The sequence below is a fragment of the Trichocoleus sp. ST-U2 genome (genome assembly GCF_039961875.1).
GTDB lineage: Bacteria > Cyanobacteriota > Cyanobacteriia > Cyanobacteriales > FACHB-T130 > FACHB-T130.
Genome location: NZ_JAMPJY010000049.1, coordinates 1 through 44,644 on the forward strand (window position 1 = coordinate 1; position 44,644 = coordinate 44,644).

Sequence of the window (44,644 nt, forward strand, 5' to 3'; positions counted from 1 at the left end):
CTCAAATTCTTCTACTTTGAGTCCAGTCAAGCTTTGAAACACATGAGGTTTATTGTGGATAGCGCCGTAGCTCAACATCGTAAACACCTCGGTCTTCGAGCAACAACCCTTCACTTCTAAACTACTCTATTTCCGATTAAGTCTATTATTGTAAATTAATCGCGATGCCAGATTGCGATCGCAATCTTCAGCAGTCTCTAAAATTAGCTTTCCTCGCCCTCAACCGATGAATACTGCCGTTCCCATGCTGGGTTAAATGCGATCGCACTCATCAGGCAAAAAGCGATCGCGCCCTTACCTGATGCAAAACGCGATCGCATCGTTTTTGTAAGCTGGCGCTGGGTGGATGTAACTCTTAAGAAGAAATCACGATGGCGATACAACAATCTGCATAATCTACTTGAGGCTATATCTCTCGGCGGAATGCTCTAATTGCTTCTCCGGCGTCAGTTTCTGCCATCAAAATACAGCGTCTGAGCAAATCAGGATCGAGTTCGCTGAGTCCGGGTAGCTGGCTGCTCTCAATGGATTCATAGCTGCTGTCTCGAAGATGATAAAGCTTCAGCAATCCATCTTCCCAAAACCAAACCTCTGGAACGCCCAAAGCTTTATAACGTTCTAATTTGCTGATGCCTCCACTGGTAAAGACAACTTCAATCGACAAATCTGGAATCGATTTTACGCTCTCAATGCAGTATGACTCGTCTGCTTGAGCGGAGACAACTCCTTCTTTTTCCTGAGTCATCGACCGAGTTGGCTGAAAGAAAATGCCCTTTTCTGCAAGAAAGGTAGTCACCAAGTAACCAATGATACTGGCAAAAATTTCATGTTCGCGTCCCGGCATAAGAATCTCGATCGTCCCGTCATAGTAAAACAGCCGCACCCCAGGAGAACCCTCAAAGCCCTTTTGGATGAACTTGAACTGTTCCCAAGTTCCCTGATGGATAATGCGTTGGTCGGTTGTTTTGTCGAGTAGTGGGGGCATCACGTTCACCTCCAGCGATCAAGATTTTATTGTATCTTCTGGTTGGAGAGGTCGTCGTATCAGGTGCTAGATCGCACTCTCTCATCCTGCTAGAGGCGCTCGCCCGAACAGCAATTACACCAGCAGATTGAGGCGTGGCAAGCGATGCGGTCGAAGTTGGGAGTGAATGAGCGATCGCCAAGAATGTAGAGACTTTTATGTTACCTTCTCACGGAAGCCGGAATATCTGAGTCAGGGAAGTTCCGAAAAATAGCTCCACGCGCATGTAGATCGGCTTTGTCTTGTTCTGTTAAGCCACGGTTGTCCCCAAAGATAGCGTTTTCTACAACAATGCTGGTGAATTCAGCCTCGCTAAGGTTAGTCCCGATAAGGTTAGCGTAGCTAAGGATAGTCTTCAGCAGATTACTTCCACAGAGATCAGCCCTATAAAGGTTGGCTCCGCTAAGGTTAGTCTCATGAAGATTAGCTCCGCTGAGATCAGCCCCAAGAAAGTTGGCTCCGCTGAAGTCTGCTCCACTGAGGTCAGCCCCACTGAGGTCAGCCCCAATAAAATTAGACTCATTGAGATGGGATCTGCTGAAGTTAACCTCGCTGAGGTGAGATCTGCTGAAGTTGACTTCATTAAGGTTTGCTTCGCTAAAATTAGCTCCGCCGAGATGCGCTCTGCTGAAGTTTGCTTCGCTAAGGTTTGCTTCGCTAAAGTTTGCTTCACTCAAGTTAGCTCTACTAAAGTTGGCTCCAGTGAGGTTGGCTCCGTGAAAGTTTGTTCTGCTAAGCTGGGCGTCTCGAAAGTCAGCATCTTGGAGGTCAGCCTCACCAAGATTAGCCCCACGAAGGTTGGCTCCGCGAAAGTCAGCCCCAGCGAGGTCAGCCCCAACGAGGTCAGTTGCACGAAGATTAGCTCCGCTGAGGTGAATCTCTATCGGTGCTTCTTGCCTCCAGGCATTCCATTCACGGATACTTCGCCGGAGTATTGCCAGTTGAAAATCTTTAGTTATTAAACGTTGTGACTGCTGATTTGATTCTTCTTCAGCTAGCTCAACAAGCTTTTCACTTGGTTCTGAATAGTGAAAATTACGTCTGTACTCATCCCAGGCAACAAAAAGAACTCCAATGACAATATATGTAACTAACCAAGAGAATGGTAGATTACCTCCGGTTACTAGCAGCAAAACTACGAACCCTAGAAAAATGAAGGACACCTGCCTGAGTAGTGATTTCAAGCTAGCTTGAAGTTCTGCAAGCATCGATGAATTAGGGTTTGCCGACACGTTGACCTCCCTTCTTTGCAAGAAGTTGATTAAGGTCTGACAGAAAACGGCTTATGACCCGACCTGCCAGAACAATCCAAAGGCAAAGGTCGGAAGTAACAATAATGAAACAGGCGTAGCGGTTAACCCCAAATGGACTTTCCCGCATACATACATCAAACCCTGAGAACTCTTTACCCAAAATCCATTTTCCAATCAAACTCGGAATCTGGAGTAACAGACTAAGCGCGATCGCATCCTGTACCGACTCGTAAAAAGTCTTCCACAGGTCGCCCATCACAGCCTTGCCGATGACATCTACCGGGTCAAAGACTGCTGCTAGGACTTTCTCTGCCTTTTCGCGTGGTGTCAGTTGTATCTTGGATGCAGGAGACTTAGATGGAGTCTGTGGGGAAGACATGAGGACGACCGAAAATTCTTTTTCAGTTTAGCCTGCCTGCGCTCATTACTTTTGAGTCCATAACGGTAATCAGTATTGTATCATATAATACTACACATTTTCAGCAATAGAGCGCTACTAAGATTTGTTTTAAGGAGACTGTGAATTTTGGCTGGAGCAATTAAAGTATCTGATATTAAATGGGCTTATAGCATAAAGATAGACTCTAATCCCCTGAAAGGATTCATTCATCACCTGTCTTTATTCATTGGTGAAATACTCAGAAGCGATGAAATAGGACTTATTGTGTGGCAAGGTCAACCTATTCTAATGTTTCGTATCTACAAAGTCGATTTTAATACTAATAAAACCTATGTTGAGGTAATCGGATTTGAGGATTCAAAATTTGAAGAAATGCTGATAGAACTAAATCTTCATAATAGATCTTCAGCTGTAATTTGTTCCGGCTTTGAGGTGTTTTGTTACCGTCCGAAACCAGACAAACCTTATCATCCCAAAATTCATCCCACATATATCAGGGCTAGAGAACGAGCATCAAGGATATTGAACGGAGTATGGGCAATGGCAATAAATCCAGATGAGGGAGTGCATGTTTCGTTTGCCCAAGTTGATGCTAAGATATCTACAAATTTTTTCAAAAGAATGTCTAAGCAAAAGGAAATTCAGAATGATGAGATACTAAATTTAGTAGTCACAGTAAATAATTGGGTAGCAGAATTTTACACTGACCAAATTGGCTCTAAACACTACAAAACTAAAAACCGATACCCTCTTGCTCCTAAGCCTCTCAATGGCTCTGTGTTATTGGTCTTAACCTCAGATGATGATGGTAATCTTATAAGCTATCAATCTGAAGTTTAAGAGATGAACCCTTCCTTATGTTTGGATAGAAATATCGACTCATTTACCGCTCAAAGATTCTGAGGTTCTCCCGCAAAAGTTGATAAATGCGATCGCGCTTCGCGCACACTTCGCGATCGCTCGAAGATAGCACAACAGGCGACCCCAATCGTTCGGCTCCATAATGTGCTATTGTGGTTCCGAGATGCTCGCATACCTTCCCTTCTCCAAATGAATCTGGATGAAGCTGAATTCGGCTAAATGACATTAATCTGTCGCCAATGACAGAGAGTTAGTCACTATACAATTTTTAATGGGCAGTACTGGACTCGAACCAGTGACATCCTGCTTGTAAGGCAGGCGCTCTACCAACTGAGCTAACCGCCCAAATTCAGACACTTTTTAGATAATAGCAGATTACGCTGCTGCTGCTACTATTCAAACAGAATAAATTTTAAAAAATCTCAAATTTTAACGGATGCCCTCTGGTCGGACGCACGATCGCATTACTTTATGGTGCCTGCCTTGGGTGGCGGGCATGACGTTCGGGCTGACTCGCAGTGGCGATCTGACGTTAATTGTTTCCGGAGGATTTTTATTCAGCGGGCTGATGTTTAGCCCAGACTTGGATCTAAACTCCCGTCCTTATCAGCGCTGGGGTTGGTTGCGGTGGATTTGGATACCCTACCAGAAGAGTTTACGTCACCGCTCGGTTTTTTCCCACGGGTTGGCAATTGGGACAATCGTGCGATCGCTTTATCTCTCCTGCTGGCTCTTTCTCGTGGGATTGTTGATATTGGGGATGCTACAACTAGTCTGGGGTGTCGGGTGGACTTGGCAGGTGATAGCGAATCAAGTAGAGAGATCGCTGACTCAATACCCGGCTGAATGGATGGCGCTGTTTGTCGGTTTGGAATTGGGTGCAATGAGTCACTCGTTCAGTGACTGGGGGGGTTCTGCCTACAAGCGGTTTAAAAAAAGTGGATTGAAGGCGGTGATGCCTAAGCGAGTGAAGACTCGGAAGCGAACCGGCAAAGTGAGTCGGCGTAGAGTCAAGAAACCAACCGCCAAGACGCAGAGGACGCAAAGGTAAGATCGAAAGGCAAACTGAATTTTCGTTTATGTCAAATTTCCCAGAATCTGCTCATCCCATGCCTCAAACTGCACTAGAAGCGCTGCAACAGTTAATTGAGGTTGTTGCCCAGTTGCGATCGCCGAATGGGGGTTGCCCTTGGGATTTAGCGCAGACTCCCCAAACGCTTACCCCGTATGTAATCGAAGAAGCTTATGAAGTCGTAGATGCGATTCGCACTGGGGATAAAGATGCGATCGCTGAAGAACTGGGGGACTTATTGCTACAAGTGGTGCTGCAAGCGCAGATTGCCAGCGAATCCGGGCAATTTAGCTTAACCGATGTCGTTCAGGGGCTTACTCAAAAGCTGATCCGCCGTCATCCTCACGTCTTTGGAGAGGTTGAAGTCGAAAGTGCGGAGGAAGTCCACGAAAATTGGCAGAAGATCAAAGCCGCAGAAAAAGGAGAAACGACTCAAGACGCGCAACAGCTAAGTCGCAAACTGACTCGTTATTCCCGCACATTGCCGCCACTGATGGCGGGGATGAAGATATCTCAAAAGGCGGCGGCGGCTGGGTTTGAGTGGGAAAATATTGAGGGCGTGTGGGCGAAGTTTCACGAAGAGTTAGCAGAATTTGAAGAGGCCCTGCAACAGGAAGACGAAGCCCATCAGCAAGCGGAACTGGGAGATTTATTATTTACGGTGATTAATCTTGCCCGTTGGTACGATCTCGATCCTTCAGAAGCTTTACAGGGAACAAATCAGCGATTTATTCAGCGTCTGAAAAAAATGGAGGCTTTTGCCGACCGTCCCCTCTCTGATTACACATTAGATGAGTTGGAAACGCTTTGGCAACAAGCGAAAGCTCAGTTAGCAGCTTCGGGCGAATTAAACCAGGAACGCTAAATTTTTAAGCTGCGATTTGGGAATCCTGAATCAGGATGCGATACAGTTCTTCTTCCAGCCAGCACTCATCTTCTTCTGCTAGCACCAACCGTGCCTGCCGCCATATCCCAGCCATCTCTGAATCTGTGTACTTTGAAGTCAGTTTCTCCGATAGCTGTTCCAATGCTCTTGAATTCCGAGCGATCGCGATTGATGCCATTCTCCAGGAATCCCACCCATTTTTTGAAACTGCACTCATTTTCTGAAGCCCACTTCCTGACTGTTCTTTACTTAACTTAGAGGTCATTGGATTCGATTATCTTCCGTCAAAATACTGAATCTATGTAACTTCATATACTCTTCATAGGAAAACAATACTTATATAAATTTGCGATGAAATTTTCTAGCACCTGGTTTGCCGGTTTGAGTTCCTCAGCACCAAGAAGAAGGCGAACCGTGCGCTTGCAGTGTTCGGCCTTTTTGAAACTACAGGTTGGATGAAGAAAATTTCCGAAATTTAGAACAGGGATGGGAAGACAAAACCAAGCGCGATCGCTTTTTGGGTCTCTCCGCTACCTTGATAGGCTTTCGCTAGCCCCATCAAACCTCTCAGGTAGTCTTGGCGTGAGCATCGGAACAATGGCAGTATTGCTTGAGCAACCGAACTGCCTCTTGATATCGTCCTTGTTTGAGCGCGTCAAATCCGGCTTCGAGTGACATAATGCATCTCCCTGAAGAAGGAGCAGCGGTATTGGTTGACCAAATACTCGCTAGATACACGGTTTGTCACAGTAGTTTCGGAAAATTTCAGAAATTCATCTACCAAAAGATAGAACCATTGAAATGAAAAACCCGCTTTCTCGAAGAAACCGGGTTTATGGGGATGAAACTAAATAAAAAATTTAATCGCCGCCAGCGATACTCTTTGAGTATCGCTGGCGGTAGATTCATCATCTTCTGAGTAATCTCCGCTTAAATATTGAGCAAGAAATTTGTCAATAACTTTTACAATTTCTCCGCACTCAGGGCTATCGGAAGACTCTTGGAGGATATCTCTATCTAAGACATCTAGCTGCTGATTTTCTATCAACAGCTCTTCTTTCAGCAGAGATTTACCTAAATCAAGTGGAAATTGCTGAAGGGAGTCCTCAAGCGATCGCAAACTTTCTACTAAGTCTAACTGCAATCGATCTACCATTTGCAGACGAGTCTCTACGTCAGACTGCGATTGCACAAGCGCGTCGAAATACTCTAATGAATCTAAGGGCAAGTCTATCGCGGGGAGGCGTTCATCTAAATCAATGTCTAAATCAATGTCTAACAGCTCGACCGGAACACTTCTAGTTGAACTAGCCCGTAACTGCTGCGACTTTTGGCACTCTTCAGCACTATTAGCCAACAATTGCTGTAATTTTTGACAGGTTTTAGGCAAATTAGCTAGCAACTGCTGGGATTTTTGGCGCTTTTTAACGCCATCAGCTCGTAACTGCTGGGATTTTTGGCACTCTTGAGCCAAATCAATCCGTAACTGTTGTCTAGATTGCAACTGTTTATCTGCGGGTGGGCTAGCAGAAACTAACAGTTTTTTTTGATGTATACTCATTTAAGTTATATTTTGTAATTTTTCTGAAAATTTTATTTTCATACTACTTATATATTTTACAAACAACAATTAAGAATTTATTAAAATGAGCTAAAATCGAGCTAATAAATTTAATTTATAAATCAATTAAAAAGTAGTAAACCTATCTCTAGCCTTAGGTTCATCCGATTTAAACTCAGGCATCCCATCTATTAGAATTTAAACAGAAGCCACATTTTGCTAAACTTTGGCTTGAACGTAGGCGTTTGATTCAGAGCCATGACTTCCCAGATTGCTTCCATGTCCTTAAGTGCGATCGCTCAAAAAACTCGTCAAGCAGCGCGAAGCTTGGCAGTGTTGTCCACAGAGGCGAAAAACCAAGCGATTGAAGCGATCGCGCGATCGCTAGAAGCCGCAACACCAGAGATTGTGGCGGCGAATGCGGCGGATTGCAAGGCAGCGGAGACGGCAGGAATCCCTAAACCGCTTTACGCCCGCTTGAAGTTAGATGAAACAAAGCTAAAAGCAGCGATCGCGGGGGTGCGAGATGTGGGGCGTCTGCCCGATCCCGTGGGCGCAGTGCAGGTTCACCGGGAACTGGATGAGGGATTAATTCTCAAGCGCGTTACCTGTCCTCTAGGCGTTCTGGGAGTGATTTTTGAAGCGCGTCCCGATGCAGTGATGCAAATTTCCACTCTTGCCATCAAATCTGGCAACGGTGTTATCCTCAAATGCGGACAGGAAGCGGTGCGTTCTTGTGAAGCGCTGGTGAAAGCGATTCGCCAGGGATTAGCGAAGACTGAAGTAAATCCAGATGTAGTGCAATTGCTGACAACGAGAGAGGAAACCTTAGAACTGCTGAAATTAGATCAATTTGTAGATTTAATTATTCCTAGAGGTTCTAACTCTTTTGTCCGTTTTGTGCAAGAAAATACTCGGATTCCTGTTTTGGGTCATGCGGAAGGGATTTGTCACGTCTATGTGGACAAAGCGGCGGATCTGCAAAAAGCTATCTCGATTACCGTAGATGCCAAAACCCATTACCCAGCCGCCTGCAACGCTGTGGAGACTCTGCTAGTGCATCAAGCGATCGCATCGGAATTTTTACCCCAAGTTGCGAATACTTTGCAATCAAAAAATGTAGAATTGCGCGGAGATGAAAGCACCTGCGAAATTCTGAACATTACACAGGCGACTGAAGCCGACTGGGCGACAGAATACAGCGATTTAATTCTCTCAATCAAAATTGTGGATTCTCTCTCAGAAGCGATTGACCATATTAATACCTACGGTTCTCGGCATACTGATGCCATCGTGACAGAAGATACTGCTGCTGCCACTAATTTTCTGGCACAAGTCAATGCTGCTGGAGTCTTTCATAACTGTTCAACTCGCTTTGCCGATGGCTTCCGTTACGGATTAGGCGCAGAAGTGGGAATCAGTACTCAAATGATGCCTCCTCGCGGCCCTGTAGGCTTAGAAGGACTGGTGACATACAAATATCAAATCGCAGGCGATGGGCATATTGCTGCCACCTACAGCGGTGCAGATGCCAAACTCTTTACTCATCGAGATTTGTAGACACCGAATCTAGGTGTAGTAGAAATACTCGGCGGAGAATCTCCCTAAATTTTCTCACCCCCGAAAGCAGCCCAGTGAAGGTCGAAGATAAATTTTTCCAACAGAAGCCCAGGAAAAATTTTATTCGCGAGTGCTGGGGTGTACTTTAAAGTAGGATTGAGGTTTTTTAAAACCTTAAAATGCTTACCGAGCGATCGCTAACTTTGCCAGTTGCCAAGGAGAATTCAGGAATTATTTAATTCAAGAAGAAGCCATTATGAACTCACAACTATCACTTTATGAACGCCTGGGCGGTGTTTACAATATTGCAGCCGTAGTCGATGATTTCATTGACAGAATCATGGTTGACCCGAAATTGAATGCAAATCCTCTCGTAGATGAAGCACATCACCGAGTGTCAAAAGCAGGTTTCAAGTATCTGGTTACAGAAATGGTTTGCTGGGCGACAGGTGGCCCGCAACAATATACGGGTCGTTCAATGCACGATTCTCATGTTCATCTGAAAATTTCTCCTGAAGAGTGGGAAGTATTTCTGGCGGATTTTCAACAAAGTTTAGATAAGTTTGAAGTTCCTCAGACAGAGCAGAAAGAGCTATTTGATATCGTTGCCAGCACTCGGCAAGATATTGTTGAATGAAGGCGATAACGATGATTTAATCTTTTTCTGCTTCAGTGAATAAACAGCAGCATGACGATTGAGAATAAAAACTGGTTTGCAATGGCTTTACAGTTGAGGGGATCGGTCGCACCGACTATTTTTCCCCGCGTTCTTTTGTGTGGAGGGTTTGGTTTTTTCGTTTCTATTCTCGATTATTTTAAATTACCGATTGCTGGAAACCTTTTAGATAATCTGGTTACTAATGTTGTTTATAATCTGGTTTTAGGCTTATTATTGGTTTTCCGGACAAATACGGCTTACGAGCGGTTTTGGGAAGGGCGCAAATCCTGGGGGCTTTTGGTGGTGAACGTCCGCAATTTAGCGCGGCAAATTCAAGTATCGGTTGCGGAACGAGAATCAACAGATAGAGAGGATAAAGCAACAGCGATGCGGTTATTAGGAGCTTTTGCGATCGCAACTAAATTACAGTTGCGACAAGAGGCTTTAAACAACGAGTTAGAAGAGATAGTAACTCCATCGCAATTTCTTCAGCTCAAAAGCGTTAAAAACCCTCCGCTAAAGATAGCATTTTGGATTGGGGATTACCTACAGCAGCAACACGAGCGGAACTCCTTAAATAATAATCAGTTAGCTGCAATGAATGGATTGCTAGATCAAATGGTAGAAGCTTTAACTGGCTGCGAACGCATTTTAAAAACCCCCATTCCTTTAGCTTATGCGATTTACCTAAAGCGACTGTTGCTAATCTATGGCTTTGCGCTACCTTTTCAACTTGTCGATACTTCCGGCTGGTGGACAGGGCTAGTTGTCGGTATAATTAGTTTTATTTTATTTGGGATTGAAGAAATCGGTAATGAAATTGAAAATCCTTTTGGACGAGATCCGAATGATTTACCATTAGATGATATTTGCACCACAATCATTGAGAATCTTGAAGATTTAACGAAGATACCAGAGCAAAGTTTAGGAGAAATTTTGGCTCCTCAGGTTTGAAGTAGCAAGGAAATTAAAGTTTTTGACAAAATGGATAGCATTCAGCTAACAGGAATTCGCTGCTACGGCTACACTGGTTACTTACCAGAAGAACAGGTATTGGGGCAATGGTTTGAAGTAGACGTAACTTTGTGGCTAGATTTGGCACCAGCAGGCATCAGCGACGCCATAGAAGACACTCTGGATTACCGTGCGGTGATTTCGACAGTGAAGGATTTGGTAAAAACAGCTAAGTTCGCCCTCGTAGAAAAGTTAATCAGCGCGATCGCAGATGCCATCTTAGAATTCAAGCAAGTGTCACAAGTCCAAGTGCGGTTAACGAAACCGGGCGCACCGATTCCAGACTTTGGCGGCAAAATTACAATTGACATCACGAGGACGAATCAAAAGGGCAATGGATAGAAGACCCGTAAACAAGGAAGGATGAGCAATTAGCGATTAGATTTGACAGCAATTTTTTGTGGGGAAACAAGCGTGACTTTTCGCATTTTGAGCTTTGACGGGGGCGGTATCCGGGGTGTCATTTCGGCAACGATGCTGACAGAGATTGAGAAAATTATCGGTCAGCCCTTAAGCCAATACTTCCACTTAATTGCAGGAACCTCTACCGGGTCAATTTTGGCGGCGTCGATTGCTAGCGATCGCACAGCCCAGGACATTGTGGATGTGTACCAGAACAAAGGAACTCGAATCTTTCCCTACCGAAATCTTTGGTCGGCGCAACGGGTCGGGTTGCTTCTTCAGTACGGCCCTTCTGCCCCCAAATACTCAAATAAAGGTTTGATTGAGTCTCTCAAAGAAGAATTTAAATACAAAAAACTGTCGGATATTACTTCAACAAAGCTCTTAATTACTGCCTACGACACAATTAAGCGAGAACCGATTATTTTTAAAAGCTGGCGCAAAATATTTGCTGAACTTCCCTTATGGGAAGCCTGTCTCTGTTCTGCTTCTGCCCCAACTTTTTTTCCTGCCTATAGACTGGATAAAAAAGAAGAAGGGATTGCCCAAGGCGGAGATACAAACTCGATTACGTTAGGGCAAGAAGCCGCAGAAGATAATGGTGATTACAATCAAATGCAAATTGAAATCATCGGCGGGGCGGGACGCGGTCAGATTCGTAGCATCATTGGTTACAGAGGCGGGACTCGGATGGCACTTGTGGATGAGCCGTGGAACGTAGTGCCTAATAATACCTCGGCTTACCGAATTACTAACGTATACTCGGTGATTGACGGCGGTGTTGGGGCAAATAATCCTACCGCTTGCGCGATCGCTGAAGCCCTGCGGTTAGGTTATAAACCCCACGAAATTTCAGTTTTATCCCTCGGTACGGGAAGTCTTACCCGCGCAATTCCGCTTGAAAGTGCCCAACAATGGGGTGCGATTCAGTGGGCACTCCCGATTCTTGATGTAATTTTTGATGCTTCGTCAGATATTAATAGTTACATTGCTAAACAGGTGATTGATGAGGATAGTCGTTACTTGCGCTTGCAATTTAAACTCGATAGCAAGTTGACTGGGAAACGATTGAGTGACGATATCGATGATGCGAGTCCGGCAAATGTCATGAATCTAATTGAAGCCGCCAAAGTCTACATCAACCTACCACAAGTGCAAAGATCGTTGAGGGATTTTATAAATAGTTAGCAGACTCAGAAAAATTAAAAATAAGATGATTTTGAATGGTCTTACCATTGGGGCATTGCGGCGATTAATGCTCTAGCAGATTCGCTATCTAGTGGCTTGGAAAAGAAGAATCCTTGCCCAGCTTCGCAGCGTAGCGATCGCAGTTGTTCCATCTGAGCCGCCGTTTCTACACCTTCTGCGATCACATCTAATCCCAGATGATGAGCCAGCGTAACAATCGTTTTTACAATCTCAGAATTTTCGCCTGCATCCATCCGGCTAACAAAGGAGCGGTCAATCTTCAGAGTATTGAGCGGAAAGTGGTGCAAATAGCTCAAAGAAGAATAGCCGGTTCCGAAGTCATCAATACTAAGTTGAATTCCGGAGTTGTTTAGTTGCTCTAAACTAGCCGTAGCGGCGGCAGCATTTTCCATCACCACACTTTCGGTAATTTCCAGTTTTAGACTTGGCGCTGGTAACTCGGTTTCTTGGAGAATTTGCTGAATTTGCTCGACTAAATTAGGTTTTGAAAACTGTCTGCCGGAAAGATTAACGCTGATGGTTAATGGTGCCAAGTCGGGAAATTCTTGTTGCCAAAGCCGCATTTGACGGCAGGCTTCGCGCAGAACCCACGCTCCCAAGGGGATAATTAAACCTGTTTCTTCTGCGATCGGGATAAAATCAACTGGGGAAATCAAGCCGCGAAACGGGTGAGACAAGCGTACCAGTGCCTCGAAACCAGTAATTCTGCCAGTCATGAAGCAGACAATGGGCTGATAGTGAAGCAGGAAAGAATGACTGAAGGATGCGGACTCACGACTGAGTGAAGAGTAACCAGAAGAATTGACAGTTTTTGTTTGAAGCCGGTCTTTTACCTCAGTTCTGGCTAGGGCTTGTCTGAGATCGTTTTCTAGTTGCAAGCGAGCCACCGCATGAGTGTGCATAGCGGTGGTAAAAACTTCGTAACGGGCTTTGCCTAGTGCCTTGGCTTGATATAAGGCGATGTCGGCGTCACGCAGAATGTCTCCGGGGTAGGGGCAAGTTTTGTAAGTGCCTGATGAACCTCGTTGCTCGATTGCACTTAAGGTAATGCCAATGCTGGCTGTCACAACGACTTCGTGTCTGTCTAGGTTGAAAGGATGCCGGAGGTCTTTTTGGATGCTTTTGGCGATCGCTTCTACAACGTCGATATCTTGAATTTCTTCTAAGAGGATGACGAATTCATCGCCCCCCAGCCGTGCCACAGTATTGCTGCCACACACAGAGGCTTGCAGGCAAGAAGCGACGCTACTTTGCAGTCGCTTTGCTAACGCAATCAGCAGCTGGTCTCCGATGACATGACCGAGGCTATCATTGACGACTTTGAAGCGATCGAGATCTAGAAATAAGACGGCAAACAGATATTCTGGCTGTCTTCTGGTTCGCGCGATCGCCTGGGACAGTCGCTCCATAAATAAGGCTCGATTGGGCAAACCTGTCAGCGGATCGTGAAATGCATCATAGATGAGATGTTCCTCAGCCACCTTGCGGTCGGTAATATCCGTCTGCGATCCTGCCATCCGGTAGGCTTTGTCATTGGCATCTCGAATCGCCATTCCTCGACAAAGCATCCATCGATAGGTTTGATCTTTATGTAACATCCGATATTCCTTCTCGAAGTGGTGAGTCAACCCTTCTAGATGGGCAGCGATCGCGCTTTTGACTCGCTCCAAGTCTTCTGGATGTACGCGGTTAAACCACTCCTCTGGGCTGTCGCCAATTTCATCCTCTTGGCAACCCAACATCGATTTCCATCGCGGCGAAAAATAGAAGGTTTCCGCTTTCAGGTTCCAATCCCACAAACCTTCATTACTCCCGCGAACTGCCAGCGCATACCGCTCTTCGCTTTCCCGCAGCGCCTCTTCCGCCAGATGGCGTTCGTTCGCCGTTGCCAAGACATTCGCAACCGCTTGCAAAAAATGAACTTCGTCTTCCGTAAACCTTCGGTAGTTAGGGGTGTGAACGCTCAAAACACCGAACGGGTTCCCCTGACTATGAATAATCACACTCATGCCAGCGATCGCGCGGTGGTTGTGCAGCAGTGGCGTTCCAGAAAACCGCGTTTCGATCCGGAGGTCTTCCACAATCACTGGCTTCCCCGTCAGCAAGGTATATCCTGCCTGGGAACGATCGTGGGCACCGATGATTGCCGAACCCACCAACCCTTCCTGCCAACCAACGCCCGCTCGCATGAACAAAGCATTGCCTCCCGGCATCAGTTCCAGAACCTGGCAATAGGGCACTTCCAGGGTTTGGGCAACCAGCTTCACAGCTTCTTGCATCAGCGTATCTAGATTGGTGCCAGAGAGCGCCCCTTGCCCCAGTTGCGCCACGACTGCTGAAGCCCGCGCATGGGATTTTAGTTCGTACTCAGCAGCTTTGCGTTCGGTAATATCTCGTTGCACCGCCAGCAAATGGGTAAACCAACCCGTACTATCTGCCAGGGGTAAGATATTCAGTTCTACCCAAAAATCGGAACCGTCTTTACGGTAGTTAATCAACTCGACTCTGACCGGCTCCCATCGTGACAAAGCTTGACGAATTTTATCGAGTTGCGATCGCTCAGTTTTCGGCCCTTGCAACAACCGGGGAGTCTTACCGATTACCTCTTCCGGTTGATAGCCGGTCATTTGGGTGAAGGTCTGATTTACATAGACAATTCTGGGGCCAACCGGCTCTTCCAATGGCTCAGCTTCTGTAATGACAATCGCGTCATTTGCATTGATAACAATGGATTCTAGTAGGCGCAGGCGCTCCTCAGAGAGCGTAAAGAAACGCTCCTGCTGTTCTTCCCCTCGTGGGTGCGATTGGGGGGCACGGGTTAAGCGGTTCAAACCACGGCGTAGTTCTTGTTGAGCCGCAACCTGACGAGCGATGATTCGCAGTGCTTCGGATTGTTTTGGGCTAATCTGACGCGGCACGAAGCTTATATTCTTATCAAAGATACGAGGGTGATAATTCGTATCCAGCTTAACTGCTTGATTCGCAGGCCGTTTTGGTTCGATCATTCATAAATGCTTTCGACAGGTTGGACACAGTAGGATGCAAACCCGTTTTATTAACCTTTGTTTTCTTATTTTGCCTTTTTTTTAAGGATCATTTTAATTTCTTAATGCTTCTCAACCCTCTAGGGAGGGATAACCGTGTTATAGGCAAGTTGTTGGCAAGCAGGTCCCCTAAAAACGGCAAAAGGCAAGGGAATCGTCCCTTACCCTTTTTGCCTTTCCAAACTGAGCCTCTTTCCAGAAAATTTATCTTTTACCTTAGAGCCGGTTCAGCTTTCCTTTTAAGACTCGGTTTCGATGGGAAAAAACAGCATACTGTCGGGTTCAAATCTCCAGGATATTCCTTCTGGATCTCGACCCTGGCTCCAATCTGCGAAGTATGGCTCACTTCTGCGTTTGTAAATGGTACTGGAATGAACATCCAGCCGCCTTGCAAGTTCAGATTGAATCAGCGCTTTAGAAGCCCTCTGTTCGTCAGTGGGTTCGTTTTCAGGTTCCTCAAACTCCTCGTCATCAGCTAATTCCTGTGGTTGCTGCTCTTTGCGGGCAGGTGCCACAGCTTCTGGAGCATCATTGACATAAGATTGGCGGGAAGGTTCGCTGTCATCAAAGATGCTACCTAGAGTGTTAGCAGTGATAAAGTAATACACTTTGCCTTTGTCTTGATAGTCAAGGGCACTTGCCCCAAATTCTTGGGCTTTTGTATCCAAGTACCGCTGCGCTGCTGCTCCAGAGAGATTCGCTTTCATTGCCAAGTCGAGTGCTGTAACGCGCCCTTGGGTTTCCTGAATCAGCTGATGAAAAAAGGGATTGACTTGCTGGCTCCACTTTTGCCATTGATAGTTTTGCCAAAGCCTTAAACAGATGCCCACCAACACCAGTGCCAGCACTACAGGCCATGCTACAAACAGGAAGGCGATCGCAAACGCCAATGGCAAGAGGACAACAAGAAAACCACTGGCACTACTATTTATTGTTTTTCCAGCCATGTTGCTTCCCTTATGAATTTACTTAGTCTTGATATCGCCATAACTGCCGTTGTGGCATAACAATCTAACTAATCTTTGCAAAGAAAGGGCATCGCGGCAAAACTAATCGGCAAACAAGCAAAAGTTAAAAAGCAAAAGTCACACAAAAGGCAAAATCAGGCAAAAAAGAGGTGCCATCATTCGCAAAACAGATGATGGCACCCCATAGTTCTCCTTCCCTAACGTCAGCCGGGAAGAAACTTTATGTTTCCTTTGCGCTCTAATCCGACACTTTCAAAGTAGAAGAAGCTGAGCGTCCAAATTCTTCTGGTGCATACTGTAGATGGGCTTCTGCACCAGGCCAAAGGAAGGTGCCTGGAGTCACGGAACGGACGAGGTAGTGCAGAGAGTAGACTCCGGCTTCCAGGCGATCGCTATAGGCAACAATGCGATCGCGATAAATCGTCTTGAAGCCAAAGTTATCCTCTTTTGCCTGTAATGCAGCCGTAGAAGTTTGGAAACTCGCATCGACTGCCTCAAACCCGGCTGGGAGCGGATCGCTAATGACCACACGATTCACCGGATGATCGGTAATAATCTCCAAACCGATATCAAACACCTGACCGCTTTTCACCGTCAACGGCTCATCAGAAGCATAGAGGCTGAGCTTTCGCAACACCTTTTCTTCACTAGCGGGACGGATTTCGCGTGTCACCCGTAAGCCGTTAAATCTTCCCGGTTGATTTCCCTGTAGGCGGTAGCGATAGGCAACCAAGTAGTGCAGCGTACCTTGACCCGATTTTTGCACAATCAGATCGTGGCGATCGCGTGGCAACTGGGTCATCGGCACCTTAAGATCCTGGCTGGGGTTGGTGTATCCCTTAAACTGCGCCGATGTCAATTTTTTGCCAGCGAGTTTCACCATTGCGGCAAAGTTAGGCGGTGTTGGCTGCGTCTGACTATATTCCACCAAAGCCGTGAGTGCTTGAGCGTTGTCATAGGTATTCTGCCAAGTGCCATTTCGTCGCAGTGCGAGGAGACTTTGCAACAACCGATCTAAGATTTCTGGGTTACTCTTTTGCGCGATCGCAAGGCGCAAAGCTTGAGCTTGAGCTGTTGTTGACGAGTTGAGCCAAGATAAACCTTGGGGTAAATTTACCGTAGCAGTGCGACCCGTTTGATAAATATTTTGCTGGAATTGTTTCGATAGAGTTTGAGATTCTTCTTGCCACTCTGGAAACTGAGACAGGTAATGCGCCAGCTTAATCTGCGTAACCGGATCGAATTGACTGCGCTGTGCGTAAATGTCTGCAAGAAAGTCATTGCGCTTTTCTCCCAGTTCCGCCAAAGCAGAGAGTGCTTCTAGTCGCACCTGATTCTTGCAGAGTGGTTGCTTACAAAAATCGTATTGACCGGGATCTGCAAGAATTTTCTTCAAGTAAGTCGTCAAGCGAGACACCATTCTCGGTTCTACCGTCAGTCCCGCTTTCGAGGCTCTTGCTAAAGCTTGAGCTGCGTAAGGAGATACTAACGGATCGGACTTCTGTTGACCAGGCCAAGCGGCGAATCCACCATCCGGTTGCTGGAGTTTTTGTAGGTGTTCTAGAGATTGGTTCGCTTGTTGAGTCGGATTGAATTGTGCAAAGGTTTGACCGTATTTTTGAGAAAGCGTTTGCAAGCTGGATGCGATCGCTAATTGACTCGCCGCTGGTTCCAAAAATGGCAATTGCTCATCCTGCAATACTTGACGCGCTGGTGCGGTAATTTCCGGGATCAGCGTACTGGCAAGGGAAATCTCCAAACCTCCCGCATCAGGGACAACCTTTTTATCCACATTCAGGGGAATTTTCACCTGATTTGTAGTTGTACCGCTTTCTACGACTTGTTCGGTAATCTCTAGCGCTTTCACTTCCAAAGGCACTTCAAATGCATCAGCAGTTCCATTCAACTGAGTAGTAAACTTCACCTGAGATTTACCTGCACTTCCTGCCACGATAGGAAAGCGATACGCACGAGTGCCAGATTCTGCTTTGGTTTGCAGATTAGCGGGTTTATTTGCAAACTGAAGAGAACCATTCGCCACACCATTGATTGCCAGATTTCCGGTTTGTTGGGTATTGTTCGTGACAGATAAGCCAGCTTCCAAGCGATCGCCCGGACGTGCAAACTGCGGCAATATCGGGTTAGACAGCAGCGGTTTCGTCGTGATAAAAGTCGCTTCGCCGTTGCCAAAGTGCAGATTGCCATCGGTAGCAACTGCCATCACCCGCCACGTTGTCAAGTCATCCGGCAACTTAAATGTCACCTCTGCCTTCCCTGTCGCGTCTGTGAGAACAGAACCGTTGTAGTAAGCTAAGGCTTGGAAATCCTTGCGGGTGCGGGTATTCGCTGCGCCTGCTGATTGTCCCCCGCCATAACCCCAACCTTTCGGTTTCGTCATTGAGGTTGGTTGCACTACCACATTAGGACGATTATCGCTAAATCGAGTTGAAATCGGCTGCTCTGCATAAACAGTCTGCACCAAATCCGGCGGACGATAACCGCTCAGTTGCAGCACCGCTTCATTTACCGCCATGACGGTAAACTGTCCTTGGGCTGGGTTGCCTTGTGCATCCTTGAGTTCTAGCTGTACGGTTTCTGGGACACCCGGTTCTAGTTGCGTTTGAATGGGGGTAACTTGGACTTTTAAATACTTATCATCCAAGTTAGTTTTAAAAGGAGCAAACCCAATCCGCACCAAGTTTTCTAAGCTTCCAGGTTCCACTTGACTTAGGGGAACGCCTTGGCGAACCAATACCGCCTCTACTGCGGCGTTTGGCAGCATTTCCGGCGTTACTTGGAATTGAATTTGCGGCGCACCCCCTTTCACTTTGGTAATTGTCTTGTACAGGGGTTTATCACGGACAACGGCAAAATATAACTCAGCTTCCGGATAGGGAGATTGAATTAAAGCGGTAGCCGTTTCACCCGGTTTATAGGTGTCTTTATCGAGTTTGACTTCCAAGCGATCGCGATCGCTTTCTCCCCAAGTTACCGCATTGCCACCCGTCGCCCAAATTTGCAAATCAGTTGCGGTAACTTCATCCTTGGTATTTGCAAAGTTTGCTCGAATCCGGTAAGAACCCGATTCCGGAGGTGTCAGCGACACAGATTGAGGATTATTTCCAGATTTCACCTCTGTCTGCGCCACGGTTTTGTATTCCACTTGGTTTTTAGCAGTATTACTGCCTTCTACCACCCGCGTGACGCTGCTATATTTCATCTGTTGCAGTTCCACTCGCACCCGTTGTCCTTCCATCACCTTGCCGGTAGGATCGGTAACGATAACTTGGACGGGTAAAGATTGAAGCGCATCCGCAACGAAATTGGATTGTAAACCGATTAAGCGATCGCTTGGCAATACCGTAAATGTCTTAGAATCCGATACTGACAAATTCGACACATCGGAGACTTGCACATCCACCCGATAAGTCATCGGGTAAGGCACATCCTTCGCTATCTTGACAATTTGGCTGTTCCCCTTACCATCTAATACCTGATTTGATTGCAACACATCACTGGAAACAGTCGGACTTTCCTCAGGCCAAAACCACTGTCGCCCAAAGGAAAATTGCTCCCACCCTTTCGGTTTAAAATCAGCTTGCGATCGCGTGACGTAATATTCTGCCTTCCCGCCTTCTACAGGCGCACCAAATAAATAATTGCTCGTGGATTTCGCTTCAACTTGCTGGTCTTTTAGAGCAAATTCTTTATCTAGATTTAGCTCTACTTTAAAATTAGGCGGTTTAAACTCGGCAACCCGAAAGTCACCCAAAACCTCTACGCCACTTTTGCCTTTCGCTTGAATCGAATAGTAGCCAAGCGGTTGATTAGTCTTAAACGGCACTTCTAGAGAAAAGCTGCCAAATTCATTGGTTGTTTGAGTACCTAAATCCGTTTTTTGACCATCTGGATTTAAGAGAGTGACTTTATAGCTAGCATTTTTGTCCTGCTGGATATTTCCATTTTGTAAGTAGTAGGCAAAACCCGTAAACGATGCTTTTTCCCCTGGCTGGTAAAGCTGTCTATCCGAGAAGATTACCCCCCGTGAGACTGGCTTCCCATCATCCCATCCAGCATCAACACCATACCCATAAGCACCGCTATATTCTTCCGTGCGGACAAATGCCCAATCTTGATTTTCGCGGGCAATTACGAGCAATTTAGGCCCTTGTTCAAATCCAGAACTGGATTTTGTACATTGCTGCATATCCTCACGACGCAATAGTAATGTCCCCGCTTCATCCGTTTTCCCTGATGCACAAGGTACGGGTTGAGGACGAGATTTTGCCTCTAATTTCGACTCATAAATCTCTACAGGTGCAGATGCTACGGGAGAACCATCTGAGAGATGATGCACGCGAATCAATCCCGAATCTGGGAACCACTGTGCAAACACTCCCAAATTAGTCAATTCCACCATTCCATAAGTCGTCGGTTCGCGCCATTGTTGCTTACCATTTTCTTCATAACGATTAGTTCGCGCCTGAACTCCATAAGCTAACATTCCCGTAGCAGTACCCAGTTTTTCCTGGATGGGAACAGGTACATCAATTAACTGATTTTTCTTACTCGATACCTTGACACTTTGCCAAGAATTGGGATTCGGTAATAAATCATTCCCATCGCTTTTGGGATAAGCAGAATCTACATAAACTAAATCTGTCGGTTGCAACACCCGATAAGCCGCTTTATACTTTGATTCCGGCAAGTTTACAGTAGAAACGTTTAGCTGCAAATCGTTACCCGCCGGGAAAATATTTAGATTAGATGGTACCCAAATATCTCCAGCTACATCGCCTGTCTCATATTTGAGCGTAACTGGCTTTTCCAATGTTTGCCCAAACTTATCCTTGAGCTTCTTACCGATAGTAATTGTATAAGTAGTGGCAGGTTCTAATGCCCAAGGGTTGAGATTGACAAGACTTTCTCCATCAGGAACTTGAACTAGTTTAGGAGCTTCTTTTGGCGCAGGAGTTACAGTAATATTCTCAATCGCTGAATCTGCATCAAGCCCGTTATTAAATTGCAGTTGAGGGCTTCCTTTTACAAACCGACCATAAGTCCCTCCGGCATCGGGTACTCCGTAATATTTAATTATCAGTAACTTCAAAGGCGAATAAGTAGCTAGCTGACTAACATAAGACATCTCGCTGGGCAGATTACCCCGAGTAGGACGCAAACCCGGAGAAAATTCTAAGCGGTAACGAGTCGCTTTTTCTAAAGTCTGCTGCGGTACTAAATTATATGTCCAGTTGCGGGTTGAAGGGTCAAGTTTCTCCTGTGGTTGTTCGTTCTCTGAGGGTATCTCTTTTTTTTCTAAGTCAACTTTCAGCCGTATATCCTTCTGTTTTCCTTCCGGAATTAGCTTCAAATGCTCTTGAACTGAAGCGACATCAAGTTCTACATTTGAGTTAAATTTTAGAGTCGGCTTTAGATCGATAGCTTGATTATCAGGATTTTCAGGATTAGTAGTCGGTAAATTAGTTAGTTTAATCGGTTCAGTATTGAAAGTCCACGCTAAATCCTTATCCAGACGATGATTTTTTAGATCCGCCAAACCAGCTTTCAGAGTGACTCTGACTCGCGTTGCTTTCGGCAATGCTTTGTCGGCTTGAAATCCCACCATTCGCGGTGTCAAAAATCGAAATTGCCCTGGTAGTGGTGGCAAAATCTCAAATTGTTTTAGCTTTTGTTGTTGATCGGGGCTATCAAGACTCTCAACAGGAATCAAAGCATCTTTAAATCGGATGCGAATCTGTGCTAGAGGTTCAACCTCACTAGTCGGGCTAATTTCCTCAATCCAGTCTGGGAGTTGCGGCGTCGCTAGCGAAGGAACTGCTGGAAGTGGTTCATTTCCAGAGAGATTAATCACTCCACATCCGGCTATCCCCAGTACGAATGCTACGACAACCAGAAACCGCATCCAAATTCTCACGATTGTGCCTATCTGTTGAAAGGATTTATCTGTACTATCCTGTGCAAGAAGGGAAGACAGCGAATCTGTATCAGGAATTGAAACTGGCATGACTTTTTCCCTCATTGCAGGTAATTCATCGGAGGGTAAACCACAAGAGTTACCCCTACATGACTCACTAACAAGAGGTCTACATCTCAACTACTCAGTCTTCCGGGTAGCTGAATCATTACGCTTAAAATCTTTACTTTATGCTGAGCTAACGCTACTCACACTTGGTTGAGCGCATTAAATGATTCCTAAAGGCGAGATCCCGGACTTCTTGAAGAAGTTCGGGATCTGAACTACTGGCATCTGACAACTTTAATAGGATTGCTATTCACCTTTTGATTAGATAGCGGTGACGGGCGCACTATGAAGCGTAGCGTTCTTATCTTTTTTCAATTGTGCTTCGATTGCATCGCAGGCAACTTTAACCCCGTTTTCTGCTCGTACCTTATTGCCAACTTCTGCGGCTTTAGCCTGGTAGCGAGGTTCGCGTAATAGGCGATCGAGTTCCTTAGCCGCACGAGAAGCAGTGTAGCGATCGCGATCGATAGTTCGTCCGACTCCTAAACGAGTAATCCGTGCTGCATTGTCTGGTTGGTCGTTACTAAAGGGTACGACCAACATCGGGCGACCGGAACGCAACACCTGTGCGGTTGTGCCTACGCCTCCTTGATGCACAATAGCAGCAGCTCGGTGAAACAGTTCCGAGTAGGGAGCGTAGTCAAAAACACCAATATCCTTGGATTGCAACTCTTTTGGTAGGGAGGGGTTATTGTTGCCAACCAGCAATACAGCCCGATAGCCCAACTTTAAGGCAGCTTTGGCACTTTCGAGGTAAAACTTGTCAGCAACCCACACGGCGGAACTTCCCAAAGTAAACACAATTGGCGGATCTCCCGCATCCAAAAATGACGCTAGTTCCGGAGATAGACCAGTATTGCCATTGCGATCGTAGAAAGTAAATCCGGTAACGCAAGTCTGTTTTGGCCAGTCGGGTTGAGGAGTTGCGAGAGCTTCTGAAAATAAAGCCAGCACTAAATCGGGGGAGTTCATCCCTTCAAACATAGAATCAGCAAGGGGAGATAAACCAAGCTGTGTCCGTAACTGTCGCAGGGGTTCATCCCACGAGCTGAAACGATTTTTAGCGAGGCGGATGAGCGCTCCATTAAACCCAGGGCCAAGTATGCGTAGATTCAGCCAACTGGGGAAAGTCGCCACTACTGGGGGATCGTAGGCGGAGAGGAACGACATCGGAGACAGTACGCTGGAAACCCAACGAATTCCCGTTTTCTCAACAACGGGCGTTGCTGCGAAGCTGAGGGGGTGTGTCACCAACAGGTCTGCATCGCGCACTGCCGACATCAGATCCTCATAAGTTTCTTGGACATAGGGTAAGATTGCTTGGCGAAAGACGTATTCTGTACCGTTTTGCTTGTCCATGATCAGACGCACAAGTTCTCGTTGCTGTTCAACGTCTGTGGGAAAATCGGGACGGACTGGGTGGAACTCAAGACCAGCCGCTTCGATTTTGTTATGGTAGAACTCAGCGGTGGCAATTACTGCTTGATGCCCGCGTGCCTTTAATTCTAAGGCGATCGCTATATAAGGATGCAAATCGCCTAACGAACCATAAGTGTGTAGAACAATCTTCATAATGGCTACCGTATCTTTTTATAGATGAGTTACTTGTATTACTACAAAACTACGGCGGTTTAAGGGTACTTGCTTCATCCGATTGGCTGACCCTAGTGGGTGATTAGGAAGAATTACCCATCATTGTCTTGAGGTAGAAGCGTACCATCTGCCAGTTTCAAGCGCTTAGAGGGAAGATGCGATCGCGCATCCCCTAAAAACACCCTCATCCGGTAAAGGCGATCGCCACAATGAAGATAAGGGGGTAAGTCTTCGTTGGCGAAAGGGTTAAGCGATGAGACAACCCAAGCAGTGGCAAATCCAAATGCAGGAACTCTTTTGGCGTTGGGGGAGAAACAAGAAATTTCGCGGATTCTTAGCATTGGTGTTGCTGGGTTTAACCGTGCGATCGCTTCCTTATCTGGCACCCGTTCGCGCCAAAGATATTGCCCAGGATACGCAAGCGATAGAATTTAGCGATCGCAATGGACTTCCTTTAGGAAGATTACTGACCCGCGACCAAGAGCATACCGCTGTGGTGCCGCTGAATCAAGTTTCGCCCCACTTTATCAACGCGATTCTAGCTGCTGAAGATGGCTCATATTATCATCACGGGGCGCTGGATCTGAAGGCTGTAGCGCGATCGATTAAAGATTCACTTCAGGCGAAAAGGATTACCTCCGGTGCATCCACGATTACGATGCAACTAGCGCGGATGTTAGATCCCGTTCCCCGCACCTTACCAGGCAAGTTGCGCGAAATTTGGCTATCTTGGCGCATCGCCGCCGGGATGAATAAAGATGCAATCCTGACTGCTTACATCAATCGCCTGCCAATGGGGGGGAATATCTATGGGTTAGAAGCTGCATCCCGTAACTATTTCGATATTCCAGCAAGCGAACTTAATCTTGCCCAAGCAAGTCTTCTCGCTGCTGTTCCTAATAATCCCACTTACTTCAATCCCTACGACCATTGGAAACGCCTTAAAAAGCGGCAGATTTATGTCCTGAATCGCATGGTTGAAGACGGTTATATTACTCGCGCACAAGCAGATCGAGCTTACAAAGAAGAGATTTCCCTAGCACCGAGACAACAGGGAATTATTGCCGCCCCTCATTTTTTATTTTGGGTATCTAATCAACTATCTAATTCTTCAATTCAAAATCAAAAATCTTCGAGCAAAGCCCCAGAAAGCGCTATCCCCAATCGGATGTCCCAGATCCGCACCAGTATCGATCGCCCTTTGCAGCAATTTGTGGAAGCGCAAGTACAGCAGGTGATCCGTACCCTCACCCCCAATAATGTTAATCATGCTGCTGCCTTAGTCATTGACAACCACACGGGGGAAGTTTTGGCTTATGTGGGTTCTCCCGATTACTTTAATGAAGCACAACTCGGTCGCAACGACGGGGTACAGGCATTACGTCAACCCGGTTCTACTTTGAAGCCTTTTTTATATGAATATGCCCTAAAAAACCGCACGATTCGCCCGAATACTATCTTGGCGGATGTGCCAACTCATTACGCGATTCCCGGCGCGAAACTCTACAGTCCTACAGATTATGATGAAACTTTTTTAGGACCAGTACGAGTTCGCGTAGCTTTGGCAAATTCTCTAAATGTTCCGGCGGTGCGGGTATTAGAAAAAGTCGGCGTGCAAAATTTTCTAAATCATCTGCATCAATTAGGATTTGAGCATTTAAATCGGTCGCCCGAACATTACGGATTGGGACTAATTTTGGGTAGCGGTGAAGTCAGTTTATGGGAGTTAACGAGGGCGTATGTTACTTTAGCAAGACGTGGAGAAGCCACCCCGCTAGTCACAACATTCTCCAACCTGCCGTCTAGCAACCGAAGACCTTCCAGGCTGCCATCTGCTAACCCTTCCACCTGGGGATTAATTGCGGATATGTTAAGCGATCGCCATGCTCGTGCGAGTGCCTTTGGGGTAGACTCGGTGCTAGCTTTACCATTCCCCGCAGCAGTTAAAACAGGCACTTCCTCGGATTTTCGAGATACTTGGACGGTTGGATTTACCACCGACTACACCGTAGCCGTCTGGGTGGGCAATTTTAACGGCGATCCTATGCGACAGGTTTCGGGGGTGACAGGTGCAGCACCCCTCTGGAATCGCATCATGTTACACCTCCATCAAAATCGAGAACCCGCCCCCTTTCTCCCTCCAGAAAATCTGGTGCAACGCCCAATCTGTGCGATTTCCGGCTTACGCCCTACCCCAGATTGCCCTTCAGTAGTGCAAGAATATTTTTACGCAGAAGATATTAGCGATTATGAGCGTCAGTCAGGTATTGCGAAGTTGCCTCCAGAGTACGATGAGTGGTTAGCAAGGCAGCATCAACCAAGTTTTGTCTCTAGTGGCGTCAAGATTTTGTCTCCTCACAATGGCGATGTTTTCTTATTGCACCCAGGTGAGAAAACGAATCCCAAAGGCACAGAGAATGCACAGACAGAAATGCAACAACTAGAGTTTAAAGTAGCTGGAACGCCCAGCCAGTCTGTAGAGTGGTGGTTAAATGGCGAAAAACTGGCAACACAACCATCGAATTCGCTATTTTGGTCGCTGCGCCCCGGTCAGTGGACTTTGGAAGCAAGAAGTGGTGAAATGACCGATAAGGTAAGTTTTCAAGTGCAGTTAGCTAAATATCGGCAGACACGCCGGGGTTTCTCGCTCAAGTCAAATTAAACCGTAGTATTAACTGGGTGGTTCGGATGCCTTTCCCTCAAACACATTGTTAATGATTGCCTGTCCTTGTACTACACGCAGTAGCCGATCCTCTGACAAATTGACAAACATTTAGGTAATTTTGGCATGAGTTGTCTAGCGGAGTTGCTGAAGATATTTAAATCTAGCCTGAGTCAGTTTTAGGTAGGGCTTACGCACGTCAACACGCTGTAGAGGCTTTTTGATTGCCATGCCCTTACGATAAAATCAGTCATTCACTAATTAACTGCGTAAGTCTTGTTAAGGAAAGGCTCTAGCGCTAAATCACCCGCAGGGCATTAGTCATAGTAAGTTTGATTGATTAGTCGTAATCTCAATCGACTTTGAAAAATACAAAATTTTGGGTGCAATCTTGCCAAATTATGCAATGCCCGCATTGACACCCTTGTTGTAACAGGTAGAAGATAGGGGCGATCGCTTCCCCCAGATTAACTATGCGCTTAAGTTTTTCTTTATTACAGTTTGTAACTGTGATAGCATCTATTCTGTCTTTTCCCTAAACAATTAGTGGAATCAAAATCCAGCGCTTTTACACTTAGGAGGATCGAAATGGCACTTAGCGACCAGCTCTTGAACCCAAGCAAAAAGGCTGAAGTTGTAGATGACTTCTGCAAATTGCTCGATGAGGAGGTCGCTTCCAAGTCAGGTATATCTGGTCTTGCCATAAAGGCAGGCTACAACGCCGTCAAGGGTATAAAGCCAGGGTACATTGGCTACGCTGTCGAGCAGTTCCTGCCAGGATGGTGTACAGCACTCGATCCCATTTGGAGAGAGAGTGTCCAGAAAGGAGATCCAGTCGCGCACTTCATTGCCAGCCGCTCTCCCGCAGCAGATGCTATCCTGAGCGTTACCGATGCCAGGATGGAGAGCGTCAGAAGCAGCCTCGTATTGGGTACCTATAAAAAATTGCGCGGCTCGGCTAAGAAAAACGTGGAGGAAGGGATACCGGGATTGGCTAAGCTTCTCGAAAAACACACCTTGGTCTGAACGAGAAGGGAACGGTCACACTCTGGTGCGGGTCGCTGTCCAAACAAGAGTGTAGAGTACGGTAGAGCTGTTCAACCCGATGCCTCTACTTACAAAAAAAGCCGTTCTCTTGGTATCAGCCTAATTCAATCAGCATTTCTATCGTACTGACGCGAAAGCCGCAGGAAGAAAATAATCGCCGCGCCGCCTCGTTAGCAACAGTCGTATCGAGGCGAATTTGTTTGACTCCAATCGAGTTAAAGCGTTCAATCGCCTGCATCACCATCGCCTTCGCAATTCCAGCTTGGCGATATTCCTCTTCAACCCAGAGGTCGTGAATAAAAGCATATTCTTGTAAACGGTAAATCGGGATTTCCCGTTCTACCGTCGCCACCAGAAACGCCACCACTTGCTTATTTTCAGCCTCAGCGACTATGAAGATATTGCGATCGTGTTGCGGTGGCGCATCCAGCGATGCACTAGACGCTATCCGACTCAACCACTTCTCATAACGCAACTCTGGATTCGGCAAGAATCCATACTTTGCTGAATCCCAAGCTTCATGCAAGGCACAAATCTTGGCAACCATCGGGAGGACAGATGGCACGTCAGCAGGTGTAGCAGGACGAATAAGCATATTTCAGTCTTTTGATGCTGAAACTGTATACTTGCTTATCCGTAGCATAGAAATGAAACATCTGGCAAAGGTGCGCGCACTTCGTGCCGCTTCGCTAACAGACTAAAGTCTGGCGCTATACAAACAAAGACTGCCTACGCAGTCTTTATAATGTTTGTTTCAGTCCGTATGTTTGTATAGGCACGAATTACATTCATTGGGTATTTTAGTAACTTATGACTCCTGAAAAGTTTTCCAATCCTTTTTTAAATCTCAATTATGAGTCTGCCTTAGAAGCTTTAGGCGATGATTATTTTGATCGAGTAGCAGCGGCAGACTTTCCTAAATATATTCTGCGCTTTCGCAACGATGAATTATTACCAATATTGGGACTGAAACCAGACACGGTGACAGACGATGATTTTATCGAAGCATTTGGGATGTTTCAAGGAGTTAGACCATTTTTAGCTTTGCGTTATCACGGCTATCAATTTGGAGAATATAACTCTCGCTTAGGCGATGGCAGAGGATTTCTCTACGGACAAGTGCGCGGTACGGATGGCGAACTTTATGACTTTGGAACGAAAGGGTCTGGTACGACTCCGTATTCTAGAGGCGGCGATGGTAGACTCACGCTTAAAGGTGGTGTCAGAGAAGTTTTAGCTGCTGAAGCGCTTCACTATTTAGGAGTGCGTACTTCCCGCTGCTTATCGATGATTGAAACGGGAGAAGGACTCTGGCGAGGCGATGAACCTTCTCCAACAAGATCCTCGGTAATGATTCGTTTCAGCCGTTCCCACATTCGTTTTGGAACATTTGAGCGATTGCACTTTTTTGGACGCAAGGATTTAACGGAAAAGCTTTTAGACCATGTAATTGAACAATATTATCCTCACCTCAAAGATAAGGAAGACCGCTACGTTCTATTTTATGCAGAATTAGTCAAGCGGGTTGCGGAACTTGCTGCCCAATGGATGTCAGTGGGATTTTGTCATGCGGTTCTAAACACCGATAATATGTCTATTACTGGGGAAAGTTTCGACTATGGTCCCTACGCTTTTATTAACACCTACGACCCCAAATTTACTGCTGCCTACTTTGACTATTACGGACGGTACAGTTACAGCAATCAACCAGGGATCTGCCAGCTCAATTTAGAAATGCTCCAACAACCCCTATCTGCGGTTATTCCTATGTCAGAGATGGAAGTTGCTCTATCCCAATTTGCCGAGCATTATAACCGAACTTACACCGCGCGGATGATCGGTAAATTGGGATTCGAGAATCTGCCCGATTTAGCCGCAGAAGAATTAGTGATGCAAACTCTGAAACTCCTGGTAGAAACACAAGTAAGCTATCACAGTTTCTTTTGGGAAGTAACAAATCAGTTTGACCGCAATTGGCGTGATGATGCGACAAACATTCTGAAAGCAGATGAATTTTTGAATGCGCCTGAGGCTACAGCATTATTGGAAGACTGGAGAAATTTATACCTGCAAACTTTACTCAGTTTCCCAGATAGCGAACTGGATAGTATAGCAACACGGTTACGTCGTCATAATCCTAAAACTGCATTAGTCAGACCCGAAATAGAAGCGGTTTGGGAGAAAATTGACCAAGAAGATAACTGGACACCGTTTTATGAATTGATTGAACGGTTGAGATTCCACAAGAATGCGATCGCTTAATCTTCATTACTTGTTTTTCCTCTGTTTGTAAATGGCGTTAATCTATTGACATAAAAGAGATATAGCCATTTCTAACTCCTTCAAAAAAACAAAAGGAGAGATAGTGTAAATATCTCTCCTTTTGTTTTTTTATCAGCACATTCTATTGCACAACAACTGATTTAACCTCTTCATTTGGGGCGAGAAATGTTGCACCTACTTCTATAGTATGGGGACTCTTGAAGGTTAATTGAGCATCAGGCTTCTGACAAGCTATCATTGTCTTGACGTGTTCCGCTTCATCATCTCGAATGTTTACAAACACATCGTAGAGGTTGTTGATGACGGGACGGCGTTCTTCCGGGACTCCTCCAGTTTGAAACTCATCGAACATATACAAGTCGCCGTCTCGATAGTAATTGATAGCAATTTGTGGGGCAGATGTAGCTTTTAATTCTGATTCATTTTCTTGCAAAAATGTATCGTAAGTATGATAAGCGTGTCCTTCAACTAATTCCATGAAATTGTAGGCAGAACGAGGCGAGAGAATGTAAAGAACAACGATCACCCAATAATAAAGTAAAGCAGTATGTTGTGCTAAAAATCTATCGAACCACTGCTGATTACCCCCTAAAGATTCCATAATCAGGAGGTGATGGAGTTCGTTCCAAGATTCCGCAAAGTGAACTTTTAACCAATCTGCTCTGCGCCACATTCCAACTGTTTCGTAAAGGTGCAAAACTGATAAATAGGCAAAGTAAGGAACACGAGCAACTGTTTCTAGGACGTAAAAACGGGGATAAGGGCGATCGCGGTAAATTGTGTTGATAACAAAGACTAATACACCGACAAGTAATCGAATCATTTGAAAAACCTCAAATATTTTGATTTATTGAAGAAGTTGAGCGGGAAGGAAGGCTGTTCGTTCCCTCTATTTGCATCCTACTCAACTCCTAAAAATAGAAAATCCGTAAATCTGACAGTGGCTGGAACGACACTATAGTTACCAAAAGTAAAAGATTGACCCGCTGCAACTTGTCCAGAGCTTTATTAAGAAAGATTAAAATATTTGGCGGGAGCTAACTTCAGCGTCCCTCTGTTAAGAAGATTGGTCAGAATAAGCAAAGAAAAGAGCGATATCTAGAGGCATCAATGCTTAACAGCAGCCAGTGCATAGAGACAAAATGCCCAATCCAGTTCACCGTGGACTTAATCGGCAGTAAATGGTCTATTCTGATTCTCCGAGAGTTGTTTACAAGCGATCGCCGTACCCACGAGTTCCTAGAAGCATTGCCTGGAATTAGCACCAAAACGTTGATGATACGGCTCAGAGAACTAGAAGAGTATGGTTTAGTGGAACGCCGAGTCTACGCAGAAATTCCTCCCCGCGTAGAGTATTCGCTCACCCAGAAGGGGCGAGAAATTCAACCCGTGATGACAGCGCTAAAGCAGGTGGGAGAACGATGGCTCAACCGAGATGCTTGTGTTTGTCCTCTTGATGGGATAGCTTTCTAGGAAAGGTCGCCTGCGTGACGCCGATTCCTAATAACAACAATCTATGGGCAAAAGATGGGCAAAAGATATCGTTCGCCCTCATTAACGCGCTTTGTGAGCCGGGATGGGCAGTTGAACATCGTGCGGCGAGGGGTATCGGGATTTCATCGGGGCGATCTATATCATTTGCTGCTTACCCTTTCCTGGGGATGGTTCTTAGCGCTGTTCAGTCTGTTGTATTTAGTCTCCAACACGGTATTTGCCCTCATCTATCTAGCTGGAGGAGATTGCATCCAGAACGCTCAACCGGGTTCCTTCCTTGACGCCTTCTTTTTCAGCGTCCAGACGATGGCGACTATCGGCTACGGTGCGATGTATCCGCGTACGCCTTACGCGAATGCGGTGGTGACAGTCGAAGCGCTGGCGGGTCTTTTCGGAGTGGCAATGGCGACGGGACTGGCATTTGCGCGGTTCTCCGTGCCAACGGCAAGCGTGCTTTTCAGTCGCGTGGCAGCGATCGCTCCCTATGATGGGGTGCCGACTCTGATGTTTCGGACGGCTAACCAGCGGCGCGACGTAATTGTAGAAGCGCAGATCCGGGTGACTTTAGTTCGCAACGAAGTCAATCGGGAGGGAGAATTCATGCGTCGGTTTTACGATCTCAAATTAGTTCGCAGTCATACATCCATGTTTGCATTGAGCTGGACGGTGATGCATCAGATTGACGAGACGAGTCCGCTTTATGGGGTTACGGTAGACTCCCTGGCTGAGTCGGAAAGCGAGATCGTCGTGATGCTGACTGGGTTAGACGAAATCGTTTCACAGACGATCCATGCCCGTCACTCCTTTGCCACGTCCGATATCCTGTGGAATATGCGTTTTGTGGACATCTTATCTAGGATGCCGGACGGGCGGCGCTCGATCGACTATACCCGCTTTCATGATGTGATGCCGATAGAATCTCTCAGGGCTAATAAGTAGCTGGAAAAAGATAGTTTTCCCTTCGCCTAAGTTCAGCAAACCCTATTGGAGACAGAGACTCAGGTAGTTTAACAATGGTTTTTTTCCTGAGACTTAATATCATTTTCTTTCAATTGTCACCTGCCAAGTTTCCAGTGTGGTACCGACAGATTGATCGAGATTTGTCAAGGCATTGAGATAATCAATCGTTGCATCCAGTTCTCGGTTTCTTGCCTCTACTAAATTATTCTGAAAACTCACAACCTGAAAAATTGACCCTCTTCCCAATCTCAGTTTTTCTTGTTCTATTTGTAGTGTTCTCTCAGCCAATTGCCTTGCTTGCTGGGCAAGTTGCACCTGTCGAAGACTTAGATTTACATTTCTAACTCTATCTGTTACTTCAATATCGATACTTTGACGCAGACTTTCTAAAGTATTTTCTGCTTTCTGGAAGTTTACTTGACTTCGTTGATAATCTCGTTCCACAGTGAGATCGCCGAAGGTACGGGACAAGATTAACCCAGCTGTTAGTTGGGTTGTGTCATCTAAGGAATCGCCGTAACCTGCATCTAAGTCTAAGTTCCAGCGCCGGTTATTATCTGCAATTAATCTTTCAAATTTTGTTCTTTCCAAGCTGAACTGTGCTTGCAAATAATCCGGTCTGTTTTGAAAGGCAATTTGTTTTAGATTATTTAAATCTAAAGACTTCGATTGCAATACTATTTTTTCTACAGGTTCAATATTAAGAGTTTGCTCGATATCTAGAATATCTAACAAAGTTAATTTGACAGACTCCAAATTATTCCGAGCCTCTAACAAGCTGACTTCTCTATTTGCAATGTCTGTCTGGCTTTGAACAATTTCAACTGGCGCGAGTCGCCCAGCCTCAATCAAGGCTTGGTTAAATTCTAAAATTTGGCGGGCGCTTTCTAGAGAAATCTGCTCAATATTCAGTCTTTCCTGCGCTCTAAGTAAATTGCGGTAGGCTAAGATAGCTTCAGTGATGGTATTAATGAGAGTTGATTTTAAACCTTGAATATTTGCTCTTTCATCGAGTCGAGCAATTTCAATAGGAGCTTGATTAACTGCAACACCAGCACCTCGTAATAGAGGTTGAGTTAAACGTAGCTGAAGATTTGAGCCAAATAGATTGTTATCTCTATCAACATTGAAATTATTTATATTTGACGTTTGACCGTTCGTTGCCCAACCAAAACTCAGCCTACCTCCCGTAGGAACCGTGACCTCAACAGTGGCACCAACACCAAGATCGCTATTCGTGCTAGTGTTTCCACCCGAACCAAAGCGATCGAGATTAAATGATAATCTAGGCGTAAAATCAGGGACAAATCTATCTTCTGCCACTGCTAAGTCTTGTCTTTGGGCGATTCTTTCTAAATAAGCATTTTTGATATCTTTATTGTTTTGCAATACCAAGATAACAACATCAGCTAGGGTTAATTGAATCCCCCGCCCAGTTGTTACGGTTTCTTGTTGGTTGGGTTTTGGTTGCGCTTGAGCCAATAAAGCGGCTGGTTTCCTAGCTTCAGAGAACGTCTTTAAAATTGACCGAGATGCGGCAACGGGAGGCGAAGATTGGGGGCGAATACTTTTTGCCGATGGGGAGATACTAGATCCCTCCAACTCTGTTTGTAAAGGCGGGCTAGTAGTCGGAGAGGGTGGGAATTGTCTTGGCTGGGTGTTAAGCGTAAAAGTTGGACTGGTTTTAGTTGCGACTGGGGAAAGAGAAGAAGGAGCGATCGCATTCTTTACACCAGTTCCCCCTAAAACTATTGCTTTGCCTATGTTCACCCCCGGACTTTCTGAGACTGGAGCCGTTTTGAGCTTTGCTCTATCCGTTGGCGAAACCATAATAGGGCGTGCGAGTTCCGGCGTCTGTGTCTGAGCCGCTGTCCGAGCATTAGCAGTTGTCGCTCTTACCAGCGTTGAATGAAGCTTAAAAACGGTGGCTAACGTTAACGTCGTGCCTAAAGTTGCAGTCACAAGCAGAACCACACCCCCAAAAGAAGAGCGGATAGGGGATGAAAACCTACCGCTAGAAACTGGAGGTTGGGCATTTGGGTTGTCGTGCTTGTGCATGAGCGCGGATAGCTTTTAGCTGGTTGATTTTAGATTTTAGATTGAACCATTGCCGATTTAATCCAAAATCTGAAATTGGGCAGCTTGACACAATGCCTATTAGTGAGGCTAAGAGTTACGCAATGCTTTCACGGGATCGAGCCGACTAGCTCTCACAGCAGGTAAAAACCCCGCGCCTACTCCCACCAAAAGTGCAGATCCTAAGGACAAGGCAGCCGTCTTGCTTTCAAATTCGTAAGGTAACTTAAAAGTTTCGGCGACAACCATCGTCAAGCCATGCACCGAGATAATAGCGGCAGTTCCCCCCAATAAACTCAGGATTGCCGCTTCCAGAATAAATTGCAGCAAGATGTCCCGCCTTTTTGCCCCAATTGCCCGCCTCAGCCCAATTTCTGGGGTACGCTCCATTACTGCTGCGATTGTGATATTGGCAATGCCGACGCCACCGATGAGTAGCGAAATGATTCCCACGGCTGTCAGCCCATTGGATGCCATTTCCAAGGTTTGCTGCTGCGCCAAGATTTCGTCTACGTTGTTCCAGGTATAAACCTCTTTGCCTGGGAAGCGCTGCTCCATCAGTTGCTTGGCTTTGTCTGCCAAATCTTCTAAGTCTTCTATTTTGTAAGGGCGTATCTTGAAGGAGCCAAGGTCGCGGCTACCCGTCAGGGCGTAGTAAAACGACATCGGTATCAATACCTCACCTTCAGGTTCCCCAAAAGATGGGGTAACGGTTGGCACGACCCCGACAACGACGTAGGGTCTTGAATTGGCATAAATGGTTTCTCCAACAGCTTTCTGACCTTTAAAAAGTTTGTCTACTAAAAATTGATCGAGCACCACGACAGGGCGATAGTTTTCAAAATCGGCAGGAGTGAAGAAGCGCCCCGCTACCAATTGCTTTCCCGACGTGAGCAGAAAGTCTTGAGTAACAGACCTCATATTAGGTTGGGCTTCTTCATCCTGAAATAAGGTTTGAGGATTCGGATAGAACCCACTAGAGGCACTGATTGCCCGCACGCCCTCTAGCCGCTGTCGCAAGTATTCCATGTCTTCTGACCGGAGTTCCCCATTCATGTAGACAGAGACTTGAGGGGCGTCTCTCTCAGCGAGTTGCTTGGCAATTACCGCTCGACTGATGCTGCCCACTTGAAGCGTGGCGCTGACTGCTGCTACACCCATAAAAACGCCCAAAGTGGTAAGGGTAGAACGCACAGGGTTACTGCGTAGGGAGTTACAGGTGAGCGCGAGGAGGTCGAAGGGGGAGAGGCTCATATCAACTTAAAAATTAGGAATTACCAATTACTTCTCATGTTTCTTTTTTCTGTTTCCCAGGCTGAGCATGAGAGCAAGGATATTAATTACCAATTACCGATTACCAATTACCAATTACCAATCACTTTTCATCTTTCTTTTCTAATTTCTCTTGAACAATAACCGGCGTTCCTGGCTCTAAGGAGGCATCCGGTGGGGGCAGCACCACGGAGTCGCCCGGTTGCAAACCTGAAGTCACTTCTACGGTTGTTAATCCCTCTAGCCCCAAAGATACGTCCCGTTTTTGCGCCTTGCCTTGATCTCGTACCCAGACAAAGGGTTTAGAACCAGAGCGCTGTATGGCTTCCGTATTCAAAACCACGACGTTCTGGCGCTGCTGCAAAATAATTTCGACGCTGACTTGGCTGCTAGGAATTAATCTGCGGGTGGGTTGGTCAAGCTTGACAGTTGCAGGCACCGTGGCTTGTCCGGATTGGCTTTCCTGCTCGCTGCTGCTAGAAGTGCTAGCGATCGCTTGGGGATACAAGCTTTGCACTCGTCCGGTAAATTTCTTCGCATCGGGACCAATCACACTAATGCGGACACGTTGATTGCTCTTCACTTTGGCAGCATTCAGCGTGGAAAGATTGAGTTTCACCAACTCTTGCGTTGGATCGCCCAAAGTCAACAGGTCATTCCCGATATTGACTCCATTCCCATTCTTGACCATGATGTTAAGAACTTTCCCTTGAATGGGCGCAGTGACGATGTTGTTTTGGAGTTGCTGCTGAAGATTTTTGATTTCCAGCACCTTCATCTGGATGTCCCGACTGGTGGTAGCGACTTCTAATTGTGCCTGCCGCAGTTCAGTTTGTGCAGTCGCCACCTTGTCTAAGATTTCTTGCTGGTCAGTTTGACGCTGCTGCTGAAGGTTCTGGAGTTCTAAGTTACTTGTACTCGCTTCTAACTGAGCATCTCGTAAAGCAGACTGGGCATCGCGGACTTGTTCTTGCTGATTCTGGAGTTCGTTGGCTGGAATGAAGCCTTTGTCAGCGAGGACTTGCAGCTGCTTGAGTTCCTGTTGGGCAGCCGTTAGCTTTTCCTGAGCTTCGGCAATCTTCTGCTGATTGCGTTTGATGCTAAGTTCCTGTTTCCGAATTGCCGCCTGCTGATTGACACGATTTTGGAGTTCTCTTCGGGCAGTTGTTAGCCTTTCCTGGGCTTCTTCAACTTTCTGGCGACTGCGTGCCAAAGTGAGTTCCTGTTTAGTAATCTCCAACTGCTGGGCGTCGAGGCTTGTTTCTTGCTTGGTGTCGCGCAGAACGATGAGTTTTTGACCGGATTGAACGCGATCGCCAAGTTGTACTAACACCCGTTCCACAGCGCTTTCCGCTGGGGATTTGAGGGTTTGCTGACCGCCTAATTCAACCACGCCACTTTCATTGATCGTGTTCTCAACGGTGCCTCGCTCTACTTTTACCAAACGCACCGCCACCGGATCGCTGGAGCGATTTAGCAGCAACCCATAAACTAGCCAACCTCCTACGCTTGCTACTGCTAGACCTGCTGACCAAGCTAACCATTTGACTCCAGCCTTGAATTCCGGTTTACCCAGTTTTCCAATTCCCAACACTTTGCCCGTCCAGTTTGCAGTAGTAAGCTGAATCACCCTGCTACTGATAATAGTTCACCGTTCAGTCTATTTTTGAGCAGGTTTGGAAGCTTGATTTTGTCCGCCGTATTCGCCGCATTGCTGAATGAGTTTAGCGACTACACCTGTCCAGCCAGTTTGATGACTAGCGCCCAGTCCTGCGCCATTATCGCCATGAAAATATTCGTAGAACAGAATTAAATCGCGCCAATGCGGGTTATTTTGAAAGGTTTCCGAGTCGCCATAAACCGGACGTTTACCTGATTCATCCTGAAGGAAAATTCGGGTTAGCCTTTGCGACAATTCTGTGGCGACTTCCCAGAGATTCATCATTTGACCAGAACCTGTGGGACACTCGACTTGGAAATCATCACCCAGGTAGTAATGAAATTTTTGAAGAGCTTCAATAATTAAATAATTAATCGGAAACCAGATAGGCCCGCGCCAGTTAGAATTTCCCCCAAATAAGCCGCTCCTGGATTCTGCGGGTTCATAATCTACCCGGTATTCTTCTCCATTTACCTCAAAAATGTATGGATTACTCGCATGAAATTTTGAAACGGAGCGAATCCCATAGGAGCTTAAAAATTCATTCTCATCGAGCATTTTCTCTAATATCCGGCGCAGTTTATCTCGATAAGCGATCGCCAGTAATCTTCTAGCACCAACCCCTGGCGTTTCCATACACGCAACATTTTGCTTTAGGTTAGGGCGATTTTGAATAAACCATTGCATTCTTTGTTGAAAACCTGGAAGTTTCTCTAAAGTTTCTGGTTCAATCGTGGCAACTGCTAATAGGGGAATCAGCCCAACCATTGACCGCACTTTTAATGGCAAATAGCTACCATCAGGTAGATGCAGCATATCGTAGTAAAAACCATCAGCTTCATCCCACAGAGATGTCTCTGCATCGCCCATACAGTTCATCGCATCAGCGATATAAAGGAAGTGTTCAAAAAATTTGCTGGCGATATCTTCGTAAGCGGAATTTTCCGGTGCCAACTCTAGCGCGATCGCTAGCATATTTAGACAGTACATTCCCATCCAACTTGTACCATCAGACTGTTCTAGGTTTCCGCCTGTAGGAAGTTCTACATTTCTGTCAAAGACACCAATGTTATCCATTCCTAAGAAACCTCCCTGAAATACATTTTTCCCTCCGATATCTTTGCGGTTCACCCACCAGGTAAAATTGAGTAGTAATTTTTGAAACACGCGCTCTAAAAACTTCTTATCAGCGCGACCATACATTTTTTGTTCAATCTTGTAAATGCGGAATGTTGCCCAAGCATGAACTGGCGGATTACCATCGCTGAAATCCCATTCATAGGCTGGTAATTGACCATTGGGATGCATATACCATTCCCGCGTCAATCTATCGAGTTGCCGCTTTGCAAAATCCGGATCGATTGTTGCTAAGGGAATGACATGAAAGGCTAAATCCCAGGCTGCAAACCAAGGATATTCCCACTTGTCCGGCATGGAAATAATGTCATCATTGAAAAGATGAATCCACTCAGAATTTCTAATGCTTTGGCGCGACTTGGGTGACGGATGAATCGGATCGCCTTTTAACCATTCCTCTACAACATAGTAATAATATTGCTTATTCCATAACATTCCCGCGAAAGCTTGCCGCTGCACATTTTGCCTGTCTTCTGTTAGCGAACAAGGAGAAGTAACTTTTTCGTAAAATTCATCAGCTTCTTGTTTGCGATTTTGGAAAGCTGTGTCAAAATCCGCACCAAATGGTTCTGCAAAGTCAGGTGAATCAGTTAGTCGTAGTCGAATCACCTTGGTTTCGCCCGCAGCAATTCTTAATCTATAATTGGCAGCAAATTTAGTTCCTGTTTGGTTAGGATTTACAGCATCTTTTTGACCGCTGACAATATAATTATTAATTCCATCTTTTACGTAGGGCGAGGGATTATTTACCCCAAACAATCTTTCCTGATTTGTTTCATTTTCTGTAAACAACAGTAGGGGCGGCGTTTCCGCACCCTGATTCCCCTCACAATAAAGCCAGCGTTCACCCAGCGTTGCTTCAGTAGCTTCTAAAATACTTAGATTATCGTCACTTTTGAGCTTTTTGATTTTGGGCTTATCTTCAGAATTATTCCAAGACCAGGTATTACGAAACCAGAGAGTCGGGAGAAGATGCAGCGTTTTCTCTTCAGTTCCTCGGTTGATAGCACTAATTTGAATTAAAATATCCTCTGGTGAAGCTTTGGCATACTCAACAAAAATATCGAAATAGGCATCAGAATCAAAAACTCCAGTATCAAGTAATTCAAATTCTCGATCTTGATAACCTCTACACTTATTTTCTTCAATGATTTGAGTATAAGGGAAGGCTTGTTGTGGATATTTATAAAGACATTTCATGTAAGAATGAGTGGGAGTATTGTCAAGATAAAAGTAATATTCCTTGACATCTTCGCCATGATTTCCTTCCTTTCCAGTTAAGCCAAAAAGCCTTTCTTTTAGGATCGGATCTTCTCCATTCCAAAGCGCGATCGCAAAACAAAGTCGCTGATGGTTATCCGAAATTCCGGCAATCCCATCTTCTCCCCAGCGATAAGCACGAGAACGAGCCTGATCGTGGGTAAAATAGTCCCAAGCCGAGCCATCAGGACTATAATCTTCTCTGACCGTTCCCCACTGTCGTTCGCTCAAATAAGAACCCCATCGCCGCCAATGAGCCTTGCGATCGCGGTCTTCTTGTAATCTAGTTTCTTCTGGAGTCATCCTACTGTTAAATGATTAAAAATTTTCTAATGAATTCTAATTAAACTCAACAAAAATTTAAGTTGCTGGTCGAATAATGCGACAGGGATTTCCAGCAGCCACAACATTTTCAGGAATATCTTTAACAACAACACTGCCAGCTCCAATCGTGGTGTTGTCGCCAATTGTTACCCCTGGACAAATGATAGTGCCGCCTCCAATCCAGACATTATTGCCAATTTTAATCGGTGTAGCGAGTTCTAGACCCGTTTGCCGAATTGCAGGATCGGTCGGATGATAGGCGGTGTAAATTTGCACGTAGGGACCAAACAAAACATTGTCACCGATATGAACGGTATTGCAGTCTAGAATTACGCATCCATAATTCATGTACAACCCGTTGCCAGCGTAAATATTGCTACCGTAGTCACAGTGAAATGGCGGTACAATTTGAACCGTTGAGCCTACCTGAGCGAACAAGTCGTTGAGAATTTGCGATCGCAACTCTAGCTCTTCCTCAGTTGTCGCATTGTACATTCTTAATAGACGAGACGCCCGTTTGCTTCCAGCAGCGAGTTCCGGGTCAGACGCTAGATATAGTTCGCCTGCCAGCATCTTCTGTTTTTCCGTTTTTTCCACGGCGTTGCTTCCTGCACTTTCTCTACAAGTATGCGTTGAAAGTCTACAGGCGTGATGAGAAAGCAATGAGAAATAGCCGCTTGTCCATGCCAAACTTTCCTCATTTACTGGCATCTGCCTAAAGGCAAAAAAAGAGAGGCTCCGCCTCCCCCTTTAGTCGTAAATTTAAATAGACATTCCCAAGCACCTGCTTAAGAATAAGAAAGTCGGATTATTTTCTCATATGAGTAGCGATCGCTTCTAGAAGTGAAGCAGTTGTAAACGGTTTAGCAAGATAACCGTTTGCACCTAAGAGTTGCCCTTGGTGAAAGAAGTTTTCAGTAGTATCAGCCGTGAGAAAGATGAAGGGAATTGGAGCTGTAACCGGATCGGAACGAAGCGCCCTGAGAACTTCGTACCCATCAAGTTCTGGCATTCTTACATCACATAAAATCAAATCGGGACGCAATTCTTTTGCCAATTGCACTCCGATGCTGCCATTTTCAGCACCAATGGCAATAAATTCTCCTTCAATCAGGATGTCTAGGATGCTCTCACGGATGACTTCTTCATCTTCAATCACCAACACTTTTGTCATCAGTTCCTATCTAGCCATTCAATGACGCTCTGACAACAAAAGGGGTATTCAGCAATTCCATTGCTCAACTGGCTTGTATCAGTTTTATAATGCGACTCTCTAAAAACTATCTTATTTCTGAGGGTCGATCTCCACCAATCGAGAGTGCCTTCTTGCTCTGTTTCAACTGTTTCCAGAGACGCTTCACTTGTTCATATGCCTGTTCGGGAGCAAGCTTGCCTCCGGTCTCTAGAGCAGAAATGTAGCCAACTTTATGAGCAAACTCTTGCAAATTGGCATTAAAAGCGAGTTGTTCGGGCGTAAATGAGCCGTAATAGCGGCTTTGAGGGTAAAGAAAGCTGTTTTTGCTCGCTTGGTCAGGATTAATCATGGCTATCTTTTTATGACATTGAGTCTTAATTTCAAAATCTCTTGTAGATGTTACCTTAACCTAAATTTAACCTAATTTGATTACCCCCTAGGGAATATTCACAAATATCAACTTTCCTGAATTACTAAACAGCAGGGATGATGTTCTGGCTTAGCTTCACCGATGCAGAGTTTACGGCACGTTGCACCCAACAAAGGCGATCTAAAGGCGATCGCGTCTCCCTCAAAAATTCAGCTACTTTCTCCTTGCCTCCATACGCTGTTGAAAGTCCCAAGACAGCACAGCAAACTGTATTGCCTGCGACACGCTAAATCTGCAAAAACAGTCATGCTTGAGGGGAACTCAGCCTAAGAATGCAAAGACGGCGATCGCTCGTTTGATGTTGCGGTAGATTTCGCAATTGGCTACCTTGCACAGACAGCGATCGCTTTTTATTGCCGGAAGCTTCTCTCAGGATGGAGACTGGAAGCAATAGGAGAGGTTTTTCGATTCCCAGCATCAGGGATAAAATCTCGCAATGCTGAGGTTACGGAGCCAGAGCGATCGCCCGATCAACTGCTAACATCAGAAAATGAAATCTAAGCCGCCACTCATTGGAATTACTACCGCTGGTCAGCTGGATACGCGCCTGTTTAGCATTAGAGGCGACTATGTAGAGGCAGTGCGCTTAGCGGGTGGCTTACCGATGTTACTACCGCCGGGAGAACCCGATCCCGCAGCCATTTTAGAAAGAATTGATGGTTTAATCTTTTCTGGCGGGGGTGATATTGACCCCGCGGTTTACAACGACTCATCCCATCCCACAGTTTATAACGTCGATCATCAGCGCGATACCTTTGAGCTAGCTTTAGCCAAGCTGGTTTTAGATACAGATATCCCAGTGCTAGGGATTTGTCGCGGCTTGGAAATTTTGGTAGTCGCAACGGGTGGCAATTTGGTGCAGCATCTGCCGGATGAATTTGGTGACGCGATCGCGCACCGCACCCATCAGTCTCGCTTCTGCGAACATCATGTGCAAATTGACCCCGATAGTCGCCTAGCAGCGATGATTGGCATTACAGAGTCGGAGATAGTCTCGTGGCATCATCAAGCGGTGCGGACAGTACCACCAGGATGGAGGGTTACGGCACGCGCTTCTGATGGTGTAATTGAAGCGATGGAACACAAACAGCATCCTTGGGCGATCGCACTTCAGTGGCATCCAGAACTCGCTCTCCAAGATCCCTATCAGCAACGCATCTTTCAGGCGTTAGTCGAGACAGCACGTAAGCGCACAATTTAATTTTCAAGAGATCCACGTGTTCTCGACTACAAGGCACGGACACATCTCGAAAAGGCTGAAACGGGAAAAAAATCTGTTTTGTAGACCTTTAATAAACGTTAGCGAAAGTGTTATTTAAATAAGCTTTTTTCGCACCCTTACTTATCGGGAAATCCAAAAACGAAGATTGTATCTATCTCTATCGTGTTCATCTGTGTTTAGACGTGATTTCCCTATTAAATGATTTTTCCAAAAAGAGAAAAAACCTCTCGATGAAGCGTCTCGTGGCAATTTTCGGTATTGTTGGAATTCTCAATGCCTGTGCAGCTCAAACTCCTCAATCACCTCAGGCAATTGAGCAAGCAACTAATTCTACTAAATCGACGGCTTCAAACTCAAAAACGACTTCACAAACTGACAAAAGTTCCCAGATAGCGAATTCGGATAATTCAGCAACTAAATTGCCAAAACTGGTTTCCGATAAAGATGAATTGCCTTCTCAGCAATTTGATTTTCACATCCGCAACATTGTGACTGCTGGCGATACTGTAAAGTTTCAATCCCGCAAGTATGATTTTGTTTTTGACAAAAATAGTAGTAATTTTTCTGTGCAACCAGGAAGCCTCCCCAAAAATTTTGTTTCTCAGCCAGAGAAGCATCAAAAAGCACTGGGAGGAGAGTTAAATCTGCCTTCTCGTTACGAAACGATTGAACATAAAGGCAAGACTTATCAATATCGGGTAAGTCGTGAAGGGAATTCAGAAACTCCAGATTGCCAAAAAGAAGCAAAAGTCGTAATTACGCTAATTACGCCCGAAAATAAGCAACCAAAAACTCAAACCCTATACACAGGCGGTTGTCTGAGCTTTCCTTACATTACCGCCGCTAAAATTGTAGGCGATCGCTTGTGGTGGTCGCTTGCCTTTCCGCAAGGAGAAGGGTATACCGGCAAAACAACTCTCGTTGGTTATCAGCCGCAGCAGCAGAAATGGACAGTTATTCATCCACAAGGGATGGATAGACAGGAGATTCTCGATTTCGAGATTGCAGGAACTCGCGATCACCCAACATTCTGGATGGCAACAAAAATTAGTGGAGAAGGCAACAACTATTCACCAGGAATGGGATTAGTCGCGTACCGTCCCGACTCTTCTGACCTGCAATCTGGTTCTGTGACTTCGTACCGCGTAGACAACAGCCCGCTCATCGGTGTAATTCCCGATCGGTTATTGCTGGAATCAGATCGGCTTTGGGTTGGTACAGGCAACGGGGTCTGCCAGTTGCAATTGTCAGTTCCCGATAATCCTGATTGGAAATGCTGGCGATTTGCCATCACCGCACAACTACCGACCGAGAAAGTGCCTCTCTACAGCGCATTGTTGAACGACACCCCTGCGGCTACTCTCGATACGACTGCGGGAAAAACCGTTGAAGTTCTCTGGTGGTTGCCTACAGACTATACCAGTAACGATCAACCTCTGCCGCGCCGGAAAGGTCGTTACGAAGTCAGATATGAAACAGGCTTCACAGTGACGCTGGATGGGCAGGGGGCAACTTCTTGGTCTGAAATTTTTGGATCATCGGAAAAGCCGCCGGTGTGGTTTTCTCCTGTCTCCTGGCCTGGTAATGACTGGCATTGGGACGGTTCGCGCTTTGTCCGAGGATTTGATGAAGTGTGTGAGTGTCACTCTGGGGGAGGTCCTAGAGGCATTGGTTCTATAGAGCGCAATCCTAGCGGTGGCATCAACCTTAATGCCATGCGAGGCGATTTGGATTTAGTGAATTTGTCGAAGAATTCTACTAGCGTCAAATATTATTCCGGCTGGGTTGATGAGGCTTCGATCAATCCTTACCCCAGGGTGGTGCCGCAATATCCAAAAAATGCTCAACCTAATCCTCTTGAATCTATCGCTAAGCAACTCTAGTCCGGGGTTCTGTAAGGTACAACAGAAACTTTAGGAGACGCTGTTATCCACTTCAGAAATTGAGGGACGAAAATCATTAGACCTCTTGCAAAAGTCGTCGCTGGGGTAATATGGGGTCTAAAATTAGGCGATTGCTAGCTGCCGGTCATAAGTTTTACTCATCTTACCTTTGACTGAGCCGAAGTTCATAA

The 44,644-nt window shown here is 45.9% G+C and carries 37 protein-coding genes and 1 tRNA gene; 16 read left to right on the plus strand and 22 right to left on the minus strand.

Features of this window, described 5'->3' with window-relative positions:
- Positions 1–406: 406 nt before the first annotated feature.
- From NC996_RS23450 to NC996_RS23460, 3 genes are all read right to left on the minus strand, one after another.
- The gene (locus tag NC996_RS23450; RefSeq protein ID WP_190686689.1) at positions 407–985 is read right to left on the minus strand and encodes a Uma2 family endonuclease; all 579 of its coding nucleotides are present in this window, start codon (positions 983–985) and stop codon (positions 407–409) included.
- Between the two features lie 200 nt (positions 986–1,185).
- Positions 1,186–2,256: a pentapeptide repeat-containing protein gene (locus NC996_RS23455; protein WP_339380365.1), complete on the minus strand. Its 1,071-nt coding sequence runs from the start codon at positions 2,254–2,256 to the stop codon at positions 1,186–1,188.
- Positions 2,240–2,656 (minus strand): hypothetical protein, encoded by a 417-nt coding sequence (locus NC996_RS23460; protein ID WP_190686694.1) that lies wholly within the window; start codon positions 2,654–2,656, stop codon positions 2,240–2,242. Before NC996_RS23460 ends, NC996_RS23455 begins: the two co-directional genes overlap by 17 nt.
- Before the next feature lie 147 nt (positions 2,657–2,803).
- On the opposite strand from NC996_RS23460, the gene NC996_RS23465 reads away from it, so the two are divergent.
- Positions 2,804–3,517 (plus strand): hypothetical protein, encoded by a 714-nt coding sequence (locus tag NC996_RS23465; RefSeq protein WP_190686697.1) that lies wholly within the window; start codon positions 2,804–2,806, stop codon positions 3,515–3,517.
- A 43-nt stretch (positions 3,518–3,560) separates the two neighbouring features.
- Here the strand turns inward: NC996_RS23465 and NC996_RS23470 are convergent, their stop codons facing one another.
- Together NC996_RS23470 and NC996_RS23475 are read right to left on the minus strand one after the other, a co-directional pair.
- Positions 3,561–3,764: a hypothetical protein gene (locus NC996_RS23470; protein ID WP_190686700.1), complete on the minus strand. Its 204-nt coding sequence runs from the start codon at positions 3,762–3,764 to the stop codon at positions 3,561–3,563.
- A gap of 46 nt (positions 3,765–3,810) precedes the next feature.
- A tRNA-Val gene (locus NC996_RS23475) sits at positions 3,811–3,883 on the minus strand.
- 91 nt (positions 3,884–3,974) lie between these two features.
- Here NC996_RS23475 and NC996_RS23480 point away from each other — a divergent pair.
- Together NC996_RS23480 and mazG are read left to right on the plus strand one after the other, a co-directional pair.
- Positions 3,975–4,589, plus strand: coding sequence for a metal-binding protein (locus NC996_RS23480; protein WP_190686703.1), 615 nt, complete (start codon positions 3,975–3,977; stop codon positions 4,587–4,589).
- Between the two features lie 28 nt (positions 4,590–4,617).
- Positions 4,618–5,475, plus strand: coding sequence for a nucleoside triphosphate pyrophosphohydrolase (mazG, locus tag NC996_RS23485; RefSeq protein WP_190686706.1), 858 nt, complete (start codon positions 4,618–4,620; stop codon positions 5,473–5,475).
- Positions 5,476–5,479: 4 nt separating this feature from the next.
- Here the strand turns inward: mazG and NC996_RS23490 are convergent, their stop codons facing one another.
- Together NC996_RS23490 and NC996_RS23495 are read right to left on the minus strand one after the other, a co-directional pair.
- On the minus strand, positions 5,480–5,713 hold the full coding sequence (locus NC996_RS23490) for a hypothetical protein (protein WP_190410030.1): 234 nt from the start codon (positions 5,711–5,713) through the stop codon (positions 5,480–5,482).
- 630 nt (positions 5,714–6,343) lie between these two features.
- Positions 6,344–7,057, minus strand: a complete 714-nt coding sequence (locus NC996_RS23495; protein ID WP_190686709.1) for a hypothetical protein — start codon at positions 7,055–7,057, stop codon at positions 6,344–6,346.
- A 258-nt stretch (positions 7,058–7,315) separates the two neighbouring features.
- On the opposite strand from NC996_RS23495, the gene NC996_RS23500 reads away from it, so the two are divergent.
- The 5 genes from NC996_RS23500 (at position 7,316) to NC996_RS23520 (ending at position 11,879) form a co-directional block, all read left to right on the plus strand.
- A complete protein-coding gene (locus tag NC996_RS23500) occupies positions 7,316–8,617 on the plus strand; it encodes a glutamate-5-semialdehyde dehydrogenase (protein WP_190686712.1) in 1,302 nt (433 codons plus the stop codon).
- 256 nt (positions 8,618–8,873) lie between these two features.
- On the plus strand, positions 8,874–9,254 hold the full coding sequence (locus NC996_RS23505; protein ID WP_190410034.1) for a group 1 truncated hemoglobin: 381 nt from the start codon (positions 8,874–8,876) through the stop codon (positions 9,252–9,254).
- 51 nt (positions 9,255–9,305) lie between these two features.
- Positions 9,306–10,229: a bestrophin family ion channel gene (locus tag NC996_RS23510; protein ID WP_190686713.1), complete on the plus strand. Its 924-nt coding sequence runs from the start codon at positions 9,306–9,308 to the stop codon at positions 10,227–10,229.
- A gap of 30 nt (positions 10,230–10,259) precedes the next feature.
- On the plus strand, positions 10,260–10,631 hold the full coding sequence (gene folB / locus NC996_RS23515) for a dihydroneopterin aldolase (RefSeq protein ID WP_190430762.1): 372 nt from the start codon (positions 10,260–10,262) through the stop codon (positions 10,629–10,631).
- 72 nt (positions 10,632–10,703) lie between these two features.
- Entirely contained in the window at positions 10,704–11,879 is a 1,176-nt protein-coding gene (locus tag NC996_RS23520) for a patatin-like phospholipase family protein (protein ID WP_190686716.1), read from the plus strand.
- Between the two features lie 41 nt (positions 11,880–11,920).
- On the opposite strand, the gene NC996_RS23525 is transcribed toward NC996_RS23520, so the two are convergent.
- The 5 genes from NC996_RS23525 to NC996_RS23545 form a co-directional block, all read right to left on the minus strand.
- Complete coding sequence (locus NC996_RS23525) at positions 11,921–14,905, minus strand: EAL domain-containing protein (protein WP_190686719.1); 2,985 nt, start codon at positions 14,903–14,905, stop codon at positions 11,921–11,923.
- Positions 14,906–15,183: 278 nt separating this feature from the next.
- Positions 15,184–15,891, minus strand: coding sequence for a hypothetical protein (locus tag NC996_RS23530; protein WP_190410039.1), 708 nt, complete (start codon positions 15,889–15,891; stop codon positions 15,184–15,186).
- Between the two features lie 259 nt (positions 15,892–16,150).
- Positions 16,151–21,835 (minus strand): alpha-2-macroglobulin, encoded by a 5,685-nt coding sequence (locus NC996_RS23535; protein ID WP_190686753.1) that lies wholly within the window; start codon positions 21,833–21,835, stop codon positions 16,151–16,153.
- A gap of 381 nt (positions 21,836–22,216) precedes the next feature.
- On the minus strand, positions 22,217–23,527 hold the full coding sequence (locus NC996_RS23540; protein WP_190686721.1) for a glycosyltransferase: 1,311 nt from the start codon (positions 23,525–23,527) through the stop codon (positions 22,217–22,219).
- 113 nt (positions 23,528–23,640) lie between these two features.
- Entirely contained in the window at positions 23,641–23,934 is a 294-nt protein-coding gene (locus NC996_RS23545) for a hypothetical protein (protein ID WP_348260028.1), read from the minus strand.
- Here NC996_RS23545 and pbpC point away from each other — a divergent pair.
- Together pbpC and NC996_RS23555 are read left to right on the plus strand one after the other, a co-directional pair.
- A complete protein-coding gene (gene pbpC, locus NC996_RS23550; RefSeq protein WP_242037599.1) occupies positions 23,832–26,210 on the plus strand; it encodes a penicillin-binding protein 1C in 2,379 nt (792 codons plus the stop codon). The genes NC996_RS23545 and pbpC overlap by 103 nt on opposite strands.
- A 588-nt stretch (positions 26,211–26,798) precedes the next feature.
- Complete coding sequence (locus NC996_RS23555; RefSeq protein WP_190686726.1) at positions 26,799–27,236, plus strand: hypothetical protein; 438 nt, start codon at positions 26,799–26,801, stop codon at positions 27,234–27,236.
- A 115-nt stretch (positions 27,237–27,351) separates the two neighbouring features.
- On the opposite strand, the gene NC996_RS23560 is transcribed toward NC996_RS23555, so the two are convergent.
- A complete protein-coding gene (locus NC996_RS23560; RefSeq protein ID WP_190686729.1) occupies positions 27,352–27,852 on the minus strand; it encodes a GNAT family N-acetyltransferase in 501 nt (166 codons plus the stop codon).
- 215 nt (positions 27,853–28,067) lie between these two features.
- Between NC996_RS23560 and NC996_RS23565 the strand changes: the two genes are divergently transcribed.
- Positions 28,068–29,519, plus strand: a complete 1,452-nt coding sequence (locus NC996_RS23565; RefSeq protein WP_190533851.1) for a YdiU family protein — start codon at positions 28,068–28,070, stop codon at positions 29,517–29,519.
- A gap of 142 nt (positions 29,520–29,661) precedes the next feature.
- Here NC996_RS23565 and NC996_RS23570 read toward each other — a convergent pair whose 3' ends face one another.
- Positions 29,662–30,363 carry an alternative oxidase gene (locus NC996_RS23570; protein ID WP_190686732.1) on the minus strand — a complete coding sequence of 234 codons (702 nt, stop codon included), beginning with the start codon at positions 30,361–30,363 and terminating at the stop codon, positions 29,662–29,664.
- Positions 30,364–30,650: 287 nt separating this feature from the next.
- Between NC996_RS23570 and NC996_RS23575 the strand changes: the two genes are divergently transcribed.
- Positions 30,651–31,013, plus strand: coding sequence for a helix-turn-helix domain-containing protein (locus NC996_RS23575; RefSeq protein ID WP_190410050.1), 363 nt, complete (start codon positions 30,651–30,653; stop codon positions 31,011–31,013).
- 54 nt (positions 31,014–31,067) lie between these two features.
- Positions 31,068–31,973 (plus strand): ion channel, encoded by a 906-nt coding sequence (locus tag NC996_RS23580; protein WP_190686734.1) that lies wholly within the window; start codon positions 31,068–31,070, stop codon positions 31,971–31,973.
- 99 nt (positions 31,974–32,072) lie between these two features.
- On the opposite strand, the gene NC996_RS23585 is transcribed toward NC996_RS23580, so the two are convergent.
- From NC996_RS23585 to NC996_RS23615, 7 genes are all read right to left on the minus strand, one after another.
- The gene (locus NC996_RS23585; protein WP_190686737.1) at positions 32,073–34,052 is read right to left on the minus strand and encodes a TolC family protein; all 1,980 of its coding nucleotides are present in this window, start codon (positions 34,050–34,052) and stop codon (positions 32,073–32,075) included.
- A gap of 108 nt (positions 34,053–34,160) precedes the next feature.
- A complete protein-coding gene (locus NC996_RS23590; RefSeq protein WP_190686740.1) occupies positions 34,161–35,324 on the minus strand; it encodes an ABC transporter permease in 1,164 nt (387 codons plus the stop codon).
- 121 nt (positions 35,325–35,445) lie between these two features.
- Complete coding sequence (locus NC996_RS23595; protein ID WP_339380368.1) at positions 35,446–36,972, minus strand: efflux RND transporter periplasmic adaptor subunit; 1,527 nt, start codon at positions 36,970–36,972, stop codon at positions 35,446–35,448.
- 30 nt (positions 36,973–37,002) lie between these two features.
- Positions 37,003–39,702, minus strand: coding sequence for a glucosidase (locus NC996_RS23600; RefSeq protein WP_190686743.1), 2,700 nt, complete (start codon positions 39,700–39,702; stop codon positions 37,003–37,005).
- 57 nt (positions 39,703–39,759) lie between these two features.
- Positions 39,760–40,320 carry a sugar O-acetyltransferase gene (locus NC996_RS23605; RefSeq protein ID WP_190667094.1) on the minus strand — a complete coding sequence of 187 codons (561 nt, stop codon included), beginning with the start codon at positions 40,318–40,320 and terminating at the stop codon, positions 39,760–39,762.
- A 211-nt stretch (positions 40,321–40,531) separates the two neighbouring features.
- On the minus strand, positions 40,532–40,897 hold the full coding sequence (locus tag NC996_RS23610; RefSeq protein WP_190410056.1) for a response regulator: 366 nt from the start codon (positions 40,895–40,897) through the stop codon (positions 40,532–40,534).
- A gap of 106 nt (positions 40,898–41,003) precedes the next feature.
- Positions 41,004–41,267, minus strand: coding sequence for a hypothetical protein (locus tag NC996_RS23615; RefSeq protein WP_190410057.1), 264 nt, complete (start codon positions 41,265–41,267; stop codon positions 41,004–41,006).
- Between the two features lie 137 nt (positions 41,268–41,404).
- Here NC996_RS23615 and NC996_RS23620 point away from each other — a divergent pair, with 137 nt between their 5' ends.
- Positions 41,405–41,578 (plus strand): hypothetical protein, encoded by a 174-nt coding sequence (locus NC996_RS23620; RefSeq protein WP_190527119.1) that lies wholly within the window; start codon positions 41,405–41,407, stop codon positions 41,576–41,578.
- A 14-nt stretch (positions 41,579–41,592) separates the two neighbouring features.
- Here NC996_RS23620 and NC996_RS23625 read toward each other — a convergent pair whose 3' ends face one another.
- The gene (locus NC996_RS23625; RefSeq protein ID WP_190686746.1) at positions 41,593–41,766 is read right to left on the minus strand and encodes a hypothetical protein; all 174 of its coding nucleotides are present in this window, start codon (positions 41,764–41,766) and stop codon (positions 41,593–41,595) included.
- A 72-nt stretch (positions 41,767–41,838) separates the two neighbouring features.
- Here NC996_RS23625 and NC996_RS23630 point away from each other — a divergent pair, with 72 nt between their 5' ends.
- Together NC996_RS23630 and NC996_RS23635 are read left to right on the plus strand one after the other, a co-directional pair.
- Positions 41,839–42,549, plus strand: a complete 711-nt coding sequence (locus tag NC996_RS23630; RefSeq protein WP_190686748.1) for a gamma-glutamyl-gamma-aminobutyrate hydrolase family protein — start codon at positions 41,839–41,841, stop codon at positions 42,547–42,549.
- Between the two features lie 251 nt (positions 42,550–42,800).
- Entirely contained in the window at positions 42,801–44,453 is a 1,653-nt protein-coding gene (locus NC996_RS23635; RefSeq protein ID WP_190686751.1) for a hypothetical protein, read from the plus strand.
- The last annotated feature ends 191 nt before the right edge of the window (positions 44,454–44,644 follow it).

Coding starts and splice junctions, on each gene's coding strand:
- NC996_RS23450 (WP_190686689.1), bottom strand. CDS start 985: ATGCCCCCACTACTCGACAAAACAACCGACCAACGCATTATCCATCAG.
- NC996_RS23460 (WP_190686694.1), bottom strand. CDS start 2,656: ATGTCTTCCCCACAGACTCCATCTAAGTCTCCTGCATCCAAGATACAA.
- NC996_RS23470 (WP_190686700.1), bottom strand. CDS start 3,764: ATGTCATTTAGCCGAATTCAGCTTCATCCAGATTCATTTGGAGAAGGG.
- NC996_RS23480 (WP_190686703.1), top strand. CDS start 3,975: ATGCCCTCTGGTCGGACGCACGATCGCATTACTTTATGGTGCCTGCCT.
- mazG (WP_190686706.1), top strand. CDS start 4,618: ATGTCAAATTTCCCAGAATCTGCTCATCCCATGCCTCAAACTGCACTA.
- NC996_RS23490 (WP_190410030.1), bottom strand. CDS start 5,713: ATGAGTGCAGTTTCAAAAAATGGGTGGGATTCCTGGAGAATGGCATCA.
- NC996_RS23495 (WP_190686709.1), bottom strand. CDS start 7,057: ATGAGTATACATCAAAAAAAACTGTTAGTTTCTGCTAGCCCACCCGCA.
- NC996_RS23500 (WP_190686712.1), top strand. CDS start 7,316: ATGACTTCCCAGATTGCTTCCATGTCCTTAAGTGCGATCGCTCAAAAA.
- NC996_RS23505 (WP_190410034.1), top strand. CDS start 8,874: ATGAACTCACAACTATCACTTTATGAACGCCTGGGCGGTGTTTACAAT.
- NC996_RS23510 (WP_190686713.1), top strand. CDS start 9,306: ATGACGATTGAGAATAAAAACTGGTTTGCAATGGCTTTACAGTTGAGG.
- folB (WP_190430762.1), top strand. CDS start 10,260: ATGGATAGCATTCAGCTAACAGGAATTCGCTGCTACGGCTACACTGGT.
- NC996_RS23525 (WP_190686719.1), bottom strand. CDS start 14,905: ATGATCGAACCAAAACGGCCTGCGAATCAAGCAGTTAAGCTGGATACG.
- NC996_RS23530 (WP_190410039.1), bottom strand. CDS start 15,891: ATGGCTGGAAAAACAATAAATAGTAGTGCCAGTGGTTTTCTTGTTGTC.
- NC996_RS23535 (WP_190686753.1), bottom strand. CDS start 21,835: ATGCGGTTTCTGGTTGTCGTAGCATTCGTACTGGGGATAGCCGGATGT.
- NC996_RS23540 (WP_190686721.1), bottom strand. CDS start 23,527: ATGAAGATTGTTCTACACACTTATGGTTCGTTAGGCGATTTGCATCCT.
- pbpC (WP_242037599.1), top strand. CDS start 23,832: ATGCAGGAACTCTTTTGGCGTTGGGGGAGAAACAAGAAATTTCGCGGA.
- NC996_RS23555 (WP_190686726.1), top strand. CDS start 26,799: ATGGCACTTAGCGACCAGCTCTTGAACCCAAGCAAAAAGGCTGAAGTT.
- NC996_RS23560 (WP_190686729.1), bottom strand. CDS start 27,852: ATGCTTATTCGTCCTGCTACACCTGCTGACGTGCCATCTGTCCTCCCG.
- NC996_RS23565 (WP_190533851.1), top strand. CDS start 28,068: ATGACTCCTGAAAAGTTTTCCAATCCTTTTTTAAATCTCAATTATGAG.
- NC996_RS23570 (WP_190686732.1), bottom strand. CDS start 30,363: ATGATTCGATTACTTGTCGGTGTATTAGTCTTTGTTATCAACACAATT.
- NC996_RS23575 (WP_190410050.1), top strand. CDS start 30,651: ATGCTTAACAGCAGCCAGTGCATAGAGACAAAATGCCCAATCCAGTTC.
- NC996_RS23580 (WP_190686734.1), top strand. CDS start 31,068: ATGGGCAAAAGATATCGTTCGCCCTCATTAACGCGCTTTGTGAGCCGG.
- NC996_RS23585 (WP_190686737.1), bottom strand. CDS start 34,052: ATGCACAAGCACGACAACCCAAATGCCCAACCTCCAGTTTCTAGCGGT.
- NC996_RS23590 (WP_190686740.1), bottom strand. CDS start 35,324: ATGAGCCTCTCCCCCTTCGACCTCCTCGCGCTCACCTGTAACTCCCTA.
- NC996_RS23600 (WP_190686743.1), bottom strand. CDS start 39,702: ATGACTCCAGAAGAAACTAGATTACAAGAAGACCGCGATCGCAAGGCT.
- NC996_RS23610 (WP_190410056.1), bottom strand. CDS start 40,897: ATGACAAAAGTGTTGGTGATTGAAGATGAAGAAGTCATCCGTGAGAGC.
- NC996_RS23615 (WP_190410057.1), bottom strand. CDS start 41,267: ATGATTAATCCTGACCAAGCGAGCAAAAACAGCTTTCTTTACCCTCAA.
- NC996_RS23620 (WP_190527119.1), top strand. CDS start 41,405: ATGATGTTCTGGCTTAGCTTCACCGATGCAGAGTTTACGGCACGTTGC.
- NC996_RS23625 (WP_190686746.1), bottom strand. CDS start 41,766: ATGCTGGGAATCGAAAAACCTCTCCTATTGCTTCCAGTCTCCATCCTG.
- NC996_RS23630 (WP_190686748.1), top strand. CDS start 41,839: ATGAAATCTAAGCCGCCACTCATTGGAATTACTACCGCTGGTCAGCTG.
- NC996_RS23635 (WP_190686751.1), top strand. CDS start 42,801: ATGAAGCGTCTCGTGGCAATTTTCGGTATTGTTGGAATTCTCAATGCC.